Origin of the sequence: Micromonospora sp. NPDC005707 (genome assembly GCF_040631005.1) — a bacterium.
Classification (GTDB): Bacteria; Actinomycetota; Actinomycetes; order Mycobacteriales; family Micromonosporaceae; genus Micromonospora.
This window is the reverse complement of record NZ_JBEXYR010000009.1, coordinates 1-57,671: the sequence shown is the minus strand read 5'-3', so window position 1 is coordinate 57,671 and position 57,671 is coordinate 1. Positions and strand designations below refer to the sequence as shown.

The following is a 57,671-nucleotide window of genomic DNA, read 5'->3' as shown; positions in this document are numbered from 1 at the left end:
GGACCCGTAGCGGCCCCACACCCAGCCGCCGAAGGCCAGCGGCAGGGCGATGTAGAAGGCCGACCAGCCCAGCGCCTCCTTGAGGGAGACCTCGTGCGGCCGCCGGGTGACCAGGAAGTCGAGCACCAGCAGCGCCAGCACGCCCGCGATGGTCACCGCCCAGAGAGTGGGGGTGCCGACCGACGACAGCTCGGCAGCGGACAGGTACGACAACTCGGTCATGGAGCCTCCTCGAACACGGTGCCATGTCCGAGGTCTCCTTCACCCACCCATGGTGGGCAACCACCCGAGGCGCGCCCGGGGCCCGCCGTACTGACCGGAATGGTTCGTGGGAAGTACTCCCCTCGCGGCTCCAAGGTTAGGGCAACCTCAACCCGCACGCCAAGTTTCGACGCCGATGATTGCCCTGGTCAACCGCTGTGCGGGGCGGTGGGGCGTGGTGCCCGGGCCACCCGGGCCCTATGGTGACGCGATGAACAACGGGCCGCTGACCGGCGTACGGGTGATCGAGCTGGCCGGCATCGGGCCCGGGCCGTTCGCCGCCATGATGCTCGCCGACCTCGGCGCGGACGTGGTGCGGGTGGACCGGATCGGCGGCGGCGGCTTCGGCGACATCCCGGGCGACCTGCTGAACCGCAACCGCCGCTCGCTCGCCGTCGACCTCAAGACGCCCGAGGGACGCGAGCTGGTGCTGGCGCTGGTCGCCGGTGCGGACGCGCTGGTCGAGGGCTTCCGGCCCGGCGTCACCGAGCGGCTCGGCCTCGGCCCGGACGACTGCCACGCCATCAACCCCAAACTGGTGTACGGGCGGATGACCGGCTGGGGGCAGGACGGCCCGCTCGCCCACACGGCCGGCCACGACATCGACTACCTGGCGCTGACCGGCGCGCTGCACGGCGTCGGCCGGGCCGGCGAACGCCCCGTGCCGCCCATGAACCTGCTCGGCGACTTCGGCGGCGGCGGGATGATGCTGGCCCTCGGCGTCGTGGCGGCGCTGTACGCGGTCCGCGCCGGCGCCCCCGGCCAGGTGGTCGACGCCGCGATCGTGGACGGCGTGTCGGTGCTGGCCACCCAGATCCACGCGCTGCGCCACGTCGGCATGTGGCAGGACCCGCGCGGGGTGAACCTGCTCGACGGCGGCGCACCCTTCTACGACACGTACGAGTGCGCCGACGGGCGGCACCTCGCCGTGGGCGCCCTGGAGCCACGGTTCTACGACGAGCTGGTCCGGCTCACCGGCTTCCCGCTCGACGGCGACGAGGCCCCCGACCGGCACGACCCGGCGAACTGGCCGGCGCTGCGGTCGGCCTGGGCCCGGCTGTTCCGCACCCGCACCCGGGACGAGTGGGCCGCGCTGCTGGCCGGCTCGGACGCCTGCGCGGCGCCCGTGCTCGACTGGGCCGAGGCCCCGGAGCACCCGCACCTGGCCGCCCGGGAGGTCTTCGTCGCGCCCGACGGGGTCCCCCAGCCGGCCCCCGCGCCGCGCTTCTCGGCCACCCCCACCTCCGTACGCCGGCCGCCGCCCCGACCGGGTGAGCACACCGACGAGCTGCTGGCCGAGGCCGGTCTCGACGCGGAACGGATCGCCGCCCTGCGCGCCGCCGGCACGGTCGCCTGACCGCTCACCCGGCGCCGCACCCGAGCCGGCTCGGCGTCAGCGGCGGGCCGCGGCGGGCGCCAGCGCCGGCTCCACCATGTCCCGGAAGTCGCGCGGCAACTGGACCACCACGTCCTGGAACTCCCCACTGGTGATCGCCTCGCGCAGGGTGCAGAACACGGCGCGCACCCCGTCGCGGGCGGTGTTCTCGTCGACGCCGGCGCGCACGGACACCCGGGCGACGAACTCGGCCGCCCCGAAGCGGTCGGCCGCCTCGGCCCGGGGGTCCGGCTTGAGCAGCCCCTGGAGGGGCTTCGGCAGCTGGGCGGCGAGATCCAGCACCTCGCCGCCGGTCAAGCGGTCGGTGAGCGTCGCCAGCGTGGCCCGCGTCAGCTCCGCCGCCCGCTCCTGGGACCCTCCGGTACGCCGCGCCACCCGGCCGACGAAGGTGAGGTAGTGCATGGGTGGTACTCCCTTCGGTGCTCAGCACCGCGCGGCTACCCGTCCCGGCGGCGCGGAAACCGCGGCGGATTTCCACCGGTCCCGGGCGTGACCCGCGGTCCGGCGGGTAACCGCCGCCGGTCGTGACCGCAACTACAGGCGCGAGGAGCCCCACCCATGGCGAGTTACACCGACGTCCTCGAGTATCTGTCCGCGCTGGACTACCCGGCCGGCAAGGACGACGTCATCCAGGAGGCCGAACGGGAGGGCGCGCCGCCGGAGGTGTTGAAGGCGCTGCGGGCGCTGCCGCCGGTGGACTACGCCAACGGCACCGAGGTGGCCCGCTCGGCGGGCATCGACGCCGCCCCCGAGGTGGGTCGCTCGCAGCGCGCGGCGCAGGCCCGGGACCGCCACCCGCGGGTCTCGCAGCACCTGCGCGGCATCTGACCCCGTTCGGTGCCGCGTTGGACGGCCGGCCGGGTCCACGGGCACGTGCCGGCGGCGCTCCAGCTGGCGGTGATGGTGCTGGTCGGCGGCGTCGCCGCCGGTGCCGCCGCCGTCATGCTCGGGCCGTCACTCGTCCCGCTGGTGGGGTGGGACGCGGCCGCGCTGAGCTGGCTGGCTCTGCAGTGGGGACGGCTGTCCCGGCTGGACGCCGAGCGGACCGCGCGGTTGGCGAAGCTGGAGGACCCCAACCGGCCGACCCGGGACGCCCTGCTGCTGGCCGCCTGCCTGGCCAGCCTGCTCGCGGTCGGCCTGGTGCTGACCACCGCGCACACCGTCCGGCCCGGACTGCTCCGGGACCTCTACGGTGCTCTCGGCGTGCTGAGCATCGTGGTCTCCTGGTTCGTGGTGCACACCGTCTTCACCACGCGGTACGCCCGGCTGTACTACAGCGGTGAGCCGGGCGGGATCAACTTCCACCAGGAGGAGCCGCCCTGCTTCTCCGACTTCGCGTACGTGGGCTTCACGGTCGGCGCGACCTTCCAGGTCTCCGACACCGACCTGTGCAGCTCAGAGATGCGCCGCACGGCGCTGCGGCACGTGCTGCTGTCGTATCTGTTCGGTGCGGTCATCATCGCCGCCACGGTGAACCTGCTCGCCAGCCTCGCGCAGTGAGCCTTGCCCCAGTGCCCGTCTGGGAACCCCGGCGACAGGCGGGCGCCCCGGGTCACGAACCGCGACCTGGGGCGCCACGCAGCACCTGTCCCCGCCGGTCCGCGCCCGAACCGGGTCGCGACCGACAGGCGGTGGATGTTCGCCCGAACCGGGCGGGCATCGCTGCCACGATCATCATACGACGGGGCATCAGCCGAACGGGTGAGTATCGCGAAATTGTGGCCCGTGGCACGTCCCGGTCACCTGGTCACCTCGGCGTACCGCTTCTCCAGGTCCACCCGGGCCAGCGCCCCGACCAGCCAGGCCAGCCGCTCCGATTCGCCGCTCCCGGCCAGCCCGGCCAGGTCGTCGGCGGAGCGGCCCAGCCCCAGCCGGCGGGCCGCCGCGAGCGCCCGCCGGTCGGCCACCGGCGCCACCTCGCGCCACACCGCCTGCGCCTCGCGCAGGAAGAGGTCCACAACCTCGTCGTCCACTCCGGGCAGCCCGGTCAGCAACCGCCGCTCCCGGCCCGGATCCTGGTGCGCCTCGGTGCGCAGCCGGCGCAGGTCGCCCCGGTACGCGTCCACCACGTTCTGCGCCAGATCCCCGAGCGTGGCGGCGAGCGCGTCCACGTCGCCACGCTGCCCCGCGGCGCGCAGCACGCGGACCCGGTCGGCGTGCAACGAGCGGGCCAGCCGGGCGGCGCTGTCCCAGCCGGCGTCCCGCAACCCCGTCGCCGCGTCGATCGCCTTGTGGAAGTCGCCCCGCCGACTGAGCAGAACGGACAGGTAGAGCACCTGGAACAGCTGGGACGGGTTGTTCGTGACCCGGAACCCGTAGCGTTCGGCGAACCCCCGCCCGTCCCCGGCGAGCCGGCGGACCAGCCGCTTCTTGTCCTCGACACTGGAAATCGCACTGGTGGTGGGCATGCCCGCCGTCTACCCGGGGCGGGCCGGGGCATTCAGCCGAGCGTGCCGCCGCGCCGGTCCCGCGCCTTGAGCCGGGTGGTGGGCAGCGCCGGGGCGGGCAGCGGAGGCGCCGCGTCGTCGGCGACCGTGCCGAACCGCCGGCCCGCCATCCAGTCCTCGCGGGCGGCCGCCACCTCCTCGTGCGACCGGCCGACGAAGTTCCACCACATCACCAGCGGCTCCTCGAACGGCGTGCCGCCGAGCAGCAGCAGCCGGCTGCCCGGGGCGGCCCGCAGGGTCAGCGCGTCCCGGCCGGCGCCCAGGTAGAGCAACGCGCCGGGGGCGAAGGCCACCCCGTCCACCTCGGCGGAGCCGGACATGGCGAGCAGCCCGTACTCGAAGTCGCGGCGCAGCGGCAGCGTGGCCGGCGCCGGGCCGCGGACCTCGAGTTGCGCGCCGACCAGCGGGGTGTGCACCACGGCCGGCGAGCGCTCCCCGCCCATCTCGCCGACGAGCAGCGTGACGTCCAGGTCGCCGTCCGCCCACCGGGGCAGGTCGGCGTGGTGCGCGAAGTCGGCCGCGCCGGCCCGGGCCGGGTCCGGCAACGCCACCCAGAGCTGCACGCCGTGCATCACCGGCGGGTGCACCAGGGGCGAACGTTCGGAGTGGGCGATGCCGTGGCCCGAGGTCATCACGTTGAGCTGGCCGGGGCGGATCGGCTGGACGTTGCCCAGGCTGTCCCGGTGCAGGATCTCCCCGTCGAGCAGCCAGGTCACCGTCTGCAGCCCGGTGTGCGGGTGCGGCGGCACCTCCATGCCCGGGCGCTCGGCCACGTCGTCCGGTCCGAAATGGTCGACGAAGCACCAGGCCCCGACCAGCCGCCGCTGCCGCTGCGGCAGCAGCCGGCGCACCGTCGTGTAACGCCCCAACGGCACGTCGTGCCCGGGCAGCAGCACGCTGCCCGGGTCCGTGGAGCCCACGCCAGGTGGGAGGGTCTGCGCCGGCAGGGATTCGGTACGGTCCACCGCCCGACTGTACGCTCAGCCGCCCGCGACGCTCACGGTGTTCGCCCTGCTCCGTGGGCCGCGACACGGACCGTCGCCATCTCGCTCAGCCGGCCGAGACGCTCACCGTGCTCGCCCCGCTCAGCCGGCCGACACGTTGACCGCATTCGCGCCGGCCACCAGGTCGAGGTCGAGCCGGTCGCGGGCTGCGTCCCAGCCGGGTGAGCTGATCACCTGGCCGGCGGCCACCCCGGTGCGGCGATCGTCGTACACGGCCACCGAACCGGCGCCCGCCGCGACCCGCACCCGGGCCGGCGACCCGCCGGGAACGATCACGGTCAGCTCGCTCATTCCGCCGCTCACCCGTACGGTCAGCGCGCCGCGCAACGGCGGCAGCCGCAGGCCGGTCCGGGACGCCCCGCCGACCAGCTCGATCCCGGCCAGCCGCGCCCCGCCCAGGTCGAGCCGCTGCTCGCTGACCCCACCGGCCAGGCGCAGCCGCCAGGTGACCCGGGAGTTGAGCACCACCTCGACGGCGGCCGGCCCCGCCCGGCCGTTGTCCTGGACGCGCAGCCGGACCCGGTCCCCGGCCAGCTCTGGCCGCGGGGTCACGCCCGCGCCGTCGGGCACGCCGACCCGGTACAGGTCGTCGCCGAGATCCGCGGCCCGCAGGGCGAAGCTGGCGAGCGGGTCGACCAGCTCGAAGTCGGCCTGCCGCCGGTCGCCCCGCGGGGCGGTGAGCGTCTCCTCGGCGGCGGCGGTCACGCCGCCCGGCTGGTGGCCGTCGCCCAGCGTGGGCCGGTGGCCGTCGGGCGTCACCTGCCGGCCCCCGGTCGGCGTGGACCCGTCGCCCTCGGCCGGTGGTGGCTGGTCGCCCTCGGCCGGCGTCGGCCGGTGGCCCCCGGTCAGCGGGGGCGCCTCACCGGAGAAGGCGACCCCGAGCCGGGCCGGATGGGACAGCGTCACGACCACGGCCGCCACGCCGAGTGCCACCACCAGCACGGCGGCGGCGGCCAGCAGGCGCGCGGCTCCGGACCATCCCGACCCGGTCGGCTCAGAGTCGGTCATGGTTGTCCCCTCTCACCGGTCCCCATCGGCTGATACGTCTCCGTTCCGGGTTCAGTTCATTCCTGGAGACGCCGCTGGCCGGCACCCCGTTCACGGGGTGCCGGCCAGCGGTTGTTGGCTCAGCTGTTCCAGTTGTGGGTGACGATGTCGGTGGCCTGCTGCTCCCACTGGGCGTAGGCGTCCGGGTAGGCCGAGACCTGCACGGTCTGCGCGGCGTCGGTCAGGGGCATCTTGTCCCAGCCGTCGACCTGCTTGAGGCCCTTGAGGAAGGCCAGGGTGGAGTACTCGGGGTCGGTGATCTGCTCCGGCGTGCCCCAACCACTGGACGGGCGCTGCTGGAACAGGCCCAGCGAGTCGTGGTCATTCTTGTCGCCGAGGTGCCCGAGGTTCTCCAGCTTCGACTCCTGCAGGCTCGTGGCGATCGAGATCACCGCGGCCCGCTCCGGCAGGCCGGCCTTCTTCGTCGCGGCGATGATCGCCTTGGCGTTGGCCGTCTGCTCACCGTTCAGCTCGATGTGCGACTGGGCGCCCTGCACGCTCACCGCCACGGCGGCCGGCTTGCCCTCGACCGGACGGGCGTCGGCGTGGGCGGCGACCGGACCGGCGAAGATGCCACCGGTGAAGGCCAGACCAGCAATACCGAGCACGCTCTTACGCAGCATCGTGTTCATGGGGGTAGCTCCATTCGGGGGTTGGCGCACACGCGGGCCGACGGGGGTCGGCTCTGCTGGTGTGCGCAAGCACCGTCAGGCGCTCAAGAAAGTCTTGGGGGATCCGGCGCGCGGGGCGAAGGCCTCTTCGTCGCGCCGGGACCATGTACAACGACCGGCGGGCCACCGTCATTCCCGGCCGGGCAGTCCCGCCTCGGCGGGCTGTCACGCGGGCCGGTCACCCCGTCGGGCGGGGCGTGGTCCTCTGTCGTTCACCCGGATACAACGACCCCCACCCGCCGGCCATTCCGCCGCCGGGATGCCGCCCGTCACCCGCGAAACGGACACCGCACCCAGACACGGACCGTCGGTGGAACGGTATGGAGGTATCCCGGCGCGGGAGACATACATGAGGTTCCACTCACCGGCCGAGGCCAGGCGTGAGCCGGACATTCCACCCACGGTCGGCACTCCGAGCCGGCCGATTGTGCGCCCAGGGTCCTCGGACGGGCTAGCCCAGCTCGCGGTCGGCCGGATGGAGCCGCTGGAGATCCCCGAACCGCTTGCGCGCCTTTGCGGCGCAGGCCGCCAGCAGGGTCTGCGCGTCCAGGCCCAGGCTCTCGATCGCGACGAGGGCGGTGAACGCCACGTCCGCGAGTTCGGCGGCCACCTCCTCGCGGGTGTGCGTGACGCCCTTGCGGGGGTTCTGGCCGAGCACGCCAATCCAGGCGGCGGCCGCCTCTCCCGCCTCCTCGGTGAGCTTGAGGAGGCGACAGGTCAGCTCGGTGTCCTCGGTGCCGTTGGCCGCGTCCGGCCAGGCGCGGGCATTCCTGCCGTCTTCCAGATCAACTCATCCACCCGCGCGATGAACCGGACGACGGTGACGATCCGTACCCCGGGGCGGTGCGGCGACGAGGCCGGCACCGGGACCGGAAGGGACGTGTCCGTGATGCCGGAGACCGTCGAGACGGTGTTCGCGAACGTGGTCAAGCGGAACCCGGGTGAGCCCGAGTTCCACCAGGCCGTCCGGGAGGTGCTGGAGAGCATCGGGCCGGCCCTGGCCCGCCACCCCGAGTACGCGCACGCGTGCGTCATCGAGCGGATCTGCGAGCCGGAGCGGCAGGTCATCTTCCGGGTGCCGTGGGAGGACGACCACGGCCGGGTCCGGGTGAACCGCGGTTTCCGGGTGGAGTTCAACAGCGCGCTGGGCCCGTTCAAGGGTGGTCTGCGCTTCCACCCGTCGGTCTACCTGGGGATCGTGAAGTTCCTCGGTTTCGAGCAGATCTTCAAGAACGCGCTGACCGGCCTGCCGATCGGCGGCGGCAAGGGCGGGGCGGACTTCGACCCGAAGGGCCGCTCGGACCGCGAGGTGATGCGGTTCTGCCAGAGTTTCATGACCGAGCTGTACCGGCACATCGGCGCGCAGACCGACGTACCGGCCGGGGACATCGGGGTGGGTGGCCGGGAGATCGGCTACCTGTTCGGCCAGTACAAGCGGATCACCAACCGGTACGAGTCGGGCGTGCTCACCGGCAAGGGCCTGTCGTACGGGGGTGCGCAGGTGCGGCGGGAGGCGACCGGCTACGGGGCGGTCTTCTTCGCCGAGGAGATGTTGAAGCAGACCGGGGACAGCCTGGACGGCAAGCGGGTGGTGGTCTCCGGCTCCGGCAACGTGGCCATCTACGCGATCGAGAAGGTGCACCAGCTCGGCGGCACGGTGGTGGCGTGCTCCGATTCGGACGGCTACGTGCTGGACGAAAAGGGCATCGACCTGGCCCTGCTGCGCGAGCTGAAGGAGGAGCACCGGGCCCGGCTCGACGACTACGTCCGGCACGTGCCGCACGCGGTGGCGGTCTCCGGTCGTACCGTCTGGGAGGTGCCCTGCGACCTGGCGCTGCCCTGCGCGACGCAGAACGAGATCGGCGGCGCGGAGGCCGCGGCGCTCGTGGCCGGCGGCTGTGTCGCGGTGGTCGAGGGGGCGAACATGCCCACCACGCCGGAGGCGGTGCGGATTCTCAGCCGGGCCGGGGTGCGGTTCGCCCCGGGCAAGGCCGCGAACGCCGGCGGGGTGGCGGTGAGCGCGCTGGAGATGCAGCAGAACGCCAGCCGCGACTCGTGGACGTTCGCCCAGTCGGAGCAGCGGCTGCGGGAGACGATGCGGGACATCCACGCCCGCTGCTGGACCACCGCCGAGGAGTACGGGCTGCCGGGCGACTACGTGGCCGGGGCGAACATCAACGGGTTCCGGCGGGTGGCGGAGGCGATGCTGGCACACGGGTTGGTGTGAGCGGCCACTGTGGTCGGACCGGCCGAACTTGGCTGACCGTTCGGTCAGTCAATGATTGACAGGTTTCGAAGCCCGTCCTAGGTTCAGGGCGCTACCGGCCGGTAGGCATCCGTCCCGCCTGGCCGCCCCCGTCCCGGGGCGGCACCCGTCCCCGGGGGAGCACCGATGCTGACCTCACCCACCCGCCTCCTGCGCCGGCTGCTCGCCGCCGGCGCGGCCCTCACCCTCGCGGTCGGCCTCGCCGGCGCCGCGCCCGCCTCCGCCGCCGACCGCCAGGACGACGGCACCCAGCCACTGCCCGGCTACACCATCAGCAACCCGCCGCTCGCGCCACTGGTGATCGACGGCGCCACCACCACCGTCCGGCAGGGCGTGCACGCGCACGCCGGCTTCATCATCGAGACGCCCGCGAAGTGGAACGGCGACCTGGTGATGTGGGCGCACGGCTACCGCGGCCAGGGCAACGTGCTCGCCCCCGAGCCGCCGGGCTACGACCTGCGGCAGCGGATGCTGGCGCAGGGGTACGCCTGGGCGTCGTCCTCGTACGACCGCAACGGCTACGACATCCGCTCCGGCGTGCTCGGCACCCGGGATCTGGCCAACCACTTCGCCCGCACGGTGAAGCGGCCGAAGCGGGTGCTCATCGCCGGCGTCTCGATGGGCGGGCACATCATCGGCCGGTCGCTGGAGCAGTACCCGGGCTACTACGACGGTGCGCTGCCGATGTGCGGGGTGCTCGGCGACCAGGAGCTGTTCGACTTCTTCCTCGACTACAACCTGGTCGCGCAGGCCCTCGCCGGGGTGCGCGCGTACCCGACGCCCGACGACTACCTGACCGACGCGGTGCCGCGGATCCAGGTGGCGCTCGGGCTGGCCGACCTGAAGCCGGGCGGCCCGGACACCACGAACGACCTCGGCAAGCAACTGCGGGCCGTCACCGTCGAGCGGTCCGGCGGCCCGCGACCCGGCGCCGACGCCGCCTTCGCGGTCTGGAAGGACTTCCTGTTCAGCATCACCGTCACCGACGGCGGCGACTCCCCCGCCCAGCGGCCCGGCCAGCTCGCCACGAACCTGCTCACCCGGTACGCCCCGAACAGCCCCGTGAACGTCAACGCGACCGTGCAGCGGGTCGCCCCGGAGAACCTGCGGCAGCGGCTGTCCCCGGCCCTGACCGAGGTGCCGCGGATCAGCGGCCGGCCCACCGTGCCGGTGCTCAGCCTGCACGACCTGGGAGACCTGTTCGTGCCGTTCGGCATGGAGCAGGCCTACGCCCGGGACGTCGCGTGGCACGGCCGCAGCCGGCTGGTGGTGCAGCGGGCGATCCGGGCCGCGCAGCACTGCGAGTTCAGCCCGGCCGAGGCCGGCGCCGCCTGGGACGACCTGGTTTCCTGGGTACGCACCGGCAAGCGCCCGGCCGGCGACGCGGTCACCGATCGGAAGGCGGTGGCGGCGCCGGACTTCGGCTGCCGGTTCAGCGACCCGGCCGCCTGGGCTGCCGGCTCGGGGACGCGTCGCCTGTACGCGCCCTGCTGACCTGATCCGGACACGCCGCTGGCCGGCACCCCGTTGTCGGGGTGCCGGCCAGCGGTTGTTGGCTCAGCTGTTCCAGTTGTGGGCGACGATGTCGGCGGCCTGCTGCTCCCACTGCGCGTACGCGTCCGGGTAGGCCGACACCTGCACGGTCTGCGCGGCCTCGGTCAGCGGCATGTCCTGCCAGCCGTCGACCTGCTTCAGACCCTTCTCAAAGGCCAGGGTCGAGTACTCGGGGTCGGTGATCTGCTCCGGCGTACCCCAACCCGAGGACGGGCGCTGCTGGAACAGACCCAGCGAGTCGTGGTCATTCTTGTCGCCGAGGTGGCCCAGGTTCTCCAGCTTCGACTCCTGCAGCGACGTGGCGATCGAGATCACCGCCGCCCGCTCCGGCAGACCGGCCTTCTTCGTCGCCGCGATGATCGCCTTGGCGTTGGCCAGCTGCTCACCGTTGAGGTCGATCTTCGACTGGGCGCCCTGCACACCGTGCGGGATCAGCTTGTCACCCTGCACCGCCACGGCGGCCGGCTTGCCCTCGACCGGACGGGCGTCAGCGTGGGCGGCGACCGGGCCGGCGAAGATGCCACCGGTGAAGGCCAGACCAGCAATACCCAGCACACTCTTACGCAGCATCGTGTTCATGGGGGTAGCTCCATTCGGGGGTTGGCGCACAACGCCGGCGGGGGTCGGCTCTGCTGTGCGCAAGCACCGTCAGGCGCTCAAGAAAGTCTTAGGGGGATCATCCAGCGGACGGGGCGAAGCCACTTCGTCGCGCCGGAACCATGTACAACGACCGGCCGGCCACCATCATTCCCGGCCCGGCAGTCCCGCCTCGGCGGGCTGTCACGCGGGCCGGTCACCCCGTCGGGCGGGGCGTGGTCCTCGGTCGTTCACCCGGATACAACGACCCCGGCCCGCCGGCCATTCCACCGCCGGGATGCCTCCGGTCACCCCGCGAAACGGACACCCCGCCCAGGGTGGGACGGTCGGTGGAACGCCATGGAGGTATCCCGGCACCGGAGACATCAATAGCGTTCCACTCGACCCGCCGGGCAGGGCAGGAACCGGACATCTCGCGACAACCAACCGGGATCTTGGAGGGTTCCCGGTCGGTCCGAGCGGCAGGTCACCCAGGATCCGGGTGAATGAAGCAGAGGCGAGGTCAGTGGTCTTCGGATTCCTCCGGCTTCCACCAGCCGCCCCGGTAGAGGGTGCCGCGGGGAGGATCGGCCGGGGCGGGGCGCGGGCGGCGGGCCCGGCGTACCCGGCTGAACACGAACCACCCGACCGCGCCCACGCAGACCACGATGACCACGTTCTGCACCGTCCCGACGTACGCCTCCACGACGTGCCAGTTCTCGCCGAGCAGGTAGCCGGCCAGCACGAACACGCTGTTCCAGATGAGGCTGCCCAGCGAGGTGAAGAGCAGGAAGACCGGCACGGGCATCCGTTCCACGCCGGCCGGTATGGAGACGAGACTGCGGAAGATCGGAATCATCCGGCCGAAGAACACGGCCTTGACGCCGTGCCGGAGGAACCACGCCTCGGTGCGGTCGACATCCTCCAGTTTGACCAGTGGCAGCCGGCCGACGAGGGCCCGCATCCGGTCCCGGCCGAGGGCCGCGCCGATCTGGTACAGGGCCAGCGCGCCCAGCACCGACCCGAGGGTCGTCCACGCGATCGCCCCGAGCAGGCTCATCCGCCCCTGGCTGGCCGTGAACCCGGCCAGCGGCAGGATCACCTCGCTGGGGATGGGCGGGAAGAGGTTCTCCAGGGCCACCGCGAGGCCGGCCCCGGGGCCGCCGAGCCGTTCGACGAGGCCGGTGACCCAGCCGACGGGTCCTTCGCCGGCCGGCTCCGCGGCGCGCGGGGCCGCCACCCGGGGGCCGACGAGGAGTTGCGCGTTTCCGATCATCCGACAACGTTACGAGGTGACCTGACCGGCGACCACGAAAACCGGAGCCCACTACCCGCGAGCCGGCTCATGGTTCGGCGTCTGGTCGTGGCCAGCGCCACCGACCCGATCGGCGTGCCACCCGGTCCCGCTCGGGCCGCTCGCCTTCGGCCCGGTGTTCCAGCGGGCAGCGTCAAGCGCAGGACGTGCGCCGGGGACGCGCCCCGACGACCCTCCACTGCGTACGGGACGGCCGGCTGGGCACCGCCTACCTGGTCGCGGTGCTGTCGGGGGGCGTCGTTCTTCCGGGATCCGCCGGCCGTCGGCCCGGTGACCTACGGTGGCTCCGAGACGGGGAGGCGATGACGGGTGGGGACCGAGGCAACGGGTGGGGACCGAGGCGACGGGTGGCGGCCGGTGATCGGTCGCGTGGTGGGCATTCGGCGTTACCCGGTGAAGTCGTTGCTGGGTGAGGATCTCGACACGGTGGCCGTGGACGCGGCCGGGCTGGCCGGGGACCGGCGGCTCGCCCTGCTGCACCGGGAGACCGGGAAGGTGGCGAGCGCCAAGAACCCGTACCGGTGGCGGGCGCTGACCACGTTGCGGGCCACCGGCGGCGACGGCGCGGTGCGGATCGCGCTGCCGGACGGCCGGAGCGTCGCGGCCGGCGACGACGGGGTGGACGACGTGCTCTCCGCGCTGCTCGGCACGCCGGTGACGCTGGTCGGCACCCCACCCCCGGACGCGGTGCTCGAACGGTCCCGACCGGAGGAGGTGCTCGCCGCGGGGGTGGCCGTGCCGGTGCCGGTGGACGAGGGACGGCTCGGGGGCGCGGCGCCGCCGGGCGGCTTCGTCGACTTCGCCCCGGTGCACCTGCTGACCACCGCGACGCTGCGGCGGATCGGGGCGGAGCTGCCGTCCGGCGCGGTGGACCCGGTGCGCTACCGGCCGAACCTGGTGGTGGACACCGCCGGCGCCGGGTTCGAGGAGAACGACTGGCCGGGTCGGGAGCTGCGGATCGGCGCCGAGCTGGTGCTGCGGGTGCTCGCCCCTACGCCCCGCTGCGCGGTGCCGACGCTGGCGCACGGCACGCTCCCCCGCGACCCGGAGGCGCTGCGCGTCCCGGCCCGATTGAACCGGGTGGTGCCGCTGGACGGGCTGGCGCCGCAGCCGTGCGTCGGCGCGTACGCGCAGGTGGTGCATCCCGGGCAGGTCCGGGCGGGTGACCCGGTGCAGCTGGCCTGAGCGGCCGGCTCAGCCCTCGCCCCGGCCGCCCCCGCGCAGCCCCGCGTAGCTGTCGAGAAGGTCCTGGAGGGCGGCGGCCGTGCCGTCGTCGAGCTTGCCGTTCTCGGCCAGGTCGTCGATGCGCTCGCGCAGGTCGTCGACCCGCTTGGCCCGGTCCTTGGGCTTGCCGCGATCCAGCTCGGCGGCCTTCTCGCGCAGGTCGTTCGCGGTCTTCGGCTCGATCCGGCCGTCGCTCAGCGCCTGGTCGACCACGTCGGCGAACTGCGCGGCGAGCTGGCGCAGGGTGACCGGCGCGGGCCGGGTGTCGGGCGGGCCGGAGGTGGCCGGCCCGGACGGCGTCGACGGGCTCGGCTCCTCGGCCGGCGCCGTGTCGGTCGAGGGACCGGTCGACGGGCCGGCGACCGGCCCGGTGCCGGTCGGTGTGTCGGAGTTGTGGTCGAGCAGCAGCGTGCCGACCAGGGCGAGCAGCAGCACCACCCCGGCGGCGACCAGCGCTCCGACGAGGCGGTTCGATCGGGCGGCCGGGCGCGCGGGCGGCGGCGGGACCGGGCGGGGGGCCCGCTCGATCAGCGTCGGCGGGTGTTCCGGCCGGGACACGGTGGGCAGGATCGCGGTCGGCGGGTCGGCCGGCTGGCCGGCGCCGAGGCGGGTGGCGAGCTGGGCGGCGGTGGGGCGCCGCGCCGGGTCGAGGGCCAGGCAGGCCAGGGTGAGCTCGGCGACGTCGGCGGGCAGCCCGGGGATGCGCAGCGGCGGCACCGGGGGCCGGTGGGCCCGCACGTCGAGCACGTCGTCCCAGGTCTGCACGGGCAGTGGGGCACGCCCGGTGAGGGTGCGGTAGAGCAGGGCGCCGAGGGCGTACACGTCGCTGGCCGGGTTCGCGGGGCCGGGGGTCATCCGTTCCGGCGCGAAGTAGGCCGGGGTGCCCATGAGCAGCTCGCCGGTCTGCCCGGCGAGGGGGTGCCGCGGCCCGGCCAGGGTGGCGATGCCGAAGTCGAGCACCTTCGCCCCGGTCTCGGTGAGCATCACGTTGCCGGGCTTGATGTCCCGGTGCACCACACCGATCCGGTGTGCGGCGGCGAGGGCGGCGGCGATCTGCCCGGCCAGCCGGACGGCCTCCGGCCAGGCGAGCGGCCCGGCGGTCAGCCGGTCGGCGAGGGTCTGCCCCTCGACCAGCTCCATCACCAGGTAGGGCACCACCGAGGCGTCGGGGAGGGTGGCCTCGCCGTAGTCGTACACCTGGGTCACGTGCGGGTGCGTGAGCCGCGCCGCGGCGCGGGCCTCGCGCTGGATGGTGGCGCGCAGCTGCGGGTCGGCGGCGAGCTGGGTGGCGAGGGCCTTGACCGCGACGGGGCGGTGCAGCACCTCGTCGTCGGCGCGCCACACCTCGGACATCCCGCCGAGCCCGATGCGCTGGCGCAGGACGTACCGATCGTGCAGGCGCAGCGAGGGCGTGAACGGCGACATGGTGGTCCAGTGTGCCTGGCCGGCGGGGCAGCACCCAACCCGGTGCCCGGTTCCGCGCCGATCGGGCGGTTCCGGGCCGATCCGGGTGGCGCCGGCCACCGGCCGGGGAGTCAGGACTGGCAGGTGGGGCGCGCGGCGGGGCGGGGCTCCATCCGGTCGGCGAGGCGGCGCAGGGCCGCCGCGGTGGCCAGCCGGGTGGGCGCCAGCCGGGGCGCGCGGGGCCGGTCGGGACGGATCGGGGCGTCGGGGCGGGCGGAGTTCACGTGCCGCGTCACGGCGTCGACGGCGAGGACGAATCCGGTGGAGTGTTCCATGGTCAACTCCTGGGGACGGGACCGGTGGAGGTCCGGACGACGAGATCGGTGGGGAGCAGGAGGTGGCCGCCGGCCGGATCGGCCGGCGGCTCCAGCAGCAGCGCGGCGGCGAGCCGGCCCTTCTCCTCGGCCGGCTGCCGGACGGTGGTCAGGCCCGCGTCGGCGGCCTCGGCGACGTCGTCGAAGCCGGTGACCGAGAGGCCCGAATGCGGGCCGGCCGCGTCGAGCACTCCGAGCGCCAGCACGTCGGAGCAGGCCAGTACGGCCGTGGGCGGGTCGTCGCCGGCCAGCACCGGTGCGATGGCCGCGGCGGCGGCGGCCCGGCTGTTGCCGGTGGCGTTGACCACGGTGATCTGCGGCCAGGGCACGCCGACGGCGGCGAACGCGTCGGCGAAGCCGGTGAGCCGGCCGTGGGTCGTGGGGCGGGGGGCGTCGCCGGGATCGGCCAGCCGCAGCGGCCCGGGCGGGGCGTCGGGCAGCACCGTGTCGCCGAGCAGGGCCACCCGCCGGTGTCCGAGGCCGGCGACGTGGGCGGCGACGGACCGGGCCGCGGCCCGCTCGTCGATGCCGACGAAGCGGTCGGCGTGGCCGGCCGCCGCAGGTGCGGTGGTGACGAGGGGCAGCCCGCGGTCCCGGATCGCCCCGAGCACGTGCTCCTCGTCGCCGACGCAGTAGACGCAGAAACCGTCGACGGCGGCGTTGTCCACGGCGGCCCGGGCCCGGTCGCGCTCGGCGGGCAGGGGCACCAGCAGCAGGCTGGTGCCGTGCTGCTGGGCCACCTGGCCGACGCCGGCGAGGAAGCGCACCGCGAACGGGTCGGTGAACGCGTAGGACAGCTCGGAGGTGAACAGGACGCCGATCGCGCCGACGAAGCCGCGGCGCAGCGAGCGGGCGGTCGGGTCGGGGCCGGGGTAGCCGAGGCGGCGGGCGGCGTCGAGGATCTTCGCCCGCAGCGCGGCGGAGAGCTGGTCGGGCCGGCTGTAGGCGTTGGAGACGGTGCTGCGGGAGACGCCCACCGCGTTCGCGACGTCCTGCAGGGTCGGCTTCACCGGTCTGCCCTTCTGGATCGATTCAGTACTGTATCGATTCAGAACCTACTCCGCCCCTCGGCGGGCGTCAACCGGAAACCGTCCCGTCAGGCCGGGTAGAGCTCGTCCCGGATGCGGGCCAGCAGCTCGGGGGTGCGCTCGGGCGGCGCGGCCTCGCCGCAGAGCCGCTCCATCGCCGTCGCGTAGTGGTCGAGGTCGTCGCGCTTGTCGAGATAGACCGCGCTGGTCAACTGCTCGATGTAGACGATGTCCGACAGGTCCTCGTCACCGAAGCGCAGGATGCTGAAGGCGCCGCCGGCGGCGGCGTGCCCACCGGCGGCGAACGGGACGATCTGGAGCCGGACGTGCGGCGCGGCCGTCGCCTCGATGAGCGCGTCCACCTGCTCGCGCATGACCGCCGGACCACCGACGGGCCGCCGCAGCACCGCCTCGTCGAGCACCGCCCAGAGCTGCGGCGGATCGGTGCGGCGCAGCAGCTCCTGGCGCTCCATCCGCAGGCGCACGCGGCGGTCGACCTCCGCCGGCGGGGCGCCGTGGTGGCCGAGCAGGACCACCGCCCGGGCGTACGCGGGGGTCTGGAGCAGCCCCGGGACGAACTGCACCTCGTACGTGCGGATCAGCGCGGCGGCGGCCTCCAGCCCCAGGTAGGACTGGAACCAGCCGGGCAGCACGTCACCGTAGCGCTGCCACCAGCCGGGGCTGTTCGCGTCGCGGGCGAGCCGGAGCAGCGCCGCCCGCTCGTCGGGCGCGGCGACGCCGTAGAGGGTGAGCAGGTCGGCGACGTCGCGCTCCTTGAAGCCGACCCGACCCAGCTCCATCCGGCTGATCTTGGATTCGGAGGCGCGGATCTCCCAGCCGGCGCTCTCCCGGCTCACCCCGGCGCCCTCCCGGAGCCGGCGCAGCTGCGCACCGAGCAGCATGCGCAGCACGGTCGGACCGCTGGTCGGGGCTCCCTCGACGGGCACCGTCGTCACCTGGCCGTCCTCTGCCGACTGTCCTGACCGGACACCCGGCCCGGCGAGGAGTAAGCATGCCATGGACCGACAGTGAGGTGAACTCCTCCGGACGGAGGATGCGGTCCCGTCAGCGGGACGGCGGGCGGACGATCAGGTGGTCGAAGTCGCCGTCGCGGGCGCCGAGCACGAAAGCGGCGATCTCGTCGACCGTGTAGATGAGCGCCGGACCCTCGGGGTGCCGGGAGTTGCGCACCGCGATGCCGCCGCCGTCGGGCAGCTCGGCCAGCTCGACGCAGTTGCCGCTCGGGTTGCTGCGCCGGCTCTTCTGCCACCGCACCGGCGGCAGCTCGCTGGTGGGTACGCCGTTCGAGGGGGGTCGCATGGGGCGTCCTTCGCGGGAAGAGCCAGCCGGTGCCGCGGGGAGGAGCGGTGGGTGGCGACGGGGGGCCGTCTACTGAGGACGGAGATGCACGTGCATCTGCTATTGCATCTGCAATGGACAGCGAGCATGATATCGCACGTGCGGTGTACCCGGACGTTCACGTTCGGTTACCCGGATCCCGGTTGCGAGCAGACAGAACAGGTCCGGCCCGGCACCGTCCGGCGAGGCCGGGTCGCCGTGAGGGAGGGCGCGTGCCGGATCCGATGACCGTCGCCTCCGGCATCTCCGCAGCTGGCGCCCTGGTCTCCGCCTGGCAACTGCGCCGCCGGGCGCTGCGCGCCGAGGCCGAGATCGAGCTGCTCCACGCCGAGCTGGAGGCCGAGCGGCACGCGGCCAGCCACGACCCGCTCACCGGGCTGCCCAACCGGCGGGCCTTCTTCCGGCTGGCCGCCACCCTGCTCACCGACGCCGCCGGCAAGCCGCTCGTGGCGATCGTGCTCGACCTCGACGACTTCAAGCAGGTCAACGACCGATACGGGCACGCCGCGGGTGACCAGGTGCTGGTCAGCGTGGCACAGCGGCTGGCCGCGTTCGCCGGGGACAACCTGGTCGCCCGGCTCGGCGGCGACGAGTTCGCCGGCCTGCTGGTCAGCCCGACGGTGGACCGGCGCTGGATCGAGCACGCCACCCGCCGGCTCTGCGAGGCGCTCGCCGCGCCCATCCCGCTGGGCGCCCGCAGCGTGCGGGTGACCGCCTCGGTGGGGCTCGCCCCGGTGCACGGTCCCGCCCAGCTCACCGACGCGCTGTGCCGGGCCGACGCGGCCATGTACCAGGCCAAGACGGTCGGCGCCGCCCGCGCGGCCCGCCAGCTCGTCGGCGAGTACTGAACCGCCCGGCGGTCAGCCCGGCCGGGACTCCCCGGCGGCCCGGGCCACGAGCGGGCGCTCCGCCCGCCCGTCAGCGCCAGCCGTAGCCGGCCCGCAGCGCCTGACCCACCCGGTCGAACCGCCGCCGGTCCAGCACCGCACCCTCGCGGCGGATGCTGTCCTCGCGCATGGTGAGCACCCGGTCCAGGCGCACCCAGCTGGGCCGCTGGTCCCGGTCCCACTCCCCCGGGCCCAGTGCCAGCCAGTGCCGCTGGCCGTTCCGGTCGCTCTGGCTGGACAGCATCAGCCCGAACAGGGTGCGGCTCTGCCGGCCCACCACCAGCACCGGGCGGTCCTTGCCCTGCCGGGGGTCGTCTTCGTACGGCACCCAGGTCCACACGATCTCCCCCGGGTCGGCCTGGCCGTCCAGCTCCGGCGCGTACGCCAGCTCGCGCCGCTGCAACGCGCTGACCTGACGGCGCCGGGCGACCTGGGCCGGGATCGGCCGGGCGGTAGGGGTGGGCGCGGCCGCGCCCCCGGTGATCCGGCCGAGCCGCGACGCCACGTTCCTCAACAGACCTGCCACGGCGGGCAGCCTATCTCCCGGCCGGGAAGGGACGCGCGGCGGCGGAGGTGGCCCGGGTGGTCGACGCGGGTTCCGACTGAAGCGCCGATCGCCGCCGGCCGACCCGGGGTGGTTGACTCGGGCCTGGTCGGAAGCGGAGGTGGTCGAGATGACCTTCGAGGTACGCACGCGCAGCCTGCCGGGCCGGCCCGCGGCGATCGGCGCGGCGGGCCCGTTCACGCTGGTGGTGGACCGCCCGGCGGACGGCGGCGGGGACGGGCTGGGCTTCAACGGCGGGCAGCTGCTCTACCTGGCGGTCGCCGGCTGCGTCTCGAACGACCTGTTCCGCGAGGCGCGGGCGGCCGGAATCACGCTGCACCGGGTCGAGGTGACCGTGCACGGCGACTTCACCGGTGACCCGGCGGTCTCCACCGAGGTCGGCTACGACGTGCGGGTCGAGGGCGACGCGACCGACGAGCGGCTGCGCGACCTCGTGGCCCGGGTCGACGCCATCGCGGAGATCCCCAACTCGCTGCGCCGGGGCACCCCGGTCCGGCTGCGGCACACCGAGGTGGCCAGCGGCACCGGCTGACCGGGGTCCGAACGGGGCGGCGAGCCCGCCGTGCCGGGCGCGGATCACGGCGACGATCACGGCCCGCTAGCCTGGGCGGGCGCCAGGCCGGGTGCCGCCGCCCCGGCGGAAGGGAGTGCCGTGCATCCGGATCTGCCCCGCGACCTGCCGTTGTTCGAGCGGCAGGCGGTCCGGCTGGTGGTGCTGGACGCCACCGACCGGCTGCTGCTGTTCCACACCCGCGACCCGGACCATCCCGTGCTGGGCACCTGGTGGGAGCTGCCCGGTGGCGGTCTCGACCCCGGGGAGACCTACCTGGAGGCGGCCGTACGGGAACTGCGCGAGGAGACCGGCATCGTGGTCGCGCCGGCCCAGGTGGGCGCGCCGACCTGGCGGCGGCGGGCCAGTTTCCGGCACCGGCAGCGGCGGCACCTCCAGGACGAGGTGGTGGTGCCGGTGCGGCTGCCCGGGCCGGGGCCGGACGTGGACGAGGCGGACCGGCTGGACTACGAGGTGGAGGACTACTTCGGGTTCCGCTGGTGGCCGGTGGCCGAGGTGGTCGCCGACCGGCCGCGCTGCTACCCGGGGCGGCTGCCGGAGCTGCTGCCGGCGTTCCTGGCCGGCGAGGAGATCGACGAGCCGTTCGAGCTGTGGTCCTGACCGGCGTGCCGGACGCGCCGCCGACCGGCACAGTGGAGCGGTGAATCCTCTCCACGCACCCCTGGCCCACTACGCCGAACGGCTGCACCGCGCCGCCGGCGCCGCCCACCACGTCGCCTCGCCGCTGGGCGCCTGGCTGCTGCTCGCGCTGACCGGTCCGGCGGCCACCGGCGAGGCCCGCGCGATCCTCACCGAGGCGCTCGGCACCGACGCGGACGACGCCGCCGCGGCGGCCCGCGCGCTGCTCGCCGAGCCGCACCCGCTGGTCGCCGCGGCCACCGCGCTGTGGGAGCGGACCCCCTTCGAGCAGTTGGCCGGCTGGCGGGCCGGCCTGCCGGAGCGCACCGAGCGGGGCCCGCTGCCCGACCAGCCGGCGCTGGACGCCTGGGCCCGGGAGCGCACCGGCGGCCTGATCGAGCAGTTCCCGGTCGCCGTCACGCCGGACACCCTGCTGATCCTGGCCAGCGCGCTGGCCACCCGGGTGTCCTGGGCCGACCCGTTCCGGGTGGCGCCCGCCGGTGAGCTGGGGGCCGGCAGCGCCTGGGCCGGCCGGCTGCGGCAGGTGCTGCGCACGCCACCGTGGGGGCACCGCTGCTGGGTGGCGGCCACCGACCGGGCCGGCGACGTGGCGGTGCACGCCGCGCCGGCCCGGCCGGCGGATGGCGGGGCCGGGCTGCTGGTGGTGTCGGTGGCCGCCGCGCCGGACGTGCCGGCGGCGGACGTGCTGGCCGCCGCGCAGGACCTCGCCGCGACGGCCGCCACCGTCCCGGGCGGGGCCGAACCGGGCCGCCGGTCGCTGTTCGACCTGCCGCTGGGCGAGACGCCGCTGTGGACGCTGCGGGAGGAGCCGACCCGGACGTTCGCCCGGGACGGCCGGGAGGAGCGGGCCGAGGCGGTGCTGCCCTGCTGGTCGGCGGAGAGCCGGCACGACCTGGCCCCGGCCGGGTTCGGGTTCGACGGGGCGGCGCGGGCCCTGGGCGCGCTGCTCGGGCTGGCGGAGCCGCCGTTCGAGGCGGTGCAGTCGGCGGTGGCCCGGTTCGGGCGGTACGGCTTCGAGGCCGCCGCGGTGACCGCGTTCGCCGTCCCGACCGGGCTGCCGCCCGAGGGCGTCGCGCGGGTCGCGGAGCTGCGGTTCGGGCACCCGTACGCGGTGGTGGCGGTGGCCACCGACGAGGCGGGCGGGCCGTGGCACGGGCTGCCGGTCTACTCGGGGTGGGTGGCCGAGCCGGCGGAACTGCCCGAGGACGAGGCGGCGGACCCGCCGGCGCGGTGGTGAGCGTGGGGGCCTCCGGTTGCCGCCGGAGGCCCCCACCGGCCTAGGCGGCCACCTTCTCCCGCTCGGCGGCCCGGGCGGCCAGCCGCCGCTCCCGCTCCTGCGCGCCGATCAGGTCGTCGGGCAGCGAGTCCTCGACCTCCAGGTCGAAGCGGCGCAGCAGGCGGATCGCGAAGCCGCCCAGGGTGATGAGGATCAGGACCACCCCGAAGCAGACGTACGCGAAACCGATGCCGCGGCCCGGTCCGGTGCCGATCACCGCGCCCACCGACCCGGCGAGGGCCCCGCCCGGGGCGAGCATCGGCTCGAACAGGGCGGTGGCGCCCGGCGCGAGCAGCGCGAAGCCGATGGGCAGGGTGGACCAGGCGATGGTCTGGTTGAGGCTGAACACCCGGCCGTGGAAGCGCTGCGGCACCTTGACCTGGACGATGGTCGCGTAGATGGACTGCGCGGTGGTCATCGCCATGGCCAGCCAACACATGCCCACGCAGATCATCGCGAGCGAGGCGTCCAGGCCGATCAGCACGCAGCCGATCGCGGTGCCCAGGTTGCCGATCAACACGCCGATCATCCGGCGGCGGCGCGGCCCGCCCCAGAGCGACATGAGCACCCCGCCGGCCACCGCGCCGACCGCCTCGGCGAGTGCCACCTGGGCCACCTGGGTCGGGCTGCCGAAGGAGAGCACCAGCGGGGTGGTGAGCACCAGCGCGGGAGCGAGGAAGATGTTGCCCAGCGCGAAGTAGCCGAGCATCAGCCGGAAGCCGCGGTGCTGCCAGGAGTAGCGCATCCCGTTGGCGATGGCCACCAGCAGCCGTTCCCGGGGCCGCCAGCCGAGCAGATCGGGGAAGCGCACCAGGGCCAGGGCGAGTACGGCGATCACGTAGCTGGCCACGTCGATGAGCAGGATGCCCTTCAGGTCGATCGCGGCGAGCAGGCCGGCGGCGAAGACCGGCATGAGCAGGGTGGCCGTGCCCGTGGAGAGCTGGGTGATGCCCATGGCGTGGCCCAGGTAGCGCTTGGGCACGAGCTGCGGCACCGCCGACTGGAACGCGATCCGCTGGAACGACCCGGCGACCGAGCTGAGCGCGACCAGCAGGTAGATGTGCCAGAGCACCAGGTTGTCGGTCCACAGCAGGGTGGCCAGGACCAGCTGGATCGACCCGGCGACGGAGCTGGCCAGCATCATGATCCGGCGCCGGCTGACCCGGTCGACGATGGCGCCGGCCACCGGGAGCATGAGCACGCCGCAGATCAGCGCGAGCGCCCAGAGCAGGCCCAGGTCGGCCACCGACCCGGTCCGGTTGAACAGCCAGATCGGCAGGGCGAACGCGGTCAGCGCCGAGCCGGTGCTCGACACCAGCTGCCCGATCGTGATCGACAGGAAGCGGGCCATGCTCGGCTTGACCGTCGTGCTCGCCGGCCGCTCCTCGGCGCCGACGCGGAGCCGGTCGAGGACCGCCCAGCCGGCGTCCTCGCCCCGCGCCTGCGGGCCGAGGTCGGTGACGTCCCCGGCGACCACGGCCGGGTGCACCCGGGTGACGATCTCGGCAAGTTCCTCGGCCCGGTACTTCAGGAAGAAGTGCCCGGCCTGGTCGAGGACGACCAGCCCGAGGGTGTCGCTGAGGAACTGCCACTCGGCGTACCGCTCGCGGTGGTAGTCGGTGACCGGGTCCTCGGAGCCGACCACCGAGATGATCGGGGCGCGCAGCTTCGTGGCCCGCTGGTCGAGCAGCCGGGTGAAGTACTCCTCCGAGGCACGGGAGTCGGCCCGCATGTTGCTGATGATCCGGTCGGCCTGCTCCGGGTCCAGCTCGTCGGTGTCCACGCCCATCGACTTGAGCCAGCTGGCGTAGTGCTTGTTGCTGCGCAGCTGTTCGAGCCGGTTGCGGGCCGCCGCGAAGAGGCCCTTCGGGCGGGCGAACGGGAACATGGCCCCGATGTAGACGGCGTCGAGGTTCCGCCCGGCCGCCTCGACCTTGCGGGCCACCTCGGCGACGATGGCGCTGCCCACGCCGCAGTGGCCGTAGAGGGCCACCGGCCCCTCGACCCGTTCCAGGATCTCGTCGGCCACCCGGGTGGTCAGCTCGTCGAAGGGCAGCGCGTCCTCGCTGAGGCCCACGTCGTGGCCGGGGATGGCCAGGGACCACAGCGCGTGCCCGGCCGGGAGCGCGTCGGCGAGCGGCTGGTAGACGATGGCGCTGCCGCCGCCGTACGGGACGCAGACGTAGGTGAGCACCCGCTGGGCGGCGGGGATCGGCTTGGTCAGCTCGTAGAGCAGCCGCCGGGGACCGGCCTCGGCGGCGTCACCGGAGATGAACGCGGCCAGCTCGCGGATGGTCCGCTGCTGGAACAGGTCCATGACGCCGACCGCCCGGCCGCCCAGCTCCGCCTTGCGGATCTTCGCGACCACCTGGGTGGCGAGCATGGAGTGCCCGCCCAGGTCGAAGAAGTCGTCGTCGATGCCGAGCGTGTCGACGCCGAGCACCTCGGACCAGATGGCGGCGAGCGCCCGCTCGGTGTCGTCGCGGGGCTCGACCAGCGCCACGGACGCCTCGCGGGTGACCACCGGCGCGGGCAGCGCCTTGCGGTCGAGCTTGCCGTTCGGGGTGAGCGGCAGCGCGTCGAGGGTGACGAACGCGGCCGGCACCATGTATTCCGGCAGGGTCTCCTTGAGCGCCGCCTTCAGCGCCGCGTGCTCGGCCGGCCCGACCAGGTACGCGGTGAGCCGCTTGTCGCCGGGGCTGTCCTCGCGCACGATCACCGCGGCCTCGGTCACCCCGGGCTGCTCGCGCAGCGCGCTCTCGATCTCGCCCAGCTCGATGCGCAGGCCGCGCAGCTTGACCTGGTGGTCGATCCGGCCGAGGAACTCGATGACCCCGGTCCCGTCCGGGCCCGCGACCCAGCGGGCCAGGTCGCCGGTGCGGTAGAGCCGGGCGCCCGGCTCGCCGGAGAAGGGGTCGGGGACGAACTTCTCGGCGGTCAGCGCCGGCCGGCGGTGGTAACCGCGGGCCAGGCCGACGCCGCCGATGTGCAGTTCCCCGGCGACCCCGACCGGGCACTGCGCGCCGGCCGGGTCGAGCACGTGCAGCCGAAGGTTGGCGATCGGCGCGCCGATCGGCACGCTCGCCGCCCCGGCCAGCCGGGCCGGGTCGCAGTGCCAGGCCGTGACGTCGATGGCCGCCTCGGTCGGGCCGTACAGGTTGTGCAGGCCGCACCAGGGCAGCCGGGCCGTGAAGTCGAGCGCGGAGGCCAGCGGCAGCTCCTCGCCGGAGCAGATCACCCGGCGCAGCGCGGTGGCCGCCTCGACGCCCTCCTCGGCGAGGAACACGGTCAGCATGGACGGTACGAAGTGGGCGGTGGTGATGCGCTCGGCGACCAGCAGGTCGCGCAGGTAGCCGGCGTCCTTGTGACCGCCGGGCTTGGCGAGCACGAGCCGGGCGCCGGTGCGCAGCGGCCAGAAGAACTCCCAGACCGACACGTCGAAGCTGGCCGGGGTCTTCTGGAGCACCGCGTCGTCGCCGCCGAGACCGTAGGTCTTCTGCATCCAGTCGAGCCGGTTGACGATGCCCCGGTGGGTGTTCGGCACACCCTTGGGCCGGCCGGTCGAGCCGGAGGTGTAGATGACGTACGCCAGGTGCTGCGGACCAGCGGTGGGCACCGGGTCGGTGGCCGGCTGGTCGGCCCAGACCGTGGCGTCGTCCAGAGCGAGCACCGTGGCGGCGGTGGCCGGCAGCACGTCGCGCAGGTGCTCCTGGACCAGCACCACCGGCGCGTCCGCGTCGGTGACCATGAAGGCGAGCCGGTCGGCCGGGTACTCCGGGTCCAGCGGCAGGTAGGCGCCGCCGGCCTTGAGCACGCCGAGCAGGCCGGCGACCAGCTCGACGGAGCGTTCCGCGCAGACCCCGACCAGGGTCTCCGGGCCGACGCCGGCGGCGCGCAGCCGGTGCGCGATCCGGTTGGCCGCCGCGTTCAGCTCCGCGTAGGTGAGGCTGCGTCCCTCAATGGTGACGGCGACCGCGTCCGGGGTGGCCGCGGCACGCTCCTCGATCGGGCCGTGCAGGGTCTCGTCGCGCGGGAAGTCCGCGGCCGTGTCGTTCCACCCGGCCAGCAGCGCCCGCTCGTCGGCGGGGAGCAGCTCCAGCCGGGAGACCGGGGTGTCCGGCGCGGCCACGATCGCGGCCAGCAGGGTGGTCCACCGCCGGGCCATCCGCTCGACGGTGTCCCGGGTGAACAGGTCGGTGTTGAAGACCAGCTTCCCCCAGAGCCCGTCGACGGTCTCCACCGCGTGCAGCTCGAAGTCGAACCGGGTGGCCCGCAGCTCCATGGGGGTCCACTCGAAGGTGACCTCGTCGCTGCGGGACACCCCGCGGAACCGGCCCATCTCGTAGTTCTGCAGCACGAACATGGTCTGGAACACCGGGGAGCGGCTGACGTCCCGGGGCAGCCCCAGCTCGTGGACGACCTTCGCGAAGGGCACCTCGGCGTGCTCGAAGCCGTCGAGCACGGTGCGCCGGGTACGCGCCAGCAGCTCCGTGAAGGTGGGGTCGCCGGCCAGCTCGGCGCGCAGCGGCAGCATGTTGATGAACATGCCGACGACGTTCTCCAGCTCCGGCGCGGAGCGGCCGGCCACCGAGGCGCCGACGGCGAAGTCGTCCTGACCGGCGTGCCGGGCCAGCAGCACCTGGTACGCGGCGAGCAGCGTCATGAACAGCGTGCCGCCGGTGGCCCGGGTGAGCGCGTTGAGCGCCTCGGTGGCCGCCGGGTCGAGCTGGAACTCGACGAAGTCGCCCCGGTAGGTCTGAGTGGCCGGGCGGGGCCGGTCCAGCGGCAGTTCGAGCGGCGTGATGCCGGCCAGCCGATCCTTCCAGTAGTCGACGTGCGCCCGGGCCTGCGGGCCGTCCAGCTCCCCGGCCTCCCAGACGGCGAAGTCGCCGTACTGGATGGGCAGGGCGGGCGGCTCGCCGCCCCGGTAGAGGGTGATGAGGTCGCGCAGCAGCACGTCCACCGACCAGCCGTCGCCCACGATGTGGTGCTGGCCGAGGAAGAGGATGTGGTCGTCGATGGCCAGCCGGATCAGCAGGGCCCGCAGCAGCGGCCCGTCCGCCAGGTCGAACGGCTCGGCGGCGGCCGCGTCCACCAGCGCCTGCGCGCTCGCCTCGTCCGGCGCGTCCACGATGGTCAGCGGCACCTCGACGGACTCCTCCACCACCACGGTGGGGCGGCCGTCGGCGTCGGCCGGGAAGCGGGTGCGCTGCGACTCGTGCCGGGCGGCGAGCGCGGCCAGGGCCGCGCGCAGCGCCTCGACGTCGAGCGGGCCGCGCACCCGCAGCGGCACCGCGATGTGGTACGCCGCCTCGCCCGGGGCGAGCTGGTCCATGAACCAGACCCGCTCCTGGGCGTACGACAGCGGCACCTCGGTGCCGGGGGGCCGGGGGGTGATCCGGGCCGCGGGGGCGGCCTGGCGGGCGCGCAGTCGCTTGGCGATCAGCGCCTGCCGGGCCGCCTCGCGGGCCGGATCCTTCAGGTCGGTCATCAGCTGCTTTCCTCTTCCGCCGCGAGCAGCGCGGCGACCTCGCTGTCGGAGAGCCCATCGAGTTCCGCGGCGATCCGCTGCTCGATCTGGGCGGCCAGGTCCGCCACCACGGGGCTGCCGAACAGCGCCCGCATGGGCAGGTCGACGTCCACCTCGGCACGGATCCGGGCCATCGCCCGCATGCCGCGCAGCGAGTTGCCGCCGAGAGTGAAGAAGTCGTCCAGGGCGCCGACCTTCTCCACCTGGAGGATCTCGGCGTACACCTCGGCGACCAGGGCCTCGGCCTCGGTGCGCGGCGCCACGTAGGCGTCCTGCGCCGGCGCGGCGGCGGCCGGCGCGGGCAGCGCGGCCCGGTCCAGCTTGCCGTTCGGCGTCAGCGGCAGCGCGTCGAGCCGGACCAGGGCCGCCGGCACCAGGTGCGCGGGCAGCTCACGGGCCAGCTCGGCGCGGACCGAGTCCTCGTGCGCGGGGCCGACCAGGTAGCCGACAAGGGTCGGCTCACCGGTGTCGGTGCGCACCGCCGCGGCGACCGCCCGGACGTCCGGGTGGGCCAGCAGGGCGGCCTCGACCTCGCCCAGCTCGATGCGCATGCCGCGCACCTTGACCTGGTCGTCCCGGCGGCCCAGGTAGTCCAGGGTGCCGTCGGGACGCCAGCGGGCCAGGTCGCCGGTCGCGTACATCCGGGCGCCGGGCGGGCCGTAGGGGCAGGGCAGGAAGCGCTCGGCGGTGAGGCCGGGGCGGCGGTGGTACCCGCGGGCCAGCTGGGCGCCGGTCACGTACAGCTCGCCGACCACGCCCGGGGGCACCGGCTGGAGGGCGGCGTCGAGCAGCAGCGCCCGGGTGTTCCAGGTGGGCGTGCCGATCGGCACCGGGCCCGGCGGGACCGGCTCGCCGGGGGCGGTCCGGGCGGCCACGCAGCCCACGGTGGCTTCGGTCGGGCCGTACTCGTTGATGACCGCCACGTCGGGGTGGGCGGCCCGCCAGCCGGCGAGCTGCTCGCCGGTGAGCGCCTCGCCGCCGATCACCAGGTCGGTGGTGGGCGACAGCTCGCCGTCGAGCAGCGGCAGGTGGCTCGGGGTGACCTTGAGGAAGGCCGGCCGGCCGCCGGCCCGGGCGGCCGGCTCGTCGATCGCGGCGAGCCGGACCGTGCCGCCGGCGGTGAGCGTGCCGAGCAGGCCGGTGACGGTGAGGTCGAAGGAGACCGGCGAGTGCAGCAGCGCGGTGCCGGCCAGCCCCGGGTAGGTGTCCCGGGCCCAGGCCAGGTAGGCGCTCACCGCCCGGTGCTCCACCACGACGCCCTTGGGCCGCCCGGTGGAGCCGGACGTGTAGAGCACGTACGCCGGGTGCTCGGGGCGCAGCGGGGCCCGCCGGTCGGCGTCGGTCAGGTCGCCGTCGGGCTGGTCCGCGCCGAGCTCGCCGTCGAGCACCAGCGCCCCGCCGGGCACCAGGGCGGCCGTGTCCGGGGTGGCCACCACGAGGGCCGGCGCGGCGTCCTCCAGCAGGTAGGCGATCCGCCCGGCCGGGTACGCGGTGTCCACCGGCACGTACGCGGCGCCGGACTTCAGCACGGCGAGCATCGCCACCACCAGCTCGCAGGAGCGGGGCAGGGCGAGCGCGACCCGGTCCTCCGGGCCGGCGCCGCGGGCCACCAGCAGCCGGGCCAGCCGGTTCGCGGCGGTGTTCAGCTCGGCGTACGTCAGCGGCACACCGTCGCAGACCAGCGCGGTGGCGTCCGGGGTGGCCGCGGCCCGCCGCTGCACCTCGTCGACCACGGTGGCCGGCGGCACCTCGCGGGCCGTGTCGTTCCAGGCGCCCAGGACCAGGTCGCGCTCGGCGTCGGTGAGCAGCGGCAGCGCGGCGACGGTCCGCTCCGGGTCGGCCACCGCGGCGGTGAGCAGCCCGACGTACCGGCGCACCACCGTCTCGGCGGTGGCCCGGTCGAACAGCGCCGTCCGGTAGACCAGGCGGCACTCCCCGGCCGTGATGTCGAAGGCCAGGTCGTCCTTCGTGGTGCCCAGCTCCACCGGGTCGAGACCGGAGTCCGGGATGTAGTTCAGCGCCGTCTGGAAGATCGGCTGCACCGACGGGTCCCGCTGCGGGTCGACCGCCTCGACGATCTTCTGGAACGGGGTCTGCCCGTGCTCCATGGCGTCGACCAGGCCGTCGCGGACGCGGCCGAGCAGCGCGGCGAAGGACGGGTCGCCGGAGACGTCGCAGCGCAGCGCCACCGGGTTGACGAACATGCCGATCAGCGGGGCCAGCTCGGGGGTGTCCCGGCCCGCGGTGGAGACGCCGACCACCACGTCGGTGTCGCCGGAGATCCGCGACAGCAGCGCCGCGAAACCGGCCAGGAGCACCATGTACGGCGTGGCCGCCGCCCCGGCCGCCAGCCGGCCGACCCGGTCGAGCAGCCCGTCGGGCAGGTCGAAGCGCACCTCGTCGCCGGCGAAGCCGAGCTGGGCCGGGCGGGGCCGGTCCAGCGGCAGGTTGGTCACCGGCGGCGCGCCGGCCAGGTGGCCGGTCCAGAAGGCGAGCTGCCGGTCCAGTTCCGCCCCGGTGAGCTGGTCCCGCTGCCAGACCGCGAAGTCGGCGTACTGGATGGGCAGCTCGGGCACGGCGGGCTCGGCGCCGCTCTGCGCGGCCGCGCCGAACGCGGCGAGTTCGTGGTGGAACAGGACCGCCGAATGGCTGTCGAAGACGGCGTGGTGCGCCACGAAGACCAGCGCCCAGTCGCCGTCGAGACGGACCAGCCGGGCCCGCCACAGCGGCGGCGCGTCCAGCGGGATCGGGGTACGGGCCAGCTCGGCGCGGATCGCCTCGAACGCGGCCAGCCGCGCCGACTCCGGCAGGTGGCTCAGGTCGGCGGTGGGCAGCGGGACCGGCTCGTGCGCCCGGACCACCTGCACGAGCGCGCCGTCGTCCTCCCGCAGGTGGGTGCGGAGCGCCTCGTGCCGGGCCACCACCCGGTTGACCACGTCGCTGGCCGCGGCGGCGTCGAGGCCGGCCGGGAAGCGCCACGGGACGGACACGTTGAACACCGGCGAGCCGGCGTCGAGCTGGTTGGCCATCCACACGCGCTCCTGCGCGAAGGAGGCCGGGAACGTCCACTCCTGCGTCATGAGTGGGCCTCGCGGACGGAGCGGGGACGCATGTCGGTCCAGACCGTGTCGACGTGGGCCAGGCACTCCTCGCGGGTGCCGGCGAAGCCGGTGTCGTGCCAGCCCGCGGGGAGGTCCCGGTCGGCCGACCAGATCGAGTACTGCTCCTCGTCGTTGCGGACGACCAGGAATCGGGGTTCGGCCATGTCAGTTCGCTCCAGGGGTGTCGGGGGTGTGCGGCTCGGCCATCGCCACGGCGATCTTGCGAGGGCCGGTGAACGGCTCCCGGCCGTGCGCGGCCGTCATGTTGTCCACCACCAGCACGTCGTCGCGCTGGTAGTCGAAGCGGACGGTGGCCGCCCGGTAGGCGGCGCGGAGGTGGTCCATGACGTCGGCGGGGATCTCGCCGCCGTCGCCGTAGTAGGTGTTCGACGGCAGCCCGTCGGCGCCGAACATGGCCAGCAGCCCCTCCTGGTAGTCCTTCGGGAGGGTGCTCACGTGGAAGAACGTGGCGTGGTTGAACCAGCGCGGGGTGTCCGAGCCGGGCCGGTGGTGCACCACGTCCCGCACCGCCCGGGTGCGCAGACCGTCCTTGCCGACCCACTCCACGGTGATCCCGTTGGCCGCCGCGTACGCCTCGACCTCGGACCGGTTCTCGGTGTTGAACACCTCCTGCCAGCGGGTGCCGAAGTCGCCGTGGAAGTTGCGCACCAGCATCCAGCGCCGCCGGACGAACTCCTCGCGCACGGCCGGGTCGATCAGGTCGTGGACCCGGCGGACGTCGGCGAGCGGGGTGGCGCCCCGGGTCTCCGGCGCGGTGATGCAGTAGAAGAACAGGGTCAGCGGCCAGCGCGCCTGGTACGAGTTCTCGTTGTGCAGGAAGATCTCCTCGTCCGGCGGGTAGTCGGTCGAGGTGTAGACCCGGCCCTTGATCGAGTGCCGGGGCGAGGAACGCTCCGTGTAGGTCAGCGGCTCGCCGGACAGGGCGCGGACCACCCCGTCGAAGCCGTCCACCCCGCCGACGCCGAAGCCGCGGAACAGCAGCCCGCCGTGCTCGACGAGGGTGGCCCGCAGCTCGGCGCGGCGGGCCGCGATCAGGTCGGTCAGGGCGCGGCCGTCGTTCTCGACGACCACCGGCAGCGTGGCGATCGTGTCGCTCATGATGCGGTGTCTCCTTGTCGGTCGTGGTCAGGCGCGGGGCAGCCGCGGGATGGCCGGGATCGCCGCCGGCGCGGCCGGTTCGTCGGCGGGCTGGCTGGCCCGCAGCTCCTCGATCCGGACGGCCAGCCCGGCGACCGTGGGGGTCTCGAAGAGGCTGCGCATGGGCAGCCGGACCCCGGTGGCCTTGCGCATCGCGGCGATCAGCTGCACCGCGACCAGCGAGTTGCCGCCGAGGGCGAAGAAGTCGTCGTCCACGCCGACGTCGGTCACGCCGAGGCCGTCGCGCCAGACCTGGGCGATGGTCTTCTCCAGCTCGGTCGAGGGCGCGGCCGAGCCACCGCCCGTGCCGGCGGCCGCGGTGGCCGGGGTGTCGGTCTCCGCCTCCAGGCTGTCCGTGGTCACCCGGGCCGAGCGGCGCCGGATGTCGGCGACGGTGCGGGTGGTGATGACCACCTGCGCGCCCAGGCCGGCGGTGAGGCTGCGGCGGAACGCCTCGGCCCCGTCGACCGGCCGGATGTCCTCGGTGACCGGTGCCGGCGCAGCGCCGGCGGCGGCCGGGGCGTCGGCGAGGCCGCCGGTCACCGCGCCCTGGTCCACCTTGCGCAGCACGAAGTCGCTGATCGCGACCAGTTCCCGGCCCTCGGTGTCGCGCAGCGACAGGTCGGCCGCCACCACCTCCTCGGTGGCGCTGGGCCGGTGCCGCAGGTGACTGTGGAAGGCCGCCGGCAGCGCCCCGCGCACCACGATCCGGCCGTACGACAGCGGCAGGTAGGTGCCCGAGCCCTGGCCGCGCCCGAAGGCGGTGGCCACGTCCAGCAGCGCCGGGTGCAGGCCCCAGGAGGGCAGGTCGTCCAGCGCGGCGGCGGGCGCCTCGACCCGGGCCAGCTCCTCCCCCTCGGCCAGGTGGTGCTCGGCCAGCGCGGCCCAGCGGGGGCCGAAGGTGAGCATGCTGGTGCGGCCCCGGCCGAAGGAGGCGTCGTCGTCGACCCGGCGGCCGGCGACGGCGGGCGTGCCGGCCGGCGGGGCGGGCTCGGTGGTCCAGCCGGCCGCGCCGCGCACGTGGGTGCGGAGCGTTCCGGCGGCCAGGCTGGCCACGGTGAAGTCGACCCCGTCCTCGGCCGGCGTCAGCTCCACCCGGTACTGGGCGACCGTGCCGTCCGGCACCGAGAACGGCTCCAGGAAGACCACGTCCCGCAGTTCCACGGCGGCGTCGGGCGCCGGGGCGGGCAGCGCGGCGGTCACCGCGGCCCGCACCGACTCCAGGTGGGCGGTGCCCGGCACCACCGGCACCCCGCCGATCCGGTGCTCGTCGAGCAGCCAGTGGGTGCCGGCGGAGACCAGGCCGTGCAGGACCGTGCCGTCCGGACCGGTCACCCGGGTGGTGAGCACCGGGTGGTCCACCGGGGCGCTGACGGTGTCCCGCCCGGCGGCCCGGAAGGCGGCCGGCGCGTTCGTCTCCACGGCCATGCCGACCTCGGCCCAGCCGCCCCAGTTCTGCGAGACCACCGGGGCGCGGAAGCCGGCGCCGGCGCGCGCCCAGGCGTCCAGGAAGCTGTTCGCCGCGCAGTAGTCGACCTGGCCGAAACCGCCGATCACGGCGGTGATCGAGGAGCAGAGCGCCACGAAGTCCAGCGGCAGGTCACCGAAGACCTGGGCCAGGGCGAGGGTGCCGGCGAGCTTCGGGGCGAGCACCCGCTCCGCCTCCGCCCGGTCCTTGATCTCGGCCATGCCACCACCGGGCAGGCCGGCGGCGTGCACGATGCCGTCCAGCCCGCCGAACCGTGTCTCGGCGGCGTCGCGTACGCGGCGCAGGTCGTCGGGGTCGGTGACGTCGGCGGCGAGCACCAGCACCTCGGCCCCGGCCGCCTCCATCCGGCGGATCGCCGCGATGGCCCGGCCGGCCCGGTCGGCGCCGCCGTGCACCGCCAGGTGCTCGTCCCACCGGTCCCGCTCGGGCAGGCCGGAGCGGGCCAGCAGCACCAGCTTGGCCCGGGCGCGGCGGGCGAAGTCCTCGGCCAGGGTGACGCCGATGCCGCCGAGACCACCGGTGATCAGGTAGCGCCCGGCCTCGCGCAGCACGCCCGGCTCGGCCTCGGCGTCCACGGTGACCTGCTCGTAGCCGGCCACCCAGCGCCGGTCGCGGCGCAGCGCCACCTCCGGGTGCTCGGGATCGGCCGGGCCGCGCAGCTCGGCCGCGAGCGCCGCGACCCCGCGCGCGGCGGTGTCCGCGTCGACCAGCCGGACGGTGAGCCCGGGCAGCTCGACGGGGAGCACCCGGGCCAGGCCCGCCAGGGTGGCGTGCTCCGGCCGGACCAGGTCGTCGCCACGTACGTCGCCGATGCCGGTGGTGACCAGGTCGAGGCGGATCCCCTCCTCGTCGGCGGTCAGCCCGGCGCCGGCGAGCGCCTGCACCAGGTGCAGCGCGCTGAAGAAGCCCCGGTCCTGGGCGGCCCAGGCGGCGGCGATGTCGGTGCCGGCCGGCTCGCCGTCGAGGGCGTAGGCGTGCACGATCCGGCGGGGCAGGTCGGCGCCGAGCGCGGCGACCAGCGCCTCGTGGTCCTCGCGGACGCCGGGGCGCAGCCGGAAGCCGCCGGTGGTGGCCGCGAAGGCGTCGCCGGCGCGTACCTCGACGGGGTCGTCGCCGGCGGCGCGCAACGCGGCGACGAGCGCCTCCCCGCGCGGGCCGTCGGCCAGCACGAGGCACCGGCCCAGCGGGACGACGGTCCGAGCCGGGGCGGCCTGCCGCCACACCGGCACCGCGAACCACTCCGGCAGCGGCCGGGGCCCGGTCTCGACCGGGGCGGCCGCCTGCTGCACCGGGTCCGGGTCGACCCAGTAGCGGCGCCGCTCGAACGGGTAGGTGGGCAGCGGCACCCGCCGGGCGTCGGGGTCGGCGGCCAGGGTCACCGGGATTCCGGCGCACCAGAGCGCGCCGGCGCTGCCGAGCAGGGTGGCCAGGTCGCCGGTCGGCTCGCCCGGCCCGGGGAGGCTGCCCAGCGGGGTCAGCTTCCGCTGCGCCTCGGAGGCCTTGGCGACCTGCATCCGGGCCAGGTTGGCGAGCTGCCGGCCCGGGCCGCACTCGACCAGCGCCCAGGTGCCCTCGGCCAGCAGGGTGGCCACGCAGGCGCCGAAGCGGACCGGTCGGCGCAGGTGCGCCGCCCAGTACGCGGGGTCGGTGGCCTGCGCCTCGGTGATCCAGGTGCCGGTCACGTTGGACAGGAACGGCACGGCCGGCGGGCGCAGCGGCACGCTCGCCATGAGCGCGGTGAACTCGTCGAGGATCGGGTCCATCATCGGCGAGTGGAAGGCGTGCGACGTGCGCAGCAGCTTGGATTTGTTCTTGCCGCCCAGGCTCGCGGCGAACTCCTCGACCAGCGCGGTCTCCCCGGCCACCACGCAGGTGCCCGGGCCGTTGACCGTGGCCACGGACAGGCCCTCGGGCAGCCGGTCGGCGACCGCCGACTCGTCCAGCGTCACGGCGAGCATCGAGCCGGCCGGCAGCGAGTGCATGAGCCGGCCCCGGGCCGCCACCACCCGCAGCGCGTCGGGGAGGGTGAGCACGCCGGCCACGGTGGCGGCGACGTACTCGCCGATGGAGTGGCCGAGCATCGCGGCCGGGGCCACCCCGGCCCGCTGCCAGGCGGTGGCCAGGGCGTACTCGACGGTGAACAGGGCGGGCTGGGTGTAGCGGGTCTGGGTGAGCTTGTCCCCCGCCTCCGGGTCGCGGCCGAGGATCAGGTCCCGGATGTCCAGGCCCAGCTCGGGGCGGAGCAGCTCGGCGCACTCGTCCACGGTGGCCGCGAAGGCCGGGTCCTCGGCGTACAGCTCGGCGCCCATGCCGGCGTACTGGGACCCCTGGCCGCTGAACAGGTAGGCGACCCGCGGGGCGGGGCCGTCGAGGGCGCCGCGGTGCCCCTTGCGCTTGTCGCGCAGGGCGGCCGCGGCGGACGGCAGGTCGGTGGCGACCACGGCGGCGCGGTGCGGGTACTGCTGGCGGCCGACCCGCAGGGTGTGCGCGACGTCGGCGAGCAGTTCGGGACCACCCGCGGTGCCGCTCTCCAGGTGGTCGGCGAGGCGCTTCACCGCGGTGTCCAGGGCGGTCGGGGTCTTCGCCGAGACCTGGAGCAGGTGCGCGGGGCGGACCCGCCGCTCGGTCCGGTACGCGGCCGGCGCCTCCTCCAGCACCACGTGGGCGTTGGTGCCGCCGATGCCGAACGAGCTGACGCCGGCACGCCGGGGCCCGCCGTCGGTGTCCCACTTGGTCAGCGTGTTCGCCACGTAGAACGGGGTGTCGGCGAAGTCGATGCCCGGGTTCGGGGTCTCGTAGTTGATGGTCGGCGGGATGAGGCCGTGTTCCATGGCCAGCACCGTCTTGATCACGCTGACGATGCCGGAGGGCTGGCTGAGGTGGCCGATGTTGGACTTCACCGAGCCGATGCCGCACCAGCCCCGGTCGTCGGTGTCCTTGGTGTACACCGCGGAGAGGGCGGCGATCTCGATCGGGTCGCCGAGCGCCGTGCCGGTGCCGTGCGCCTCGACGTAGCTGATGGTGCGCGGGTCGATGCCGGCCAGGCCGACGGCCTGGGCGACCGCCTCCATCTGGCCGTCGATGCTGGGCGCGGTGAAGCCCACCTTGCCGGCGCCGTCGTTGTTGATCGCGTTGCCGAGCACCACGGCACGGATGGTGTCGCCGTCGGCGATCGCGTCGGAGAGGCGCTTGAGCAGGGTGACACCCACACCGCTGCCCCAGACCGTGCCGTTGGCTCCGGCGTCGAACGGGCGGCAGCGGCCGTCCGGGGAGGTGAAGCCGTCCATGCCGAGGTAGCCGATGTGCGGCAGCTCGATGTTGACCCCGCCGGCCAGCGCCATGTCGCACTCGCCGTTGCGCAGCGCCTCGCAGGCCAGGTGGAACGCCACCAGCGAGGTGGAGCAGGCGGTGTGCACGGTGAGGCTGGGCCCGCGCAGGTCGAGCCGGTATGAGACATTGGTGGCCACGTAGTTCGGCGAGTTGCCGGTGGCGAGGGAGACCGCGCCGTGCGGACTGCCGCCGACCCGCTTGTTGCGCAGCACGTTGCGGTGCAGGTAGGTGTTGCCGCCGGTGCCGGCGTAGACGCCGACCGCGCCGTCGTAGCGGGCCGGGTCGTAGCCGCCGTCCTGGAGCGCCGTGTAGCAGGTCTCCAGGAAGAGGCGGTGCTGCGGGTCGGTGATCTCGGCCTCGCGGGCGGTCATCCCGAACAGGCCGGCGTCGAACTCGTCGTAGCCGTCGACCAGCGGGGCGCGGTTCACCCAGCCGGGGTCGTCGACCTCCTCGGGCGTGGCGCCGCGGGCGATCTGCTCGTCGCGGGTCAGCTCGGTCACCGACTCGACGCCGTCGACCAGGTTGCGCCAGAACTCGTCGACGTCGCCCGCGCCGGGTAGGCGGGCGGCGAGCCCGACGATCGCGATCGGTTCGATGCCGTCGTCGGTGGTGGGAATGTCGTTCTGCATCGGGGTTGTCCTTAGCTCACGCGGTGCGTCGGGGAGGGGTACGGCGTCACGGCTGGTTCGGTCGTCGGGGTGGGGTGCGGCGGGCGCGGCCACGCCGGGCGGCGGCCCGCAGCGCGGCCCGGGCGAGTTCCGGCCGGTCGGCGGCGCCGTCGAGGCTGGCGGCGAGGGCCCGCACGGTCGGGTGGCGGAACAGGTCGAGCATGGTGAGGGATCGGCCGGTGGCCTCGGTGAGCCGGGCGTGCACCGCGGCGAGGGCCATCGAGTGCCCGCCGATGTCGAAGAAGTTGTCGGCGACGCCGACCCGGTCCCGGCCGAGCACGTCCCGCCAGATGCCCGCGATCAGCTCCTCGGTGGCGGTGAGGGCGTCCGGACCGGCGGGCAGCGGAGCCCGGGCCGGCTCGGCGGCGGCCACGGTCATGGCGCCGAGCGCCGCCACCCGTACCGCCGGGCGGGGCAGCCCGGTCGCGACCTGGTCGGCGGGCGCGTCCGGGTCGGCCGCGAGGGCGCCGACCAGGTCGGCCAGGTCGGCCAGGAGCGCCTCGATCCGCTCGGCCTCGAACAGGTCCGGGTTGTGCACCACCTCGACGCCGGCCCGGCCGTCGCGCTCCACCACGTAGACGGTGATGTCGAACGGTGAGCCGGGCTTCGGCACGGGCACCGGCTCGACCGTCAGGCCGGTCAGCGCGAGCCGGGGCGGGACGAAGTTGAGCACGTTGAACAGCACCTGCACGAGCGGGGCGCGGGAGGTGTCCCGGCCCACGCCGAGCGCCTCGACGATCCGTTCCAGCGGGGCGCCGGGATGCTCGGTGACCGCGTGCAGCTCGGCGGCGCACCGGTCGACCAGCCCGGCGAAGCTCGACCCGCCGGTGCGGACCCGCACCGGCACGGTGTCGATGAAGAAGCCGATGACGTCGTCGAAGGCGGCCAGCCGCCGGTCGGCGACGATCGCGCCGAGCACGTGGTCGTCGCCGCCGGTGAGCCGGCGCAGCAGCTCACCGAAGCCGGCCAGCAGCACCGCCGCCACCGTGGTGCCGCGCCGGGCGGCCAGGTCGCGCACCGCCCGGTCGGCCGCCTCGGTGAGCCGCACCCCCGCCTCGACTCCGGCGTAGGTCTGCACCGCCGGGCGGGGCCGGTCGCGGGGCAGGTCCAGCACGGTCGGGGCGCCGGCCAGGTGGTCGGTCCACCAGGCCAGGTCGGCCGCGCCGCGGCGGCGGTCCCGCTCCGCCCGCCAGACCGCGTAGTCGGCGTACGTGGCGGGCAGGGGCGGCCGGGCCGGCGGCTCACCGGCGACCGCCCGGGCGTACGCGCCGGCCAGCTCGTCGTAGAGCAGCGCCTCGGACCAGCCGTCGAAGACCGCGTGGTGCACGGTCACGGCGAGCACGTGGGTGTCGGCGGCGAGCCGGTAGACGGTCACCTGCCAGGGCGGCCCGGTGGCCAGGTCGAACGAGTGCCCGGCGCCGGCCGCGAGCATGGTGGCCAGCTCCGCCTCGGCGTCGGCGGCCCCGGTCAGGTCGACCACCGGCACGGCCACGTCGGTCGGCTCCTCGCGGACCGCGTAGGGCACCCCGCCGGTCTGCGGGATCCGCCAGCGCAGCACGTCGTGCCGCTCGGCCACGGCGCGCAGCGCGGCGCCGAGCGCGGCGGTGTCGAGCGGCCCGCGCAGCCGGTGTGCGACCGCGATGTTGTACGGCGCGCTCGACGGGGCGAGCTGGTCCATGAACCAGAGCCGCCGCTGCGGCGGGGAGAGGGTGGGCGGGTTGCCGGTGGTCAGGCCGTCGCCGTCGGCCGGCGCGGCGGCCCGCACGCGGTCGACCAGCGCGGCGAAGGTGCGGTCGGTGAACAGCACCCGGGTGTCGACCCGCCGGCCCAGCTCGGCGCGGAGCGCGGCGACCAGCCGCATGGCGGCGATCGAGTTGCCGCCGGCCGCGAGGAAGTCGCTGTCCGGGCCGGGGTTCGCACCGAGCAGCCGGATCCAGAGCCGCCGGACCGCCGCCTCCACGGGATCCCCGCCGTCGGCCTCGTCCGCCACGTCGGGGGCGGCCGCGGCGAGGGCGCGCAGCGCGGGCCGGTCCAGCTTGCCGCTGGTCGGGCTGACCGGCAGCGCGGCGAGCCGCACCGTCCGGGCCGGCAGCATCGCGGCGGTCAGCCGGGGCCCGGCGTACGCCCGCAGCGCCTCGTCGCCGGGCGCGCCGGCCGGGGTGAGGAAGGCGACCAGCTCGGTGCCGGCCGGGCCGGGCACGGCCTCCACGGCCACCCCGTCGACGCCGGGGTGCCCGGCCAGCACGGCCTCGACCTCGCCCAGCTCGATCCGCTGGCCGCGCACCTTGACCTGCCGGTCGGCCCGGCCCAGGTAGACGATCCGGCCGTCCGCCGCCTGCCGGACCAGGTCGCCGGTGCGGTAGAGCCGCTCCCCCGGCCGGTCGCCGAACGGGTCGGGAACGAACCGCTCGGCGGTCAGCCCGGGCCGGTTGAGGTAGCCGTCGGCCAGGCCGGGACCGCCGATCAGCAGTTCGCCGGTCTCCCCCGGCGGCACCGGACGCAGGTCGGCGTCCACCACGTACGCCCGGTGGTTGGGCAGGGGCCGGCCGATCGGCACCGGGTCGGTGTCGGCGGCGGTGAGGTCACCGCTGACCGCCAGCACGGTGGTCTCGGTGGGGCCGTAGCCGTTGAGGAACCGCCGGCCGGGGCCCCAGCGGGCGACCAGCTCGGCGGGGACCGCCTCGCCGCCGCAGAGCAGCACCCGCCAGGACGGCAGCTCCGCCGGGTCGAGCAGGGCGAGGACGGTCGGGGTGATGAAGCCCCAGGTCACCTCGTGCGCGGCGACGAACCGGGCGAGCCGGACCGGGTCGGCCCGGTCGTCGGCGCCGAGCAGCTGCACCGCGCCGCCGAGCAGCAGCGGCACGAACAGGTCCATGGTGGCCGCGTCGAAGCCGAGCGAGGCGATGCCGAGGCTGCGCACCGAGGCGTCGGCGCCGGTCAGCGCGGCGACCCCGGTGACGAACTCGACGGCGTTGCGGTGGGTGGTGAGCACCCCCTTGGGCCGGCCGGTGGAGCCGGAGGTGAACAGCACGTACGCCGGGTCGCCGGGACGCGCCGGGCAGGGGGCGAGGGGGGCCGGGCCGGGCAGCCCGACCGCCTCGACGCCGGGCTCGTCGCCGAACTCGGCCGCCGCGGCGTCGCCGGCGACCACCCGGATCCCGGCGTCCCGGGCGATCTCGCGCAGCCGCTCGCGGGGGCCGCCCGGTTCCAGCGGCACGTACGCGGCGCCGGCCAGCAGCACACCGAGCACGGTCACCACCAGGTCGGGGGTACGCGCGCCGCACACACCGACCCGGTCGCCGGGAACGATCCCGCGCTCGCGCAGGGCGGCGGCCAGCCCGGCGGCCCGGTCGACGAGCTGCCGGTAGGTCAGCCGGGTGTCCCACTGGCGTACCGCCACCGCGTCGGGGGTGCGGGCGGCCTGCGCGGCGATCAGGTCGGCCAGGGTGGCGTCCGGCCAGGGCAGGTTCGCCCCGTACGCGGCGCTGACGGTCAGGATGTCGGTCACCCGTGGTCTCCCCGGTGCTCGGCTGGGTCGGTGATCTGGAGGCGGAGTTCGTTGACGTAGCCGCGGCCCTGCGCGTCGGTGATCCACGACCGGGCCGGGTCGGGCAGCAGCTCGGTGACGACCACGGCCACGTCGGGGCCGGTGCGGGCGGCCGCGTCGACCATGGCGCACAGCGAGTGGGCGTGCAGCGGGCCGGTCAGGTCGACGTAGCAGGGCTTCACCTCGGTGCCCACCTTCACGAAGACCCGCTCGGGCAGGCCGAGCCGCTGCCGCAGCCGCCGGACCGCGAGGTAGCGCTCGGCCTCGCCGGTCGCTCCGGCCAGGCCGGACTCCCCGACGGTGGTGCGCCAGGTGCGCCGGGCCACGACCAGCCGGTCGATGGTGATGCGGGGCATGTGCGGGGCCGGGTCGAGCAGCTTGAAGCTGTCCAGCAGCAGCGCGGAGAACAGGTTGCCGAACACCTCGGTGAGCGGCCAGCGCCGCCCGTCGGGGAAGACCGCGTCGAAGGTGGCGCCGGCGCGCTCGATCCGCACGTCGGTGGCCGGGACGAGGCGGTCGAGGTCGGCGCCCCGGGCCGTGTCGATGCCGATCTGCCGGTCCTGCGGGCCGGTCAGCTCGTAGGTGGTCCGGGTGGTCAGGCGCGGGTAGTTGGCCGGGTAGACGACCCGCAGCCGGACCGGCCCGAGGTCGGCGTCGAAGCCGGCGCGCAGCATCGCGGGGTCCGGGTGGAACGGGGTGAGCACGGCGCTGTCGAAGGTGGTCAGACCCGGGTGCAGCTCGCCGAGGACGAGCAGGAACTCGCCCCGGTTGAGCGCGTCGAGGTCGGCGGTGGCGATCTGCACGTCGGGACTGTGGATCCGGGCGGACGGCCAGCCGGGGCCGTCGGCGGCGAACAGCTCGGCGGCCCGGGCGGCCAGGTCGGCGCTGCGCAGGGTCAGCTCGGCCTGGCCGGGCGGCAGGTCGGCCAGGCCGAACAGCTCCCGCCAGCGGGCGGTCAACCCGGCGGCGGCGCGCTGGAGCGGGCCGTCGGGGGCGAGCAGCAGCCCCTGGGCGGGCGCCCACACGTCGGCGAGCCGGACCGGGCCGTCCTCGACCAGCTCGGCGTGGAGGTCGGCGACGACCGCCGTGCAGGCCGCGCCCACCTCGGCGGTCAGCCAGCGGGCCGCGGTCAGCACCACGGCGAGCGGGTCGGCCAGCGCCTCCCGCACCGCCGCGCCCACCCGGACGTCCAGGTCCCGGTCGGTCTCCTCGTAGACCAGGGTGCGGCCGACGTACATCTGGCCGGCGTGCCGGGTCGCGGCGGCCCCGGTGACCGCGGTGAACTCGCTGTTCAGCGCGGCCAGCGCGGCGCCCAGCCGAGCCGGGTCGCCGGCCGCGGCGGCCACCGCGTCGCGGGCCGCGCGGAGCCGGTCGAGGCCGGCCTCGGCCGCCGCCCGGGCGGCCGGGTCGCCGATGGCGGCGATCCGCCCGGCCAGCACCCGTTCCGCGGCCGGGCTGGTCGGCAGGGCGGCGTCCCAGGCGAGCAGCCCGCGCTCGACCAGCCGGTCGAGCAGCAGGTAGCCGTCGGCGCCGGCCCGCAGGTCACCGGCCGCCCGGAACCGCTCGACCAGCTCGGCCGCCGGGGTCCGGCCGTCGGCGGCGGCGAGCAGCCGGGCCTCCACCGGGGACAGCTCGACCGGCGGGTGCAGCGGCCGGTGCACGCGGTTGCCGGCCACGGTCAGGTGGGGCGGCCGGGTCGGTGGCCACCAGCGGCGCACGGCCAGGTCGGCGCCGAGCCGGTCGGCGTACGCGGCCAGCGCCCACGCCTCGAAGTGGACCCGGCGACGGCGGACCAGGCCCACGCCGGGGGTGACCCGGGAGGTGCTCGTCTCCGGTTCGAGGGTGCCCCAGCAGACCGGCCCGAAGAACCCGATGGTCTCGGCCTTGCCGCAGTAGCGCTGCCAGTAGCGCAGCAGCGTCATCTCGCGCTTGCGCCGCCGGCTGTTGCGGGTCCCCGGGTCGGTGCGCAGCAGCCCGTCGAGGGCGACGAGCATGTCGGGGTTCTGCCAGGTGACCGCCTCGCGCAGCAGCGGGTCGGCGGCCAGGTCGAGGGCCGCCGCGGAACCCTCGGCGGCCGCCGCGTCCAGCGCCTTGTCGAGGACCTCCCGCGTGCCCTCGCCGGTGAGCAGGGCGTCGGCCGCGGCGGCGGCCTCCGGAGCCGCGAACCGGTCCAGCCCGGCGGCCGGGAAGCCGGCCGTCCGCACCACCGTGTCCCGCCAGACCGACCAGCCGGTCTCCCCCAGTGGCAGCAGGTGGCTCATCGGTTCTCCGTCCCCTGGGTGTCCACGATGTGCAGGCGCAGCTCGCTGAAGTAGCGGCGCCCGGCGCCGTCGGGCACCCAGGCCTGGTCGGTGGTCGGGAGCATCTCGCTGACGGTGAGCGAGACGTCGTCGCCGCCGTCGACCCGGGCGGCCCGGACCATGGCGCAGAACATGTTGGCGAAGGCCGGGCTGGACAGGTCCACGAAGCACGGCTTGGTCTCGGTGCCGAGCTTGACGTAGACCTGCTCGGGCAGGCCGAGCCGGCGCCGCCAGCCCCGCACGGCCAGGAAGCGCTGCCGCTCGCCGGTGGCCGACGCCAGGCCGCTCTCCCCCACCGTGGTCCGCCAGGTCTGCCGGGCCACCACCAGCCGGTCGAGCGTGATCCGGGGCGTGTACGGCGCGGCGGCGACCAGCTTGAAGCCGTCCACCGCGTGCGCGCTGAGCAGTTCGGCGAAGACCTCGGTGAGCGGCCACCGCTGCCCGTCCGAGGCGGTGGCCACGAGCCGCCCGTCGACCTCGCCGACGGTCAGGTCCACGGTGGGCAGCACCCGGGCCGGTTCCGCGCCCGGCGCGTCCTGGAAGGCCAGGTGCCGGTCGGTGGGCCCGGTCAGCGACTCGGAGGTGCGGCTGGTCCGGCGCGGCCACTCGGTGGGGAAGAGCAGCCGGACCCGCCGCTCGCCCATGTCCTCGGCCAGCGCGGCGCGCAGCCGCTCCACCTCCGGGTGGGACGGGGTGAAGACCGCGCAGTCGAACGAGGACCAGGCGGCGTGCAGCTCGCCGAGCACCACCGTGAAGTCGCCCCGGGCCAGCGCCGCCGCGTCGGTGGCGCAGATCTGCAGGTCGGGGCTGTGCATCACGGCGTTGGACCAGGTCGGCCGGGCGCCCGGGAAGACCGCGTCGACCCGGTCGGCCAGGTCGGCCACGCGCAGCCGCACGTCGGTGGTGCCGGGCGGCAGCACGTCCAGCCCGAACAGCCCGGCCCAGCGGGCGGCGAAGTCGGCGGCCACCCCGTCGACCGGACGCTCTCCCCCGCCCCAGAACAGGCCCTGGGCCAGGAACCACAGGTCCGCCAGCGCGACCGGACCGCCGCCGGCCTCGGCGCGCAGCTCCTCGTAGAGCCCGCGGAACACCTCGTCGTACGCGTCGGCCAGGGCGTTCGCCATCCACCGGGCGGCGCGCAGCAGCACGTCCAGCGGGGCGGCCAGCTCGGCGAGCAGCGGCGCGCCGAACACCACGTCCAGGTCGCGGGCGGTGTCCTCGTAGCAGATGGTCCGGCCGGCGTACATCTGACCGGCCCGGCGGACGGCCGGGACGCCGGTCAGCTCGGTGAAGGTGGCGTCGAGGGTGTCCAGCGCGGCGCGCAGCCGCACCGGGTCGCCGGCCGCCGCGGCCACCGCGTCGCGGGCGGCGCGGAGCCGGTCGAACCCGAACCGCGCGGCGCTCCGGGCGGCCTCGTCGCCGATCGCCGTGATCCGGTCGGCCAGCACCCGCTCGGCGTCCGGGCTGACCGGCAGCGCGGCGTCCCAGCTGATCAGCTCCCGCTCCACCAGCCGGTCGAGCAGGGCGTACCCGTCCTCGGGGCGGCGCAGGCCGATGGCCGGGTCGGCCACCAGGTCGGCGGCACAGCGCTGCCCGTCTGCGGCGGCGAGCAGGGCCGCCTCCACCGGTGTCAGCGCCAGGGGCGGCCGGCCGGGGCGCAGCACGGTCCGGTCCCGGACCGCGAGGTGCGGGCGCAGCACCGGCGGCCACCACCGGCGGACGGCCAGGTCGGCGCCGATCCGCTCGGCGTACGCGGCCAGCGCCCAGGACTCGAACCACACCCAGCGCCGGCGGGTCAGCCCGGCGCCGGGGCGGATCCGGGCGGTCTCCGGCTGGTCGGGGTCGACGGTCACCCAGCAGCTCGGGCCGAAGAAGCCGACCGTCTCGTTCTTGCCGCCGTAGCGCTGCCAGTACTTCAGCAGCGCCCGCTCCCGGTCCCGGCGCCGCACGTTGCGGGCCGCGTCGGCGCCGCCGCGGGCCAGCCCGTCCAACGCGACAAGGGCGCCCCGGTTCTGCCAGGTGATCGCCTCGCGCAGCAGCGGGTCGGCGGCCAGCGCGCTGGCCCGCTCGGCGCCGGCGCGGACCGCCTCGTCGAACTCCTTGTCGTACCGGTCCTCGCCGGCGCCGGTGGCCAGCAGGTCGTCGGCCGCCGCGGCGGCCCGGGGCGCGGCGAACAGGTCCAGGCCGTCGGCCGGGAAGCCGGTGGTGCGCAGGATGGCGTCGCGCCACACCGACCAGGCCGTGTCGCCGAGCGGCACCCGGTGCGCACCGCGGGCGGTCCCGCGGCCGGCGGTGCGCACCGGGTGCGTACCCGCGGCCGGCTCGCCGGTGCGGGTGGTCTCGGCGCCGAGCGCCGCGGCCAGGTCGGCGCGGATCAGCGCGAGCAGCTCGGGGAGCCGGTCGTGCAGGAAGAAGTGACCGCCGGCCAACTCGTGCAGGGTGAAGCCGGCGGCGGTGTGCTCGGCCCAGGCGGCGTGCTGCGCGCGGGTGACGGCCCGGTCGTCCCGGCCGTTGAACGCGACGATCGGCACCGGCAGCGGCTCGCCGGGCACGTACCGGTAGCCGTCCACCCGGCCGAAGTCGGCCCGCAGCAGTGGCAGCAGCAGCTCCACCAGCTCCGGATGGTCGAAGAACTCGGCGGGGAGACCGCCGCCGTCGGCGAGGCGGCGCAGCAGCTCGTCGTCGTCGGCGCGGGACAGCCCGTCGAAGGGGCCGGGCGCGGTGACGTGCGGGGCGCGGGCGCCGCCGACGTAGAGCCGCAGCGGCAGCGGGCCGCCGGTCCGGCGCAGCTCCCGGACCACCTCGAAGCCGAGCCGGCCGCCCATCGAGTGGCCGTAGACGGCGTACGGGCGGTCGGCCCGGGCCGCGACGGCCTCGGCCACCTCGGCGACGTCGAAGCGCGGATCCTCGTTGATCCGGTTCTCGCGGCCGGGCAGCTGCACCGGCAGCACCTCGACGTCCGGGCCGATCCCCTCCTGCCAGCGCCGGAACGCGCTCGCGCCGGCACCGGCGTAGGGCAGGCAGAATAAACGCACCGGCGCCTGGGGTCGGCTTCCGGCGGAGACGAACCAGTTCACCGCGGACCTTTCTGGACGGGGTCGATCCAGTACCGCCGGCGCTGGAACGGATAGGTGGGCAGGCCGGTGCGCCGGACCGTGCCCTCGGGGTGCAGGGCGTCCCAGTCGACGTCCCGCCCGGCGACCCAGTCGGCCGCCAGTTCGCGCAGCGGGCCACCGTCGCCGGCGATCCGGGAGTCGGTGTCCAGCAGCGCGTCGAGTCCGGCCAGCGCGCCGGGCAGGTCGACGGCGACCACCGCGGCCCGGTGGGCGAAGGCCCGCCGGCCGAGCGCCAGGGTGGCGGCCACCTCGGGCAACGCCGGGGCGTCGCCGCCGAGGTGGGCCCGGAGCCGGGCCAGCGCGGCCCGCAGCGCCGCCGGGGTACGCGCCGACACCGGCAGCAGCCACGACCCCTCGCCGGGCGGGTCGGCGGGGTCGGCCGGCGGCGGCTGCTCCACCACGACGTGCGCGTTGGTGCCGCCCAGGCCGAAGGCGCTCACCCCGGCCACCCGGCGTGGGCCCTCGGGCCAGTCCCGCGCCTTGGTGGGCACGTAGAACGGGCCGGCGGCCAGGTCGATCTCCGGATGTGGGCGGGTGAAGTGCAGGTTCGGCGGGATCACCCCGTGCCGCACGGCGAGCACCGCCTTGATCAGCCCGGCGATACCGGCGGCCGCGTCGAGGTGGCCGATGTTGGTCTTCACCGAGCCGAGCGCGCAGCTCTCGGCGGGCGCGGCGCCCGCGTACACCTCGTGTAGCGCGGCGACCTCGATGGCGTCGCCGAGCGGCGTGCCGCTGCCGTGCCCCTCGACGAGGCCGACCTCGCCGGGCGCGACCTCGGCGGTGGCCAGCGCGTTGGCCACGGCGGCGGCCTGCCCGGCCGGGCCGGGCACGGCGAAGCCGGCGCGGTCCGCCCCGTCGTTGGTGACCGCCCAGCCGGGCAGGACGGCGTAGATCCGGTCGCCGTCGGCCTGCGCGTCGGCGAGCCGGCGCAGCGCGACCACCCCGGCGCCGGAGCCGAATCCCGAGCCGTTGGCGCCCTCGTCGAAGGCGCGGCACCGGCCGTCCGGTGAGGCCAGCCCGCCCGGGACGTGCCGGTGCCGGGGCCAGGTGACCGTCACCCCGCCGGCCAGCGCGAGGTCGCACTGGTAGTCGGCGAGGCTCTGCGCGGCCAGGCAGACCGCGACCAGCGAGCTGGAGCAGGCGCTCTGCACGGCCAGGGCGGGCCCGGTGAGCCCGAGCCGGTAGGCGACCTGGCCGGGCAGGTGGTCGGTGAACTGCCGGCCGATCAGCCGGGCCTCCCAGTCGTCCGGGTCGACGTCGCCGACCACGGCCGGGTTGTCCATGAGGTGGAACAGGAAGTACCGGTTGGCGGAGGTGGCCGAGTAGACCCCGACCAGGCCGGGGAAGCGCTCCGGGTCGTGCCCGGCGTCCTCCAGGGCCTCCCAGGCGGTCTCCAGGAACAGCCGGTGCTGCGGGTCGGTCCGGGCCGCCTCGTCGGCGGCGAAGGAGAAGAACTCGGCGTCGAAGTCGGCGACCCCGTCGAGCCGGCCGGTGGCCCGCACGTGCCGGGGGTCGGCGCGCAGCCGCGGGCCGACGCCGAGGGCGGCCAGCTCCTCGTCGGTGTGCTCGTGGATCGCGTCGACGCCGGTGCACAGGTTCCACCAGAAGGTGGCCACGTCGGGCGCGCCGGGGAAGCGGCCGGCGAGGCCGACCACGGCGATCTCGTCGCCGGTGTACTCGCGGGCCGCGGCGGCCGGCGCGGCGGGCGCCGGCAGCACCGGGGCGCGGACCCCCTCGGGCGGGGCGTCGAGCAGCGCGGCCTGGGCGGCCACCGTGGGGTGGTCGAAGAGGCGCAGCAGGGGCACGCGCACGCCGAACTGATCGGCGAGCCGCTGCTGCACCTGGCCCAGCAGCAGGGACTGCCCGCCGACGTCGAAGAAGCTGTCGGTGCGGCTGATTCCGGGCCGGCCCAGCACGGCGCACCAGATGTCGTGCACGGCCCGCTCGGTGTCGGTGGCCGGCGCCTCACCCGCCGGCAGCTCGGCCGCCGGGTCGGGCAGCGCCCGCTCGTCGACCTTGCCGGTGACGGTGAGCGGGAACTCGTCGAGCACCACGACCGCGCGGGGCAGCGCGTAGCCGGGCAGCGCGGCGGCGAGCGCGGCGCGCAGCGCGGCCGGGTCGGGGCGGTCGCCGGCCGGACGGGCGTACGCGAGCAGCTCGCCGTCGCGGGCGATGGCCCGCACCCCGGCCACGCCGGGCTGGGCGGCCAGCACGGCCTCGATCTCGGTCAGCTCGACCCGGTGCCCGCGCACCTTGACCTGCCGGTCGAGCCGGCCGAGGCAGACCAGCTCGCCGCCGGGCAGCCGCCGGCCCAGGTCGCCGCTGCGGTACGACCGCACCCCGTCGGCGTCCACGCTGAACCGGTCGCTGTCCTGGTTGAGGTAGCCGGGGGCGAGGTGGTGGCTGCGGACCACCAGCTCACCGGTGTCCGGGGCGAGGTCGACCCGGTAGCCGGGGAACGCGGTGCCGATCGGCAGCGGGCCGGTGGCGGCCGGGTCCACGCCGGACAGCGGCAGCACGTGCCGGGCCACGAAGGTCATCTCGGTGGCGCCGTAGCCGTTGACCAGCACGCAGTCGGGGGCGAACCGGTCCCGGCCCCGGGCCGCGTCGGTGTACGTGGCCTGCTCGCCGCCGAGCAGCACCACCCGGACCGCGTCGAGGCGCCGGTCGCCGAGGGTGTCGAGCAGGTAGCGGTAGACGGTGGGCGTGCAGTGCAGCACGGTGGCCCGGTGCCGGTCGAGCTGCGCGACGGCGTGGGCGAGCCCCTGCCGGCGCAGGTCGACCGGGACCACCGCGGCGCCGGTGAGCAGCGCCGGGTAGAGGTCGGGGATGGCGGCGTCGAAGCTGAACGAGGCGAGCAGGCTGAGCCGGTCGGCCGGGCCGATCGCCAGCGCGGCGATCTGGTTGTCGACGACGTGCGCCAGGTTGCGGTGGGTCTGCCCGACGGCCTTGGGCACCCCGGTGGAGCCCGAGGTGAACAGCACGTACGCCAGCGCGTCCGGGTCCACCGGGACGGGCCGCAGCGGGGCCGGCGGCACCTGGTCCAGCGGCACCACGGTCCGCCCGCCGGCGAGGTCCCGGGCCAGCTCGCGGTGCTCGGCGGCGCAGGCGAGGGCGGTGACCCCGGCGGCGGCGAGCATGTGGCGCAGCCGGTCGACCGGGAAGCCCGGGTCCAGCGGCACGTACGCGCATCCCGCGGCGAGAGCGCCGAGCAGCGCCGCGACGGTCGGAGCGCCGTGCGCGGTGAGCAGGGCGACGCGGTCACCGGCTCGGACGCCGGCGGCGACGAGCGCAGCCGCGTGTCCCCCGGCCATCGCGGCCAACTCGGCGTAGGCGACCTCGTGGGTCTCACCGAGCAGGGCCGGACGATCACCGTGACGCGCCGCGATCTCGCCGAAACGATTGATGATCATCGGCTGTGCCATGTCAGCGGGCTGTTTGTTCCCCGTGGACGGCAGGCGCGCAGCGTTCGGTGAATGTGATCATGATCCCCCCCAGGACTTCACACTGGGAGCAGAATAAAGCTCAATCTCTCGATGGCGAGCGCATCGATGCAGGTCGAGCCGAAGGGACGACGGCGCGTGGAAGCTCGGATGGAGGAATTCATCCGATCATCCCTCTAGCGCGTAGACCATTTACGGCGTAAGCGTCTACTCGCGAGTTATTTTACGGTGAAAATACTTCCCGGCCGTGGATTTTCCACATTGGCGGCCTCGTCGCCGCAGCTCAACCCGCGTCTCGGGGAGCGTCCCTACACATCGTACGGTGGTCGCGGGATCGGGTCGACCATCGCGTCGAATCCCTTGGGGAGCTGCGCCACGAGATCCTGGAACTCGCCGACCGTGACCGTCTCGCGCAGGGTGGCGAGCACCGCGCGGGCGCCCACCTCGGCGACCGCCGGGTCCACCCCGGCCCGCTCCGCGACCCGGTACAGGAAGGCGACCGCCCCGCCGGTCGTGCCGCCCTCGCCCGGCGCGACGAGATAGCTGCCGACCTCGTCCGGCAACTGCGCGGCCAGGTCCGCCGACTCGGTGGCGGTGATCCGCTCGGCGAGGGTCTGCAGCACCGCCCGCGAGATCGTGGCGGCCTGGCCGGTGGGCAGCTCGGCGCGGCGGGACACCGCCTCGACGAATCGGGGAAACCGCACAGCCGCACTCCTGTCGTCGCCGGCCGCCGCCGGGTATCCGACAGCCCCGGTCCGAGACGGCCCGGAGCGTCGCGCCCGCGGTTACCCGCGCCCGGCGACGGCAAACGACTCGTGACACCCGGCGGGCGCCGCCTCGTCCGCCGGCGCCGCCTCAGGGACCGGGAAGTCCCGGGTACGCCACACCGGCGAGCAGCGCGTGACGAGCGCCGCCGCGGCCATTCCCGCCGCGGCCAGCCCGAGGTACGCCGGTGCGCCCAGCAGCCCGGTCAGCGCGCCGCCCAGCGCCGCGCCGAGCGGCATGGCCCCCCAGATGACGAACCGGCTGGTGGCGGTCATCCGGGACAGCAGCGCGGGCGGGGTGGCGGCCTGCCGGAGGCTGACCGCGTTGACGTTGTAGAGCCCGCTGGCGAACGCGCTCACGGCCAGCCCGAGGGCGATGCCGGCCGGGTGCGGCCAGAGCACCAGCGCCGCACCGGCCTGGAGCACCACCGCCCCGGTGACCGCCCGGCCGACGCCGAGGCGGGCCCGGGCCAGGCCGGCCACCGCGGCGCCGAGCAGGTAGCCGACGTTGGCGGCGGCGACCAGCAGGCCGACGGTGGCGGCGGGCAGCCGCAGCTCGCGTACCGCGTGGACCAGCAGCATGGCGAGGAAGCCGGCGTGCCAGAGGTTGGTGAGGCCGGAGCAGAGGGTCAGCGCCCGCACCACCGGATCGCGGAACACGAACCGGAACCCCCCGGCGGCGTCCCGCCACAGCCCGCCGGCACCGGGCGCGGCGGTGCGGGCCAGGCGGGGCGTACCGGCCAGGAAGAGCGCCGAGGTGACGAAGCTGGCCACGTCGACCAGCAGGGCCAGCGGCGCACCGAGGACGCCGACCAGCACGCCGGCCAGGCCCGGGCCGGCGGTCTGCCCGACCGCCCGGGTCGCCTCCAGTCGGGCGTTCGCGTCGGCCAGGCGGGCAGCGGGCACCACCGCCGGCACGGCGGCGAAGTACGCCACGTCGAACAGCACGGTGGCGCAGCCGGCCAGCAGCGCCACCGCGACGAGCTGGGCCAGGCTCAGCAGCCCGGCCGCCCAGGCGAGCGGGACGCTGGCCAGCAGCACGGCCCGGGCCAGGTCGGCGCCGACCAGCACGGCACGGCGGGGCAGCCGGTCCACCAGGGCTCCGGCCGGCACGCCCAGCAGCAGGTACGGCAGGGTGGTGGCGGCGGTCAGCGCGGAGACCCCGGTGGTCCCCGCGCCGAGCGCGGTCAGCGCGGCCAGGGGCAGCGCCACGGTGGTCACGTGCGTGCCGAGGGTGCTGACCGCGTCGGAGAGCCAGAGCCGGCGGAAGGTGGCGTACCGCCAGAGGGCGGCAGAGGTGACGGTCATGCGGGCAGCCTCCGGCGCGTACCTGGGGAACCGGCCGGCGCGGATTGTCACGGTGACAATCTGGCGGCGGGCGAGACGTGCGGCGGCTAGATTGTCACGGTGACAATCTGGGAGCCGGCGGGGCTGGCGGGCGACGGTGCCCGCTACCTGGCGCTCGCCGACGCGATCGGCGCCGACATCGCGGCCGGCCGGCTCGGCCCCGGCGACCGGTTGCCGCCACAGCGGGACCTGGCCCGGCGGCTCGGCGTCACGGTCGCCACCGTCGGCCGGGCGTACCAGGTGGCGGCCCGGCGCGGCCTGCTCACCGGGGAGGTGGGCCGGGGAACCTTCGTCGCCCCGGCGCCCGCCCCGCCGCCGGCCGGCGCGGCGCCCGTGCTGGACGTGGCCGCCGTGCACCCGCCCGGCCACGGGCCGGTGCACCGGGCCGTCGCGCCGATCCTGCACCGGCTCGCCGCCGACCCGCACGCGGTAGGCGCGGAGGACGCCGACGCGGTCCGGCACCGGATCGCCGGCGCCCGCTGGATGGCGCACGCCGGCTGGCGGCCCGAGCCGGACCAGGTCGAGGTGACCGCCGGTGGGCAGCACGGGCTGGCCGCCGCGCTCGCCGCGTTCGCCCCGCCCCGGCAGGTGCTGGTCACCACCGAGCTGACCAACCCCGGCCTGCTCGCCGCCGCCCGGCTGCTCCGGGTCGAGCTGGCCACCGTGCCCAGCGACGCGGCCGGCCTCCGGCCCGACGCCCTCGACCGGCTCTGCGCCCGCCGGCGGGTCGCCGCGTTGCACCTGCACCCGACGCTGCACAACCCCACCGGGCTCACCGTGCCCGCCGACCGCCGCCGGGAACTCGCCGCCGTCGCGACCGCCCGCGACCTCGTGGTCATCGAGGAGGACCCGTTCGGCGCGCTGCTGCCCGACCGGCCGCCCCCGGTGGCCGCGTGGCACGCCCGGACCGTTCACCTGAGCGGGCTCACCAAGACCCTCGCCCCGGGGCTGCGGATCGGCTACCGGCACGCTCCGGCGTCCCTCGCCGAGCCGCTGCGCGCCGCGGCCCGCGCCCTCGCCTGGGCGCCCGCTCCCCTGGTCGCCGAGGTCGCCACCCAGCTCGTGCTCGGCGGGCACGCGCACCAGCTCGCCGCCGCCCGCGCCGCCGAGCTGGCCACCCGGGCCGCGCTCGCCCGGGAGCTGCTCGGCGAGCGGGTCGCAACGCCGGGACCCGCCCCGTTCGCCTGGGTACGCCTGGACCGCGACGCCGAGGCGGTCACCGCGCTCGCCCACCGGCGCGGTGTGGCGGTCGCCGGCACCGACGAGTTCGCCGCCCGGCGGGGCGCGCCGGCTGGGCTGCGGGTCAGCCTCAGCGCCGACGACCGGACGGTCCACACCGCCCTGCGCGCCCTGGCCCGGCTCCTGCCCGCCTGAGCCGAGGTCAGCGCAGCGCGCCGAGGGACCGGAAGTGGTCGAAGATGAGCTGGTCCACCGGGGATACCCGGCCCCGGTCGGCGTAGCCGAGCCAGGCCAGCTCCGCGATCTCGCTCGCCGGCCGGAGCGTGCCCCGGTAGTCGGCCGCGTAGCAGGTCATCCGGACCAGGGTGCCGGCGCCGTGGCCGTGGGCCTGCGCGGTGAAGACGCCGAGCGGGACGGCGGACTCCGGCACCACCGCCACGGCCAGCTCCTCGGCGATCTCCCGGACCAGGGTCGCCAGGTCGGTCTCACCGGCCTCCCGCTTGCCGCCGGGCAGGTACCAGACATCCTTGCCCCGGGACCGGGTGCTCAGCACGCGGCCGTCCTCGATCCGGATCCAGGCAACCTTGTCGATCTCGGGCACCGTGCTCCTCGGGGTCTCGGGGATGTGATCGGGAACGACACCCGGAGGCGACCTTACGCGCGACCCGGCGAGGGCCGATGCGCCGGCGGCCCCCGGAATCGACGGCCGTCGGGTTTGCCGCCGTTCCGGGACGGGGCACTTCCGCCGGTGACGCCCCGGGTCGCCGGGCGCCGACGCGGGACGGAGTGGCCGGATGGGATGGCTGGAGAAGCTACTGGGCTGGCCGGACTCGGCGCGGCAGGACGTCGCGGAGCTGGTGACCACCTACCACCTCTTCCGCACCACGACGGAGACGGCCGGGCTGGACGACCGGGAGACCGTCCGGCGGTGGCTGCGGGAACTCGATCCGGATCTCCAGCAGCAGGTGCACATCCGCCGGCCGTGGGGGGTCATCGCCGCGGTGAGCGACCGCCGCGACCCGGTCGGTGTCGTCATGCGGGAGCCGGACGGCCGGGCCTGGGGCGCCTACGTGCCGGGCGCGGACCGCCGGGAACACCTGACGCCCGAGCAGGTCGAGGCCGTGATGCTCGCCGCGCTGACCTCGGCCGGGCGACCCGACGGGCCGGACTGGCGACCGATCGGGTGATCCGCCCGCCCGCCGCGGCGGGAACCGGGCCGGGGCCGCGGCTCGGTAGGCTCGTGGCATGGCCCGCACCACCCATCCCGGCGCCTGCCCGCTGGACTGCCCCGACACCTGCGTCTGGCAGCTCACCGTGGAGGACGGCCGCGCCGTCGCGCTGCGCGGCGACCGCGACCACCCGTTCACCCGGGGCGCGCTCTGCGGCAAGGTCAACCGCTACCTCGACGCGGTCAACGGCCCCGACCGGCTGACCACGCCCTACGTGCGCACCGGCCCGAAGGGCGCCGGGCGGGTCGCCTACCGGCCGGCGAGCTGGGCCGAGGCGGTCGACCGGGTGGCCGCCGGGCTGCGCGCCAGCATCGAGCGCGACGGCCCGGAGTCGGTGCTGCCCTACTACTTCGCCGGCACCATGGGCCACGTGCAGGGCTGGACCATGGGCCAGCGGCTCTTCGCCCACCTGGGTGCGTCCCGGCTGGACACCACCATCTGCACCGGGGCGGCCCGGGCGGCGCTGCGCTCGATCTACGGCGACTCGATCGGCTTCGAGCCGGAGTCGATCGTGGCGGCGAAGCTCATCGTGCTCTGGGGCGCCAACCCGCTCGCCACCAACCTGCACCTGTGGCCGTTCGTGCAGCAGGCCCGGGAGCGCGGCGCGTACCTGGTCACCATCGACCCGCTGCGCACCGACACCGCGGCCCGCAGCGACGAGCACGTCGCCCCGCTGCCCGGCACCGACGCGGCCCTCGCCCTCGGGCTGATGCGGCACGTGCGCGACACCGGCGCGGCCGACGAGGAGTGGCTGGCCGCGCACACCGTCGGCTGGCCCGAGCTGGCCGCCCGGCTCGACGAGTGGCCGGTGGAGCGGGCCGCCGCCGAGTGCGGCCTGCCCGTCGAGGCGGTCCGCCGGCTCGGCGACCGGATCGCCACCACCCGACCCACCGCCGTCCGGGTCGGGCTCGGCCTGCAACGGCACCACGGCGCCGGCCAGGCGATCCGGGCGATCTGCGCGCTGCCGCTGGTCACCGGCGACTTCCGCTACCCGGGCGGCGGCGCCCTGGTGTCGACCAGCGGGCACCACCCGATCGAGGAGGGCCCGGTGGTCCGGCCGCCCGGCATGCCGGCCCCGCCGGCCCGGTCGGTGAACATGAGCCGGCTGGCGACCGTGCTCACCGGGGAGGCCGACCCGCCGGTGACCTCCCTGGTGGTGTTCAACTCGAACCCGGCCGCCACCGCCCCGGACCAGAACCGGCTCCTCGCCGGCCTGCGCCGCGCCGACCTGTTCACCGTGGTGCTGGAGCAGCGCTGGACCGACACCTGCGACTACGCCGACGTGGTGCTGCCGGCGACCATGCAGCCCGAGCACCTCGACCTGCACTCCTCGTACGGCCACCACTACACGACGCTGAACCTGCCGGTCACCCGGGCACCCGGGGAGGCCCTGCCGAACACCGAGATCTTCCGCCGGATCGCCGCCGGGCTCGGCGTCGACCACCCCCGGTTCTCCGACAGCGACGAGGACCTGGCCCGGCAACTGCTGGCCGGCACGCCGGTCAGCTTCGAGGAGCTGCGCGAGCGGACGTACGCCCGGACCACCGGGGTGCCGGTGGGCGCCGCCCCGTTCGCCGCGGGCGGTTTCCGCACCCCGGACGGGCGGGCCCGGCTGCACGACCCGACGCTGGCCCGGCTCGGGGTGGACCCGCTGCCCGGGCACACCCCGCCGGTGGAGGCGGCCGACCCTGCGCTGGCCCGCCGGTTCCCGCTGGTGCTGATCGCCCCGGCGGGCCGGTTCCTCATGAACTCCACCTTCGCCTCGCTGCCCTGGCACACCCGGCGCACCGGCCCGCCGCGGGTGCACCTGCACCCCGACGACGCGGCGGCGCGCGGCCTCGCCGACGGCGACGCGGTGCGGGTGCGCAACGACCGCGGCGCGTTCCTCGCGGCGGTCGCGGTGGACGAGGCGACCCGGCCGGGCCTGGCGTTCACGTACAAGGCCTACTGGGCGCGGCTGAGCCCGGGCCGGGCCACCGTCAACGCGGTCACCGCCGTACGCGACACCGACCTGGGCGAGGCGCCGACGTTCCACGACTGCCGGGTCGAGGTCGAGCCGGTGCCGGCCGAGCTGCTGATCCCGGAGCCGCCCGCCGACGCGGCGGCCGTGCCGGCGCCGGCCGCACCCGCCGAGGCGGCGACGGTTCCGGCCGGCTGAGCCGGGACTTCCGGCCCGCCGGCAGGGTCCCTGCGCCCCTGCTCCCGGCCATCGCCTGACCCGCCCCGGCGGGGTCACCCGCGTCGCCGCCCCCGGCTCAGCCCTCGGCGAGGGCGTCCAGCACCAGCGCGGCGGTCCAGCTGAACGCCGGTGAGCCGAGCCCGGCCCCAGTGTCCGGGTGGAAGTACTCGTGGCAGCCGGCCGCGTCGACCAGCCCCAGCAGGGACTCGCGCAGCCCGGCGGCCAGGTCGGCGCGGTGGTGGGTGCGCAGCCCCCGCCACAGCAGCCAGCCGGTGTTCACCCAGCTCGGGCCGCGCCAGTAGCGCAGCGGTTCGAAGTCCGGCGCGGTGCGGTCGTGGGTCGGCAGCGGCCGGTCCATGCGGGCGGCCAGGCCGAACCGGGGCGAGCACGCCTCGGCGAGCACCGCCCGCACCTGGTGGTCCGGCAGGTCGGGCAGGATCAGCGGCATGAGCCCGAGCACCGTACGGGCCGGGACGAGCCGGTCGGCCCGGACGTCGCGCGGGCGGAAGGTGCCGGTCACCGGGTCGTAGAGCCGGTCGACCAGGGCCTGCGTGATCCGCGCCGCGCGGTCCCGGTGCGGCCCGGGGTCGGCGCCGACCACGGTGGCGATCCGGGCGAGGGCCTGCTCGGAGACTCCCAGCGCCGCGTTGACCAGCGGGCACTCCACGAGGAACGGGTGCCGGCCGAGCAGCCCCTCGTCCCGGTAGCGGCCCGCCCGGTAGGCGTCCACGAGCGCGACGTAGCGCGCGTAGTCCAGGTCGGTGGGGCGGTGCGCCGCGTCGGCGTGCGCGGTGTCGTGCCGGCGGTACGCCCGCATCACCGTCTCGTCGGCGGGCACCGCGGCCAGCGGGGCGTCCCAGGCGGGGCTGTTGTCCAGGCCGGACTCCCACGGGTGCACGACGGCGGCCAGCCCGCCCCCGCCGACGTCCCGCCGCCCGGTCAGGTAGCGCTGCTGGGCGACCAGCCGCGGGTAGAGCCAGCGCAGCGCGGCCACGGACGCCTCGGAGGGGGCACGGCGGTGCACCAGCCACGCGGCCGGGGCGTGCACCGGCGGCTGGACGATCCCCGAGGTGGCCGCCGCCGGTGCGCCGTCAGCCCGGGCCGAGTTCCAGAACGCCGGCCCCGGGAAGTACGCGCCGACCCGCAGCGCCGGGTTGAACACGATGTGCGGCACCCGCCCGTCGGCCCACTGCGCGGCGAACAGGGTGCGCAGCTCCCGCCAGGCCCGGTCGGGGCGGACGTGCGCCAGCCCGACCGCGATGAACGCCGAGTCCCAGCTCCACTGGTGCGGATAGAGGGTGCGGGACGGGACGGTGTGGTCGTGCTCCCAGTTGGCGTCCAACGTGGCCAGCGCCAGCCGGCGCAACCGGGCGGCCCGCTCGGCGTCGGTGCGGCCGGGGCCGCCGGCCCGCACCGGGGCCGCGCCG

Annotated in this window: 41 protein-coding genes (1 of these 41 running past the window's edge); 13 read left to right on the top strand and 28 right to left on the bottom strand. The window is 75.6% G+C overall.

The window, feature by feature from the left end; translation table 11 throughout:
* Positions 1-222, bottom strand: the start of a protein-coding gene (locus tag ABZ452_RS19740; RefSeq protein ID WP_357944725.1) for a TerC family protein. The gene continues 798 nt to the left of window position 1, outside the view; only the first 222 of its 1,020 coding nucleotides appear in the window; the start codon lies at positions 220-222; its stop codon lies beyond the left edge, outside the window.
* 250 nt (positions 223-472) lie between these two features.
* On the opposite strand from ABZ452_RS19740, the gene ABZ452_RS19735 reads away from it, so the two are divergent.
* Complete coding sequence (locus ABZ452_RS19735; RefSeq protein WP_357944722.1) at positions 473-1,618, top strand: CaiB/BaiF CoA-transferase family protein; 1,146 nt, start codon at positions 473-475, stop codon at positions 1,616-1,618.
* A gap of 36 nt (positions 1,619-1,654) precedes the next feature.
* Here the strand turns inward: ABZ452_RS19735 and ABZ452_RS19730 are convergent, their stop codons facing one another.
* The gene (locus ABZ452_RS19730) at positions 1,655-2,059 is read right to left on the bottom strand and encodes a DUF2267 domain-containing protein (RefSeq protein WP_357944719.1); all 405 of its coding nucleotides are present in this window, start codon (positions 2,057-2,059) and stop codon (positions 1,655-1,657) included.
* Positions 2,060-2,215: 156 nt separating this feature from the next.
* Here ABZ452_RS19730 and ABZ452_RS19725 point away from each other — a divergent pair, with 156 nt between their 5' ends.
* Complete coding sequence (locus ABZ452_RS19725) at positions 2,216-2,485, top strand: DUF2795 domain-containing protein (RefSeq protein WP_091266256.1); 270 nt, start codon at positions 2,216-2,218, stop codon at positions 2,483-2,485.
* A 9-nt stretch (positions 2,486-2,494) separates the two neighbouring features.
* On the top strand, positions 2,495-3,157 hold the full coding sequence (locus ABZ452_RS19720) for a DUF1345 domain-containing protein (RefSeq protein WP_357944716.1): 663 nt from the start codon (positions 2,495-2,497) through the stop codon (positions 3,155-3,157).
* 239 nt (positions 3,158-3,396) lie between these two features.
* Here ABZ452_RS19720 and ABZ452_RS19715 read toward each other — a convergent pair whose 3' ends face one another.
* The 5 genes from ABZ452_RS19715 to ABZ452_RS19695 form a co-directional block, all read right to left on the bottom strand.
* On the bottom strand, positions 3,397-4,065 hold the full coding sequence (locus tag ABZ452_RS19715; protein ID WP_357944714.1) for a hypothetical protein: 669 nt from the start codon (positions 4,063-4,065) through the stop codon (positions 3,397-3,399).
* 32 nt (positions 4,066-4,097) lie between these two features.
* Positions 4,098-5,069, bottom strand: coding sequence for a pirin family protein (locus ABZ452_RS19710; protein ID WP_357944711.1), 972 nt, complete (start codon positions 5,067-5,069; stop codon positions 4,098-4,100).
* A 120-nt stretch (positions 5,070-5,189) separates the two neighbouring features.
* A complete protein-coding gene (locus ABZ452_RS19705) occupies positions 5,190-6,116 on the bottom strand; it encodes a hypothetical protein (protein ID WP_357944708.1) in 927 nt (308 codons plus the stop codon).
* Positions 6,117-6,235: 119 nt separating this feature from the next.
* Positions 6,236-6,787, bottom strand: a complete 552-nt coding sequence (locus tag ABZ452_RS19700; protein ID WP_357944705.1) for a hypothetical protein — start codon at positions 6,785-6,787, stop codon at positions 6,236-6,238.
* A gap of 490 nt (positions 6,788-7,277) precedes the next feature.
* Positions 7,278-7,547: a hypothetical protein gene (locus ABZ452_RS19695; protein ID WP_357945336.1), complete on the bottom strand. Its 270-nt coding sequence runs from the start codon at positions 7,545-7,547 to the stop codon at positions 7,278-7,280.
* A gap of 168 nt (positions 7,548-7,715) precedes the next feature.
* On the opposite strand from ABZ452_RS19695, the gene gdhA reads away from it, so the two are divergent.
* The gene (gene gdhA / locus ABZ452_RS19690; RefSeq protein WP_357944703.1) at positions 7,716-9,053 is read left to right on the top strand and encodes an NADP-specific glutamate dehydrogenase; all 1,338 of its coding nucleotides are present in this window, start codon (positions 7,716-7,718) and stop codon (positions 9,051-9,053) included.
* A gap of 165 nt (positions 9,054-9,218) precedes the next feature.
* Positions 9,219-10,586 carry a hypothetical protein gene (locus ABZ452_RS19685; protein ID WP_357944700.1) on the top strand — a complete coding sequence of 456 codons (1,368 nt, stop codon included), beginning with the start codon at positions 9,219-9,221 and terminating at the stop codon, positions 10,584-10,586.
* Between the two features lie 63 nt (positions 10,587-10,649).
* Here ABZ452_RS19685 and ABZ452_RS19680 read toward each other — a convergent pair whose 3' ends face one another.
* Positions 10,650-11,225: a hypothetical protein gene (locus ABZ452_RS19680; protein WP_357944697.1), complete on the bottom strand. Its 576-nt coding sequence runs from the start codon at positions 11,223-11,225 to the stop codon at positions 10,650-10,652.
* A 520-nt stretch (positions 11,226-11,745) separates the two neighbouring features.
* On the bottom strand, positions 11,746-12,498 hold the full coding sequence (locus ABZ452_RS19675) for a DedA family protein (RefSeq protein WP_357944694.1): 753 nt from the start codon (positions 12,496-12,498) through the stop codon (positions 11,746-11,748).
* 396 nt (positions 12,499-12,894) lie between these two features.
* Here ABZ452_RS19675 and ABZ452_RS19670 point away from each other — a divergent pair, with 396 nt between their 5' ends.
* Entirely contained in the window at positions 12,895-13,722 is an 828-nt protein-coding gene (locus tag ABZ452_RS19670) for an MOSC domain-containing protein (RefSeq protein ID WP_357944691.1), read from the top strand.
* Positions 13,723-13,731: 9 nt separating this feature from the next.
* Here the strand turns inward: ABZ452_RS19670 and ABZ452_RS19665 are convergent, their stop codons facing one another.
* The 5 genes from ABZ452_RS19665 to ABZ452_RS19645 all read right to left on the bottom strand — a co-directional run bounded on the left by ABZ452_RS19665 (position 13,732) and on the right by ABZ452_RS19645 (position 17,887).
* Positions 13,732-15,186: a serine/threonine-protein kinase gene (locus ABZ452_RS19665; RefSeq protein WP_357944688.1), complete on the bottom strand. Its 1,455-nt coding sequence runs from the start codon at positions 15,184-15,186 to the stop codon at positions 13,732-13,734.
* A gap of 110 nt (positions 15,187-15,296) precedes the next feature.
* Positions 15,297-15,500: a hypothetical protein gene (locus ABZ452_RS19660; RefSeq protein WP_357944685.1), complete on the bottom strand. Its 204-nt coding sequence runs from the start codon at positions 15,498-15,500 to the stop codon at positions 15,297-15,299.
* A 2-nt stretch (positions 15,501-15,502) separates the two neighbouring features.
* Positions 15,503-16,549: a LacI family DNA-binding transcriptional regulator gene (locus tag ABZ452_RS19655; RefSeq protein WP_357944682.1), complete on the bottom strand. Its 1,047-nt coding sequence runs from the start codon at positions 16,547-16,549 to the stop codon at positions 15,503-15,505.
* Between the two features lie 86 nt (positions 16,550-16,635).
* On the bottom strand, positions 16,636-17,523 hold the full coding sequence (locus tag ABZ452_RS19650; RefSeq protein WP_357944680.1) for a helix-turn-helix transcriptional regulator: 888 nt from the start codon (positions 17,521-17,523) through the stop codon (positions 16,636-16,638).
* Positions 17,524-17,632: 109 nt separating this feature from the next.
* The gene (locus ABZ452_RS19645; RefSeq protein ID WP_357944677.1) at positions 17,633-17,887 is read right to left on the bottom strand and encodes a DUF397 domain-containing protein; all 255 of its coding nucleotides are present in this window, start codon (positions 17,885-17,887) and stop codon (positions 17,633-17,635) included.
* Between the two features lie 251 nt (positions 17,888-18,138).
* Here ABZ452_RS19645 and ABZ452_RS19640 point away from each other — a divergent pair, with 251 nt between their 5' ends.
* Complete coding sequence (locus ABZ452_RS19640; RefSeq protein ID WP_357944675.1) at positions 18,139-18,774, top strand: GGDEF domain-containing protein; 636 nt, start codon at positions 18,139-18,141, stop codon at positions 18,772-18,774.
* 70 nt (positions 18,775-18,844) lie between these two features.
* Here ABZ452_RS19640 and ABZ452_RS19635 read toward each other — a convergent pair whose 3' ends face one another.
* Positions 18,845-19,339, bottom strand: a complete 495-nt coding sequence (locus ABZ452_RS19635) for a type II toxin-antitoxin system PemK/MazF family toxin (RefSeq protein ID WP_357944672.1) — start codon at positions 19,337-19,339, stop codon at positions 18,845-18,847.
* A gap of 148 nt (positions 19,340-19,487) precedes the next feature.
* Here ABZ452_RS19635 and ABZ452_RS19630 point away from each other — a divergent pair, with 148 nt between their 5' ends.
* From ABZ452_RS19630 to ABZ452_RS19620, 3 genes are all read left to right on the top strand, one after another.
* Positions 19,488-19,910 carry an OsmC family protein gene (locus ABZ452_RS19630; RefSeq protein ID WP_357944670.1) on the top strand — a complete coding sequence of 141 codons (423 nt, stop codon included), beginning with the start codon at positions 19,488-19,490 and terminating at the stop codon, positions 19,908-19,910.
* A 120-nt stretch (positions 19,911-20,030) separates the two neighbouring features.
* Positions 20,031-20,549 carry an NUDIX domain-containing protein gene (locus ABZ452_RS19625; protein WP_357944668.1) on the top strand — a complete coding sequence of 173 codons (519 nt, stop codon included), beginning with the start codon at positions 20,031-20,033 and terminating at the stop codon, positions 20,547-20,549.
* A gap of 40 nt (positions 20,550-20,589) precedes the next feature.
* Positions 20,590-21,825 carry a hypothetical protein gene (locus ABZ452_RS19620; protein ID WP_357944666.1) on the top strand — a complete coding sequence of 412 codons (1,236 nt, stop codon included), beginning with the start codon at positions 20,590-20,592 and terminating at the stop codon, positions 21,823-21,825.
* A gap of 40 nt (positions 21,826-21,865) precedes the next feature.
* On the opposite strand, the gene ABZ452_RS19615 is transcribed toward ABZ452_RS19620, so the two are convergent.
* From ABZ452_RS19615 to ABZ452_RS19565, 11 genes are all read right to left on the bottom strand, one after another.
* Positions 21,866-27,355, bottom strand: coding sequence for an amino acid adenylation domain-containing protein (locus ABZ452_RS19615; RefSeq protein WP_357944663.1), 5,490 nt, complete (start codon positions 27,353-27,355; stop codon positions 21,866-21,868).
* Positions 27,355-30,474 carry an amino acid adenylation domain-containing protein gene (locus ABZ452_RS19610; protein WP_357944661.1) on the bottom strand — a complete coding sequence of 1,040 codons (3,120 nt, stop codon included), beginning with the start codon at positions 30,472-30,474 and terminating at the stop codon, positions 27,355-27,357. The genes ABZ452_RS19615 and ABZ452_RS19610 overlap by 1 nt, the downstream gene beginning before the upstream one ends.
* A complete protein-coding gene (locus tag ABZ452_RS19605; protein ID WP_357944658.1) occupies positions 30,471-30,659 on the bottom strand; it encodes an MbtH family NRPS accessory protein in 189 nt (62 codons plus the stop codon). Before ABZ452_RS19605 ends, ABZ452_RS19610 begins: the two co-directional genes overlap by 4 nt.
* Position 30,660: 1 nt before the next feature.
* Positions 30,661-31,614: a TauD/TfdA family dioxygenase gene (locus tag ABZ452_RS19600; RefSeq protein ID WP_357944655.1), complete on the bottom strand. Its 954-nt coding sequence runs from the start codon at positions 31,612-31,614 to the stop codon at positions 30,661-30,663.
* A gap of 27 nt (positions 31,615-31,641) precedes the next feature.
* The gene (locus ABZ452_RS19595; RefSeq protein ID WP_357944653.1) at positions 31,642-37,101 is read right to left on the bottom strand and encodes an SDR family NAD(P)-dependent oxidoreductase; all 5,460 of its coding nucleotides are present in this window, start codon (positions 37,099-37,101) and stop codon (positions 31,642-31,644) included.
* A gap of 46 nt (positions 37,102-37,147) precedes the next feature.
* A complete protein-coding gene (locus ABZ452_RS19590) occupies positions 37,148-40,648 on the bottom strand; it encodes an amino acid adenylation domain-containing protein (protein ID WP_357944651.1) in 3,501 nt (1,166 codons plus the stop codon).
* A complete protein-coding gene (locus ABZ452_RS19585; protein ID WP_357944649.1) occupies positions 40,645-42,948 on the bottom strand; it encodes a lantibiotic dehydratase in 2,304 nt (767 codons plus the stop codon). Before ABZ452_RS19585 ends, ABZ452_RS19590 begins: the two co-directional genes overlap by 4 nt.
* Positions 42,945-46,064 carry a thioesterase domain-containing protein gene (locus tag ABZ452_RS19580; protein WP_357944646.1) on the bottom strand — a complete coding sequence of 1,040 codons (3,120 nt, stop codon included), beginning with the start codon at positions 46,062-46,064 and terminating at the stop codon, positions 42,945-42,947. Before ABZ452_RS19580 ends, ABZ452_RS19585 begins: the two co-directional genes overlap by 4 nt.
* On the bottom strand, positions 46,061-49,528 hold the full coding sequence (locus tag ABZ452_RS19575) for an AMP-binding protein (protein ID WP_357944643.1): 3,468 nt from the start codon (positions 49,526-49,528) through the stop codon (positions 46,061-46,063). Before ABZ452_RS19575 ends, ABZ452_RS19580 begins: the two co-directional genes overlap by 4 nt.
* 326 nt (positions 49,529-49,854) lie before the next feature.
* Entirely contained in the window at positions 49,855-50,250 is a 396-nt protein-coding gene (locus tag ABZ452_RS19570) for a DUF2267 domain-containing protein (RefSeq protein WP_357944641.1), read from the bottom strand.
* Positions 50,251-50,331: 81 nt separating this feature from the next.
* Complete coding sequence (locus ABZ452_RS19565) at positions 50,332-51,618, bottom strand: MFS transporter (RefSeq protein ID WP_357944638.1); 1,287 nt, start codon at positions 51,616-51,618, stop codon at positions 50,332-50,334.
* 99 nt (positions 51,619-51,717) lie between these two features.
* On the opposite strand from ABZ452_RS19565, the gene ABZ452_RS19560 reads away from it, so the two are divergent.
* Positions 51,718-53,031: a PLP-dependent aminotransferase family protein gene (locus tag ABZ452_RS19560; protein ID WP_357944636.1), complete on the top strand. Its 1,314-nt coding sequence runs from the start codon at positions 51,718-51,720 to the stop codon at positions 53,029-53,031.
* Positions 53,032-53,038: 7 nt separating this feature from the next.
* Here the strand turns inward: ABZ452_RS19560 and ABZ452_RS19555 are convergent, their stop codons facing one another.
* Entirely contained in the window at positions 53,039-53,437 is a 399-nt protein-coding gene (locus ABZ452_RS19555; protein WP_357944633.1) for an NUDIX domain-containing protein, read from the bottom strand.
* 193 nt (positions 53,438-53,630) lie between these two features.
* Here ABZ452_RS19555 and ABZ452_RS19550 point away from each other — a divergent pair, with 193 nt between their 5' ends.
* Together ABZ452_RS19550 and ABZ452_RS19545 are read left to right on the top strand one after the other, a co-directional pair.
* Complete coding sequence (locus ABZ452_RS19550) at positions 53,631-54,023, top strand: hypothetical protein (protein ID WP_357944630.1); 393 nt, start codon at positions 53,631-53,633, stop codon at positions 54,021-54,023.
* Between the two features lie 58 nt (positions 54,024-54,081).
* Positions 54,082-56,223: a molybdopterin-dependent oxidoreductase gene (locus ABZ452_RS19545; protein WP_357944628.1), complete on the top strand. Its 2,142-nt coding sequence runs from the start codon at positions 54,082-54,084 to the stop codon at positions 56,221-56,223.
* Positions 56,224-56,320: 97 nt separating this feature from the next.
* Here ABZ452_RS19545 and ABZ452_RS19540 read toward each other — a convergent pair whose 3' ends face one another.
* Entirely contained in the window at positions 56,321-57,658 is a 1,338-nt protein-coding gene (locus tag ABZ452_RS19540; protein WP_357945334.1) for a hypothetical protein, read from the bottom strand.
* Between the last annotated feature and the right edge of the window lie 13 nt (positions 57,659-57,671).

Excerpts from the sequence above, each read along its gene's own strand:
- ABZ452_RS19675 (WP_357944694.1), bottom strand. The coding sequence starts at position 12,498 with ATGATCGGAAACGCGCAACTCCTCGTCGGCCCCCGGGTGGCGGCCCCG.
- ABZ452_RS19575 (WP_357944643.1), bottom strand. The coding sequence starts at position 49,528 with ATGGCACAGCCGATGATCATCAATCGTTTCGGCGAGATCGCGGCGCGT.
- ABZ452_RS19595 (WP_357944653.1), bottom strand. The coding sequence starts at position 37,101 with ATGCAGAACGACATTCCCACCACCGACGACGGCATCGAACCGATCGCG.
- ABZ452_RS19585 (WP_357944649.1), bottom strand. The coding sequence starts at position 42,948 with ATGAGCCACCTGCTGCCACTGGGGGAGACCGGCTGGTCGGTCTGGCGG.
- ABZ452_RS19545 (WP_357944628.1), top strand. The coding sequence starts at position 54,082 with ATGGCCCGCACCACCCATCCCGGCGCCTGCCCGCTGGACTGCCCCGAC.
- ABZ452_RS19600 (WP_357944655.1), bottom strand. The coding sequence starts at position 31,614 with ATGAGCGACACGATCGCCACGCTGCCGGTGGTCGTCGAGAACGACGGC.
- ABZ452_RS19705 (WP_357944708.1), bottom strand. The coding sequence starts at position 6,116 with ATGACCGACTCTGAGCCGACCGGGTCGGGATGGTCCGGAGCCGCGCGC.
- ABZ452_RS19735 (WP_357944722.1), top strand. The coding sequence starts at position 473 with ATGAACAACGGGCCGCTGACCGGCGTACGGGTGATCGAGCTGGCCGGC.
- ABZ452_RS19550 (WP_357944630.1), top strand. The coding sequence starts at position 53,631 with ATGGGATGGCTGGAGAAGCTACTGGGCTGGCCGGACTCGGCGCGGCAG.
- ABZ452_RS19605 (WP_357944658.1), bottom strand. The coding sequence starts at position 30,659 with ATGGCCGAACCCCGATTCCTGGTCGTCCGCAACGACGAGGAGCAGTAC.
- ABZ452_RS19615 (WP_357944663.1), bottom strand. The coding sequence starts at position 27,355 with ATGACCGACCTGAAGGATCCGGCCCGCGAGGCGGCCCGGCAGGCGCTG.
- ABZ452_RS19700 (WP_357944705.1), bottom strand. The coding sequence starts at position 6,787 with ATGAACACGATGCTGCGTAAGAGCGTGCTCGGTATTGCTGGTCTGGCC.
- gdhA (WP_357944703.1), top strand. The coding sequence starts at position 7,716 with ATGCCGGAGACCGTCGAGACGGTGTTCGCGAACGTGGTCAAGCGGAAC.
- ABZ452_RS19610 (WP_357944661.1), bottom strand. The coding sequence starts at position 30,474 with ATGACGCAGGAGTGGACGTTCCCGGCCTCCTTCGCGCAGGAGCGCGTG.
- ABZ452_RS19730 (WP_357944719.1), bottom strand. The coding sequence starts at position 2,059 with ATGCACTACCTCACCTTCGTCGGCCGGGTGGCGCGGCGTACCGGAGGG.
- ABZ452_RS19715 (WP_357944714.1), bottom strand. The coding sequence starts at position 4,065 with ATGCCCACCACCAGTGCGATTTCCAGTGTCGAGGACAAGAAGCGGCTG.
- ABZ452_RS19630 (WP_357944670.1), top strand. The coding sequence starts at position 19,488 with ATGACCTTCGAGGTACGCACGCGCAGCCTGCCGGGCCGGCCCGCGGCG.
- ABZ452_RS19680 (WP_357944697.1), bottom strand. The coding sequence starts at position 11,225 with ATGAACACGATGCTGCGTAAGAGTGTGCTGGGTATTGCTGGTCTGGCC.
- ABZ452_RS19645 (WP_357944677.1), bottom strand. The coding sequence starts at position 17,887 with ATGCGACCCCCCTCGAACGGCGTACCCACCAGCGAGCTGCCGCCGGTG.
- ABZ452_RS19685 (WP_357944700.1), top strand. The coding sequence starts at position 9,219 with ATGCTGACCTCACCCACCCGCCTCCTGCGCCGGCTGCTCGCCGCCGGC.
- ABZ452_RS19660 (WP_357944685.1), bottom strand. The coding sequence starts at position 15,500 with ATGGAACACTCCACCGGATTCGTCCTCGCCGTCGACGCCGTGACGCGG.
- ABZ452_RS19565 (WP_357944638.1), bottom strand. The coding sequence starts at position 51,618 with ATGACCGTCACCTCTGCCGCCCTCTGGCGGTACGCCACCTTCCGCCGG.
- ABZ452_RS19665 (WP_357944688.1), bottom strand. The coding sequence starts at position 15,186 with ATGTCGCCGTTCACGCCCTCGCTGCGCCTGCACGATCGGTACGTCCTG.
- ABZ452_RS19725 (WP_091266256.1), top strand. The coding sequence starts at position 2,216 with ATGGCGAGTTACACCGACGTCCTCGAGTATCTGTCCGCGCTGGACTAC.